Annotated in this window: 50 protein-coding genes; 18 read left to right on the top strand and 32 right to left on the bottom strand. The window is 72.1% G+C overall.

The features are described 5' to 3' along the window. The first annotated feature begins 244 nt into the window (after positions 1-244). Positions 245-2,002 carry a DUF4157 domain-containing protein gene (locus J2X68_RS38040; RefSeq protein ID WP_310437187.1) on the top strand — a complete coding sequence of 586 codons (1,758 nt, stop codon included), beginning with the start codon at positions 245-247 and terminating at the stop codon, positions 2,000-2,002. Positions 2,003-2,083: 81 nt separating this feature from the next. Here the strand turns inward: J2X68_RS38040 and J2X68_RS38035 are convergent, their stop codons facing one another. The 8 genes from J2X68_RS38035 to J2X68_RS38000 all read right to left on the bottom strand — a co-directional run bounded on the left by J2X68_RS38035 (position 2,084) and on the right by J2X68_RS38000 (position 8,867). After that, positions 2,084-2,728, bottom strand: coding sequence for a TetR/AcrR family transcriptional regulator (locus tag J2X68_RS38035; RefSeq protein ID WP_310437186.1), 645 nt, complete (start codon positions 2,726-2,728; stop codon positions 2,084-2,086). A gap of 61 nt (positions 2,729-2,789) precedes the next feature. Then, positions 2,790-3,098, bottom strand: a complete 309-nt coding sequence (locus J2X68_RS38030) for a DUF4229 domain-containing protein (protein WP_310437185.1) — start codon at positions 3,096-3,098, stop codon at positions 2,790-2,792. Between the two features lie 102 nt (positions 3,099-3,200). Next, positions 3,201-3,725, bottom strand: a complete 525-nt coding sequence (locus J2X68_RS38025) for a GNAT family N-acetyltransferase (RefSeq protein WP_310437184.1) — start codon at positions 3,723-3,725, stop codon at positions 3,201-3,203. Between the two features lie 125 nt (positions 3,726-3,850). Continuing rightward, complete coding sequence (gene mqnE, locus J2X68_RS38020; protein WP_310437183.1) at positions 3,851-5,014, bottom strand: aminofutalosine synthase MqnE; 1,164 nt, start codon at positions 5,012-5,014, stop codon at positions 3,851-3,853. 110 nt (positions 5,015-5,124) lie between these two features. Next, positions 5,125-5,580: an Lrp/AsnC family transcriptional regulator gene (locus J2X68_RS38015; protein ID WP_020130097.1), complete on the bottom strand. Its 456-nt coding sequence runs from the start codon at positions 5,578-5,580 to the stop codon at positions 5,125-5,127. A gap of 101 nt (positions 5,581-5,681) precedes the next feature. Beyond that, positions 5,682-6,353, bottom strand: coding sequence for a UbiX family flavin prenyltransferase (locus J2X68_RS38010; protein ID WP_310437182.1), 672 nt, complete (start codon positions 6,351-6,353; stop codon positions 5,682-5,684). A 157-nt stretch (positions 6,354-6,510) separates the two neighbouring features. After that, positions 6,511-7,413, bottom strand: a complete 903-nt coding sequence (gene mqnP / locus J2X68_RS38005) for a menaquinone biosynthesis prenyltransferase MqnP (protein WP_310437181.1) — start codon at positions 7,411-7,413, stop codon at positions 6,511-6,513. After that, a complete protein-coding gene (locus J2X68_RS38000) occupies positions 7,410-8,867 on the bottom strand; it encodes a menaquinone biosynthesis decarboxylase (RefSeq protein WP_310437180.1) in 1,458 nt (485 codons plus the stop codon). Before J2X68_RS38000 ends, mqnP begins: the two co-directional genes overlap by 4 nt. Positions 8,868-9,124: 257 nt before the next feature. On the opposite strand from J2X68_RS38000, the gene J2X68_RS37995 reads away from it, so the two are divergent. Then, a complete protein-coding gene (locus J2X68_RS37995) occupies positions 9,125-9,538 on the top strand; it encodes a PLD nuclease N-terminal domain-containing protein (protein WP_310437179.1) in 414 nt (137 codons plus the stop codon). Positions 9,539-9,628: 90 nt separating this feature from the next. Here the strand turns inward: J2X68_RS37995 and J2X68_RS37990 are convergent, their stop codons facing one another. Together J2X68_RS37990 and J2X68_RS37985 are read right to left on the bottom strand one after the other, a co-directional pair. Next, a complete protein-coding gene (locus J2X68_RS37990) occupies positions 9,629-11,011 on the bottom strand; it encodes a S8 family peptidase (RefSeq protein WP_310437178.1) in 1,383 nt (460 codons plus the stop codon). A gap of 157 nt (positions 11,012-11,168) precedes the next feature. Then, positions 11,169-11,954, bottom strand: a complete 786-nt coding sequence (locus J2X68_RS37985; RefSeq protein WP_310437177.1) for a CDP-alcohol phosphatidyltransferase family protein — start codon at positions 11,952-11,954, stop codon at positions 11,169-11,171. Between the two features lie 368 nt (positions 11,955-12,322). On the opposite strand from J2X68_RS37985, the gene J2X68_RS37980 reads away from it, so the two are divergent. From J2X68_RS37980 to J2X68_RS37965, 4 genes are all read left to right on the top strand, one after another. Beyond that, the gene (locus J2X68_RS37980) at positions 12,323-12,781 is read left to right on the top strand and encodes a nucleoside deaminase (RefSeq protein ID WP_310437176.1); all 459 of its coding nucleotides are present in this window, start codon (positions 12,323-12,325) and stop codon (positions 12,779-12,781) included. 67 nt (positions 12,782-12,848) lie between these two features. After that, a complete protein-coding gene (locus J2X68_RS37975; RefSeq protein WP_310437190.1) occupies positions 12,849-13,799 on the top strand; it encodes a 2-oxoglutarate and iron-dependent oxygenase domain-containing protein in 951 nt (316 codons plus the stop codon). Positions 13,800-13,919: 120 nt separating this feature from the next. Continuing rightward, positions 13,920-16,100: a hypothetical protein gene (locus J2X68_RS37970; protein ID WP_310437175.1), complete on the top strand. Its 2,181-nt coding sequence runs from the start codon at positions 13,920-13,922 to the stop codon at positions 16,098-16,100. Further along, positions 16,100-17,656, top strand: a complete 1,557-nt coding sequence (locus J2X68_RS37965; RefSeq protein WP_310437174.1) for a hypothetical protein — start codon at positions 16,100-16,102, stop codon at positions 17,654-17,656. The genes J2X68_RS37970 and J2X68_RS37965 overlap by 1 nt, the downstream gene beginning before the upstream one ends. A gap of 108 nt (positions 17,657-17,764) precedes the next feature. Here J2X68_RS37965 and ccsB read toward each other — a convergent pair whose 3' ends face one another. From ccsB to hemL, 7 genes are all read right to left on the bottom strand, one after another. Further along, a complete protein-coding gene (gene ccsB, locus J2X68_RS37960) occupies positions 17,765-18,841 on the bottom strand; it encodes a c-type cytochrome biogenesis protein CcsB (RefSeq protein WP_310437173.1) in 1,077 nt (358 codons plus the stop codon). Further along, positions 18,838-20,592 (bottom strand): cytochrome c biogenesis protein ResB, encoded by a 1,755-nt coding sequence (locus J2X68_RS37955; RefSeq protein WP_310437172.1) that lies wholly within the window; start codon positions 20,590-20,592, stop codon positions 18,838-18,840. Before J2X68_RS37955 ends, ccsB begins: the two co-directional genes overlap by 4 nt. 3 nt (positions 20,593-20,595) lie before the next feature. Further along, positions 20,596-21,366 carry a cytochrome c biogenesis protein CcdA gene (locus tag J2X68_RS37950; RefSeq protein WP_310437171.1) on the bottom strand — a complete coding sequence of 257 codons (771 nt, stop codon included), beginning with the start codon at positions 21,364-21,366 and terminating at the stop codon, positions 20,596-20,598. Between the two features lies 1 nt (position 21,367). Then, positions 21,368-22,000: a TlpA disulfide reductase family protein gene (locus J2X68_RS37945; RefSeq protein WP_310437170.1), complete on the bottom strand. Its 633-nt coding sequence runs from the start codon at positions 21,998-22,000 to the stop codon at positions 21,368-21,370. Between the two features lie 66 nt (positions 22,001-22,066). After that, the gene (locus J2X68_RS37940; RefSeq protein ID WP_310437189.1) at positions 22,067-23,380 is read right to left on the bottom strand and encodes a hypothetical protein; all 1,314 of its coding nucleotides are present in this window, start codon (positions 23,378-23,380) and stop codon (positions 22,067-22,069) included. A gap of 371 nt (positions 23,381-23,751) precedes the next feature. Beyond that, positions 23,752-24,399, bottom strand: coding sequence for a histidine phosphatase family protein (locus J2X68_RS37935; RefSeq protein ID WP_054238877.1), 648 nt, complete (start codon positions 24,397-24,399; stop codon positions 23,752-23,754). A 98-nt stretch (positions 24,400-24,497) separates the two neighbouring features. Continuing rightward, the gene (hemL, locus tag J2X68_RS37930; RefSeq protein WP_310437169.1) at positions 24,498-25,817 is read right to left on the bottom strand and encodes a glutamate-1-semialdehyde 2,1-aminomutase; all 1,320 of its coding nucleotides are present in this window, start codon (positions 25,815-25,817) and stop codon (positions 24,498-24,500) included. A gap of 563 nt (positions 25,818-26,380) precedes the next feature. On the opposite strand from hemL, the gene J2X68_RS37925 reads away from it, so the two are divergent. Together J2X68_RS37925 and J2X68_RS37920 are read left to right on the top strand one after the other, a co-directional pair. After that, on the top strand, positions 26,381-26,818 hold the full coding sequence (locus J2X68_RS37925) for a hypothetical protein (protein WP_020130078.1): 438 nt from the start codon (positions 26,381-26,383) through the stop codon (positions 26,816-26,818). A gap of 405 nt (positions 26,819-27,223) precedes the next feature. Then, complete coding sequence (locus J2X68_RS37920) at positions 27,224-28,081, top strand: SAM-dependent methyltransferase (protein ID WP_310437168.1); 858 nt, start codon at positions 27,224-27,226, stop codon at positions 28,079-28,081. Between the two features lie 49 nt (positions 28,082-28,130). On the opposite strand, the gene J2X68_RS37915 is transcribed toward J2X68_RS37920, so the two are convergent. The 5 genes from J2X68_RS37915 to J2X68_RS37895 form a co-directional block, all read right to left on the bottom strand. After that, positions 28,131-29,003: a PaaX family transcriptional regulator C-terminal domain-containing protein gene (locus J2X68_RS37915; RefSeq protein ID WP_399041803.1), complete on the bottom strand. Its 873-nt coding sequence runs from the start codon at positions 29,001-29,003 to the stop codon at positions 28,131-28,133. Between the two features lie 53 nt (positions 29,004-29,056). Beyond that, complete coding sequence (locus J2X68_RS37910) at positions 29,057-29,530, bottom strand: hypothetical protein (protein WP_310437167.1); 474 nt, start codon at positions 29,528-29,530, stop codon at positions 29,057-29,059. 49 nt (positions 29,531-29,579) lie between these two features. Then, positions 29,580-30,980: an MFS transporter gene (locus J2X68_RS37905; protein ID WP_310437166.1), complete on the bottom strand. Its 1,401-nt coding sequence runs from the start codon at positions 30,978-30,980 to the stop codon at positions 29,580-29,582. A 328-nt stretch (positions 30,981-31,308) separates the two neighbouring features. Continuing rightward, on the bottom strand, positions 31,309-31,929 hold the full coding sequence (locus J2X68_RS37900; protein ID WP_310437165.1) for a sigma-70 family RNA polymerase sigma factor: 621 nt from the start codon (positions 31,927-31,929) through the stop codon (positions 31,309-31,311). A 200-nt stretch (positions 31,930-32,129) separates the two neighbouring features. Continuing rightward, positions 32,130-32,864: a hypothetical protein gene (locus tag J2X68_RS37895; protein ID WP_310437164.1), complete on the bottom strand. Its 735-nt coding sequence runs from the start codon at positions 32,862-32,864 to the stop codon at positions 32,130-32,132. Between the two features lie 212 nt (positions 32,865-33,076). Here J2X68_RS37895 and J2X68_RS37890 point away from each other — a divergent pair, with 212 nt between their 5' ends. Then, a complete protein-coding gene (locus tag J2X68_RS37890; protein WP_310437163.1) occupies positions 33,077-33,688 on the top strand; it encodes a response regulator transcription factor in 612 nt (203 codons plus the stop codon). 125 nt (positions 33,689-33,813) lie between these two features. Further along, positions 33,814-34,194 (top strand): hypothetical protein, encoded by a 381-nt coding sequence (locus tag J2X68_RS37885; RefSeq protein ID WP_310437162.1) that lies wholly within the window; start codon positions 33,814-33,816, stop codon positions 34,192-34,194. A 72-nt stretch (positions 34,195-34,266) separates the two neighbouring features. On the opposite strand, the gene J2X68_RS37880 is transcribed toward J2X68_RS37885, so the two are convergent. From J2X68_RS37880 to J2X68_RS37865, 4 genes are all read right to left on the bottom strand, one after another. Continuing rightward, positions 34,267-35,682, bottom strand: a complete 1,416-nt coding sequence (locus tag J2X68_RS37880; RefSeq protein ID WP_310437161.1) for an ATP-binding protein — start codon at positions 35,680-35,682, stop codon at positions 34,267-34,269. A 164-nt stretch (positions 35,683-35,846) separates the two neighbouring features. After that, positions 35,847-36,572, bottom strand: a complete 726-nt coding sequence (locus J2X68_RS37875) for a response regulator transcription factor (RefSeq protein WP_310437160.1) — start codon at positions 36,570-36,572, stop codon at positions 35,847-35,849. 209 nt (positions 36,573-36,781) lie between these two features. Next, positions 36,782-37,417 carry a CE1759 family FMN reductase gene (locus J2X68_RS37870; protein WP_310437159.1) on the bottom strand — a complete coding sequence of 212 codons (636 nt, stop codon included), beginning with the start codon at positions 37,415-37,417 and terminating at the stop codon, positions 36,782-36,784. Further along, positions 37,414-38,514: an LLM class flavin-dependent oxidoreductase gene (locus tag J2X68_RS37865; protein ID WP_310437158.1), complete on the bottom strand. Its 1,101-nt coding sequence runs from the start codon at positions 38,512-38,514 to the stop codon at positions 37,414-37,416. Before J2X68_RS37865 ends, J2X68_RS37870 begins: the two co-directional genes overlap by 4 nt. Positions 38,515-38,629: 115 nt before the next feature. On the opposite strand from J2X68_RS37865, the gene J2X68_RS37860 reads away from it, so the two are divergent. Continuing rightward, positions 38,630-39,427: a helix-turn-helix transcriptional regulator gene (locus J2X68_RS37860; protein ID WP_310437157.1), complete on the top strand. Its 798-nt coding sequence runs from the start codon at positions 38,630-38,632 to the stop codon at positions 39,425-39,427. 16 nt (positions 39,428-39,443) lie between these two features. Here the strand turns inward: J2X68_RS37860 and J2X68_RS37855 are convergent, their stop codons facing one another. Next, positions 39,444-40,325 (bottom strand): NADP-dependent oxidoreductase, encoded by an 882-nt coding sequence (locus tag J2X68_RS37855; protein ID WP_310437156.1) that lies wholly within the window; start codon positions 40,323-40,325, stop codon positions 39,444-39,446. 134 nt (positions 40,326-40,459) lie between these two features. Here J2X68_RS37855 and J2X68_RS37850 point away from each other — a divergent pair, with 134 nt between their 5' ends. Beyond that, complete coding sequence (locus J2X68_RS37850) at positions 40,460-40,873, top strand: helix-turn-helix domain-containing protein (RefSeq protein ID WP_310437155.1); 414 nt, start codon at positions 40,460-40,462, stop codon at positions 40,871-40,873. A 25-nt stretch (positions 40,874-40,898) separates the two neighbouring features. Here J2X68_RS37850 and J2X68_RS37845 read toward each other — a convergent pair whose 3' ends face one another. The 4 genes from J2X68_RS37845 to J2X68_RS37830 all read right to left on the bottom strand — a co-directional run bounded on the left by J2X68_RS37845 (position 40,899) and on the right by J2X68_RS37830 (position 43,737). Then, the gene (locus tag J2X68_RS37845; RefSeq protein ID WP_310437154.1) at positions 40,899-41,684 is read right to left on the bottom strand and encodes a TIGR03943 family putative permease subunit; all 786 of its coding nucleotides are present in this window, start codon (positions 41,682-41,684) and stop codon (positions 40,899-40,901) included. Beyond that, the gene (locus J2X68_RS37840; RefSeq protein WP_310437153.1) at positions 41,681-42,715 is read right to left on the bottom strand and encodes a permease; all 1,035 of its coding nucleotides are present in this window, start codon (positions 42,713-42,715) and stop codon (positions 41,681-41,683) included. The genes J2X68_RS37845 and J2X68_RS37840 overlap by 4 nt, the downstream gene beginning before the upstream one ends. Before the next feature lie 6 nt (positions 42,716-42,721). Then, complete coding sequence (locus J2X68_RS37835; RefSeq protein ID WP_310437152.1) at positions 42,722-43,195, bottom strand: MarR family winged helix-turn-helix transcriptional regulator; 474 nt, start codon at positions 43,193-43,195, stop codon at positions 42,722-42,724. 68 nt (positions 43,196-43,263) lie between these two features. Next, positions 43,264-43,737, bottom strand: a complete 474-nt coding sequence (locus J2X68_RS37830; protein WP_310437151.1) for a hypothetical protein — start codon at positions 43,735-43,737, stop codon at positions 43,264-43,266. A gap of 128 nt (positions 43,738-43,865) precedes the next feature. On the opposite strand from J2X68_RS37830, the gene J2X68_RS37825 reads away from it, so the two are divergent. From J2X68_RS37825 to J2X68_RS37810, 4 genes are all read left to right on the top strand, one after another. Continuing rightward, positions 43,866-44,204: a YnfA family protein gene (locus J2X68_RS37825; protein WP_310437150.1), complete on the top strand. Its 339-nt coding sequence runs from the start codon at positions 43,866-43,868 to the stop codon at positions 44,202-44,204. Positions 44,205-44,267: 63 nt separating this feature from the next. Continuing rightward, positions 44,268-45,044 carry an SDR family oxidoreductase gene (locus J2X68_RS37820; protein WP_310437149.1) on the top strand — a complete coding sequence of 259 codons (777 nt, stop codon included), beginning with the start codon at positions 44,268-44,270 and terminating at the stop codon, positions 45,042-45,044. After that, complete coding sequence (locus J2X68_RS37815) at positions 45,041-45,244, top strand: hypothetical protein (RefSeq protein ID WP_310437148.1); 204 nt, start codon at positions 45,041-45,043, stop codon at positions 45,242-45,244. Before J2X68_RS37820 ends, J2X68_RS37815 begins: the two co-directional genes overlap by 4 nt. A 26-nt stretch (positions 45,245-45,270) precedes the next feature. Then, the gene (locus J2X68_RS37810; RefSeq protein ID WP_310437147.1) at positions 45,271-46,527 is read left to right on the top strand and encodes a GNAT family N-acetyltransferase; all 1,257 of its coding nucleotides are present in this window, start codon (positions 45,271-45,273) and stop codon (positions 46,525-46,527) included. A 90-nt stretch (positions 46,528-46,617) separates the two neighbouring features. On the opposite strand, the gene J2X68_RS37805 is transcribed toward J2X68_RS37810, so the two are convergent. Next, positions 46,618-47,811, bottom strand: coding sequence for an RtcB family protein (locus tag J2X68_RS37805; protein WP_310437146.1), 1,194 nt, complete (start codon positions 47,809-47,811; stop codon positions 46,618-46,620). 203 nt (positions 47,812-48,014) lie between these two features. Here J2X68_RS37805 and J2X68_RS37800 point away from each other — a divergent pair, with 203 nt between their 5' ends. Both J2X68_RS37800 and J2X68_RS37795 read left to right on the top strand, forming a co-directional pair. Then, on the top strand, positions 48,015-48,845 hold the full coding sequence (locus tag J2X68_RS37800) for a DUF3558 domain-containing protein (protein WP_310437145.1): 831 nt from the start codon (positions 48,015-48,017) through the stop codon (positions 48,843-48,845). A 118-nt stretch (positions 48,846-48,963) separates the two neighbouring features. Next, positions 48,964-49,935, top strand: coding sequence for a DUF3558 domain-containing protein (locus tag J2X68_RS37795; RefSeq protein ID WP_310437144.1), 972 nt, complete (start codon positions 48,964-48,966; stop codon positions 49,933-49,935). The last annotated feature ends 186 nt before the right edge of the window (positions 49,936-50,121 follow it).

The following is a 50,121-nucleotide window of genomic DNA, read 5'->3' as shown; positions in this document are numbered from 1 at the left end:
GGGGCGGGGGGGGGGGGGGGTCGCCCCGGCGCGGGCGCCCGGGGCCCCCGGCCCGGGGGGCGGGGGGGCCCGGGGGCGGGGGGGGCCCCCCCCCCCCCCGGCCCCCCCCCCCCCCCCCCGACCGGCGCGCCCGGTGATCCTGCGCGAACGGCCCCCCGACACTGCCCTCGAGGCCCTTACCCCGGTCGCGTCCGGTCGAGCACAGTGGTGGGTTCAGACTGCTCTGTCTCTGAAGGGAGCGTCCATGCGCGCGCAGGACCAGGAGAACGACCTGGGTGGAAGCCGCCGGTCCAAGGCCGGGAGAGGTTCCGCACGGTCGTCGCTCACGGGACCGGCGGCGGGACTGCTCGCCCTCCAGCGCTCGGCGGGCAACGCGGCCGTGACGCGTGCCATCGAGGAACAGCGGCACGAGCACGGCCCCGGCTGCGGCCACGCGGACCGGTCGGTCCAGCGGTCCGCGGAGACCGCCGAGGCGCAGCAGGACGCGGTGCAGCGCCGGGTGTCGCTGGCCGAGGTGACCGGATCCGGCGGCAGCGGTCTGGAGCCGCGCATCCAGGCCAAGGCCGAGCAGGCGTACGGGATGTCGCTCGGTCACGTGCGCGTGCACAACGACGCGACGGCGCAGCGCGCGAGCGCCGACTTCCAGGCCCACGCGATGACCGTCGGCCACCACATCGTGCTCGGCTCGTCCAAGGTGGACGACGAGACGATGTTCCACGAACTCGACCACGTCCGGCAGCAGTCGCAGGGCCCGGTGGCAGGCACCGACAACGGCTCGGGTGTGAAGGTGTCCGACCCTGGTGACGCCTTCGAGCGCCAGTCGGCCACCAACGGCCGTCTGGTCGCGCAGGGTTCGGCCCCCGACCTGTCGCTGCCCGGCTCGGCGGGCCACGGGGCCCCGGTGCAGCGGGCGGCGGCCGGCACCGGCGAGCGGCAGAACGTGCAGCGAATGCCCACGGCTCCCAGCGGCGTGACCAAGTCCCGGCCCAAGCAGGGCGGCAAGAAGAAGACCGTGGCGCAGGCGATCACCAAGGCGCTCGTGGAGAACCACGGGTGGAAGGAGTACGGCGGGGCGCAGAACAAGACCGTGCACCTGCCGGTCGCCTCCGACGCCCCTCCCGCGCACGCGATGAGCGAGGGACTCAAGGGCGCCGCGCTGAGCGCGATGTACCACGGCACCGGCAACATCCGGAAGGAACGCTCCTTCTCGGCGGAGCGCCCGGAGCAGGCCCTGCGCTGGATCTCCACCGTCACCTTCAACTACCTCAACGACCTGCGCAAGCAGCCCGAGGAAGTGCAGGCGGGCGTGAGCGCCGTCCAGCAGGAGGGGCCGGACGGCGCCGCCACGAGGTACCAGCTGTACATCTCGTCGAACAAGGACAGCGCCAACAAGGCGCTCACCGACCTGTACGAGGGCAAGGACAGCGCCGCGGACTTCCTCACCGCGATCCTGCAGGCGGGCGCGCCGAACCTGCCCGGCCGCACGGCGCTGGAGCAGCGGCACGCCCGGAAGCTGGCCTCGCGTCTGCTGGGCGACGGGACGGGCAGGGAGGCGTACAGCGCGGTCCTCCAGGCTCTCGGCGGCTCGGTGAGCGTGCCCGCGAAGCGGGAGGACTCCGCCACGGACGGCCTGCACGCCGAGCGCCGCATCGTGGAGAGCGCGCCGGAGGGCAGCATCGCCGCGATCGCGGGCGTCAAGCGGCCCTGCATGGTCTGCTACATGGAGCTCTTCGTCGACGACGACTCCAAGCGTCCCGGCCCCTACTGGCCGAGCAAGGCCTCCAACATCGGGGAGTCCGACTACACCGTCGCGAACGCCGACATGCTCGCGCTGCGCATCCACACGGCGGCGGTCAAGGGCGGCGGCACGCACGTCAGCCTCCGGGTGGACTGCGAGGGCCAGGAGCGGGTGGACACCGGGTACGGCTCCGAGTCCGACTCCTCGGCCTCGGACACCGAGGCCCCGGCGCTGATTCCGGCGGACGCGATGGATCTGAGCTGAGGCGACCCTGAGGGCCTCGCCCGGGGTTCTCAGGCCTCCGGTGAGGCCCTCACGCCTCGGCTCAGGCCTCCGGTGAGTCGCTCAGGCCTCCGGTGGGGCCCAGGGCCGGCCCTCCATGAGGTTGCCCAGGCCCGCCCAGGCGAAGTTCATCAGGGTCGCCGCCGCCTGCCGGGCCGTCGTGCCGTCGGCGGTGTTGGCCCAGGCGGCGAGGGACTCGGCGGCGCCGACCAGCGCCTCGGCGAGTCCGGCGACCTCCCGTTCGGGCAGGTCGGGGTCGCGATGGGCCTCCCTGGCCGCGACCACGATCAAGTGCGTGACGAACGCGACGATCTCCTCGCGCATCGCCGTGACCTCGGCGGCGAAGGGCTCGCCGTGCGTGCGGGCCTGGAGATGCAGCACGGACCAGGCGTGCGGATGCTCGGCGGTGTGCGCGAAGAACGCCCGCAGCCCGTCCCAGAGCTGTCGGTCGGCGGACAGGTCGGTGCGCACGCCGGTGCGCACCGCCTCGACGAGCGCCTTGGCCTCGCGCCGGATGCAGGCGGTGAAGAGGTCTTCCTTGGAATTCAGGTACAGATACACCAACGGCTTGGACACGCCCGCGAGTTCGGCGATCTCGTCCATCGACGCGGCCATGTACCCCCGGCGGCCGAAGGTCTCCACGGCGGCGTCCAGCATCTGCTGCTCACGGACCGCACGCGGCATCCGCTTGGTCTTCACGGTCCCCATGGACACAGCCTAGTTGGGCCCGCCGGGGCCCCGCCCGGGCCCGGCCCGCCGCGGGCGGCGACTACGAGGTCTGCGCCTGGCCCTGCGGGCGGGTCGCCTCGTCGATCGAGGCGTCCTCCTGGGACTTGTTGGCCTCCAGGTTGGCCTTCATGCGGTCCACCCGCCGCACGACGGTCACCGAGGCGCGGTCGCGCTCCTTGCGCAGCACCACGAAGCTGATCGGCGCGGAGATCACCAGGGAGAGCAGCAGGATCCACATGAGGTTGGAGTCGCCGAGCCCGCGGGGGACGACACCGGAGTAGACGAGACCCCAGACGACCACGAGGCAGCCGGCGAAGACACCGAGGCGCATCAGTGTGTAGCGGAGCATGTCAATCCACTCTTCCGATTCCAAAAGGGGCCGTCATCCAGTGAAGCACGCCGGGGCGCCGATCTTGCATCGGGGTGCGAGCCGCCGGAGCGGTCACGGCGGTCACGTCAGGGGCAGCAGCATGATGATGTCGTCGCGGTCGTCGCCCGGCGCGACCCTGATGGCGCCGGGCACCCGCCCGACCTCCTTGTAGCCGCAGGAGCCGTAGAAGTGCTCCAGGCCGAGTCCGCCGCGGCAGGTGAGCCGGATCGCGTCGATGCCGTCGAAGGCGCGGGCCTCGTCGGCGGCGGCCGCCAGCAGATCGCGGCCGTAACCCCTGCCCTGGTGCCGGGGGTGCACCATCACCGTGTAGAGCATCACCCAGTGGGTCTGCAGCCGGTGGGTGTTGAAGCTGAAGAACGCCGTCGCGGCCACGTCTCCCGCAGCGTCGTGTCCGACGAGCAGCCGAGTGCGGCCCTCGGCCATCTGGACGAGGTGGCGGACCAGTTCCGGCCGGACCGTCTCGCGCTCCACCGGCGCCACGAAACCGACGGCGCCGCCCGCGTTGGAGACGTCCGTCCACAGGTCGAGGATGCCGTCACGCAGGGCGGGGGTGACGGCGGGGTCGAGTGTGAAGGTAAGGGACACGCCAGGATCGTAATCCTTACGGCAGTCGGTGTGCCGCCGCTTCCGGATCCTGGACCGGCCCCCGGCGGACGCCCCCGCGCCCGCCGGACCGCGCACTCCCGTTCACGCCCTGGTCCCGCCCGCTCTCACACGCGCATCGGCTGCGGCGACTCGCGGAGCGCCGGGTCGGGGCCGTCGTACTCGCGGATGATCTCGTACCGGGTGTTGCGCTCCACCGGGCGGAAGCCGGCGTCCCGGATGAGGTCCAGCAGGTCGTCGCGGGTCAGCTTGTTCGGGGTGCCGTAGTTGTCGGCGTCGTGCGTGATCTTGTACTCGACGACCGAGCCGTCCATGTCGTCGGCGCCGTGCTGGAGCGCGAGCTGCGCGGTCTGGACGCCGTGCATGACCCAAAAGACCTTCACGTGCGGGACGTTGTCGAAGAGCAGCCGGGAGACCGCGAAGGTCTTGAGGGCCTCCGCGCCGGTCGCCATCTGGGTGCGGGCCTGGAGCCGGTTGCGGACCTTGCCGTCCTTCATGTCCACGAAGTCGTGCTGGTAGCGCAGCGGGATGAAGACCTGGAAGCCGTTCGTCTCGTCCTGGAGCTCGCGCAGGCGCAGGACGTGGTCGACGCGGTGGCGGGGCTCCTCGATGTGGCCGTACAGCATGGTGCACGGGGTCTTGAGCCCCTTCTCGTGCGCCAGCCGGTGGATGCGCGACCAGTCCTCCCAGTGGGTGCGGTGGTCCACGATGTGCCGGCGGACCTCCCAGTCGAAGATCTCGGCGCCGCCGCCGGTCAGCGACTCCAGACCGGCGTCGATCAGCTCGTCGAGGATCTCGGAGGCGGACAGCCCGCTGATCGTCTCGAAGTGGTGGATCTCCGTCGCCGTGAACGCCTTGAGGGAGACGTCCGGGAGGGCGGCCTTCAGCTCCCGCAGCGAGCGCGGGTAGTAGCGCCACGGCAGGTTCGGGTGCAGGCCGTTGACGATGTGCAGCTCGGTGAGGTTCTCGCCCTCCATCGCCTTGGCGAGCTTCACCGCCTCCTCGATGCGCATGGTGTACGCGTCCTTCTCGCCCGGCTTGCGCTGGAAGGAGCAGTAGGCGCAGGAGGCCGTGCACACGTTCGTCATGTTGAGGTGACGGTTGACGTTGAAGTGCACGACGTCGCCGTTCTTGCGGGTGCGCACCTCGTGCGCCAGCCCGCCCAGCCACGCCAGGTCGTCCGACTCGTACAGCGCGATGCCGTCCTCACGGGTCAGCCGCTCACCGGCCCTGACCTTCTGCTCCAGCTCGCGCTTGAGTCCGACGTCCATGCCCACACCTCTCTACGACTTCCTGCGACTTCCTGCGATGACGCCACCGGACCCACCGTACGCCCCCGCTCTCGGCGCGGGAGGCGCCCCCGGACGGCCGCGCGACGCCCCTAGACCTCTTCGGGCAGCTCCCCGACCCGGTTCTCCCACTTGGTGGAGAGCACGATGGTCGTCCGGGTCCGGGACACGCCCTTGGTTCCGCTGAGCCGCCGGATGATCCGCTCCAGCCCGTCCACGTCGTTCGCCCGCACCTTGAGCATGAACGAGTCGTCGCCGGCGATGAACCAGCAGTCCTCGATCTCCCCGAGGTCCTTCATCCGGTTCGCCACGTCCTCGTGGTCGGCGGCGTCGGAGAGGGAGATGCCGATGAGGGCGGTGACGCCGAGACCGAGCTGGGCGGCGTTGACCGTGGCGCGGTAGCCGGTGATGACACCGGCCGCCTCCAGCCGGTTGATGCGGTCGGTGACGCTGGGTCCCGACAGACCGACGAGGCGTCCCAGCTCCGCGTAGGAGGCCCGGCCGTTCTCCCTCAGGGCCTGGATGAGCTGCCTGTCCACCGCGTCCATGCGATCTAAGCCTTCCGATGAGGAGAGATGAGGAGATGTGGGGGGAGTTCCTGCGGGGGTGTTCCGAAGCGGCGGCGCGTGCCGTCCGCGCCGCCCGGCGCTCAGGCGGGAGGACGCGAGCCGCCGCCGATCTCGCCCTTCCAGCGGCGGTACAGCCCGTGTCCGACGCCCGCCGCGTCGAGGACCCGCCCGGCGACGAAGTCCACCAGGTCCTGGATGTGGGTGGCGCCCGCGTAGAAGGCCGGGGAAGCCGGCACGACACTCGCCCCCGCCTCGTCCAGGGCGACGAGGTGACGCAGCGTCTGCCCGTTCAGCGGGGTCTCGCGCACGGTCACGACCAGCGGGCGCCGCTCCTTGAGCGTCACGCTCGCCGCCCGCTGGAGAAGGTCCTTGGAGAGCCCGAGGGCGACCCCGGCCACGCAGGCGGTGGAGGCGGGCACGATCAGCATGCCCTTCGTGGCGTACGACCCGGAGGACGGCCCGGCGGCCAGATCCCCGGCCGCCCAGTAGCGCACCCGGTCGCCGTCGCCCTCGCCGCCGAGGTCCGCTTCGAAGGTGCCCGGCTTTCCGTCGGCCCCTCGCGCGAGCCATTCCCGCAGGTCGTCGCGCCAGTGCGCGTCCCGGAAGGAGATGCCCGTCTCGTCGAGCAGGGTGAGCCGCGAGGCCCGGCTGACCACCAGGTCGACGCTCTCTCCTGCGGCCAGCAGCGCACGCAGCACAGCGGCGGCATAGGGCGTACCGGACGCCCCGGACACCCCCACGATCCAAGGCACGCGCTGCGTTTCTCCTGCGTTCACACCTTGAGCGTACCGGTGGGCGGAGTGGTCTTCAGGACCGGTCGGCCCTGGAGCCCGCGTGCCCCCTGCACTCCCCGGGCCCGCCCGTTCACCCGGACGGAGTACAGGGAGGGGCCACGCGGACCGCCGGGCCCTAGACCGTGAGGCCCCGCACCAGCAGGTCGATCAGCGCGCACACGAACAGGCTGATGCCGATGAACCCGTTCGTCGAGAAGAACGCCCTGTTCAGGCGGGTCAGGTCGTGCGGCCGCACGATGGTGTGCTCGTACACGAAGGCGCCCGCGACGATCACCAGACCGAGCCAGAAGAAGGCGCCGGCGTCCGTGGCGAGGGCGTACCAGACGAACAGGGCGGTCGTGATCGCGTGGCAGACCCGCGCGCCCCAGACCGCCGCCGGGACGCCGAACCGGGCCGGGACCGACATGACGCCGACCTCGCGGTCCGTCTCGACGTCCTGGCAGGCGTAGATCAGGTCGAAGCCGCCGATCCAGATGCCCACCGCCAGGCCCAGGATCACCGCGTCCCAGGACCACTCGCCGGTGATGGCCAGCCAGCCGCCGATCGGGCCCATCGCCTGCGCCAGGCCGAGGATGGCCTGCGGGAAGTTCGTGAAGCGTTTGCCGTACGGGTACACGACCATCGGGATCACCGCGATGGGCGCCAGCGCCAGGCAGAGCGGGTTCAGCAGCGCCGCCGCGCCCAGGAAGATCACCAGGGCGATCAGGGCGCCGGTCCAGGCGTGCTTCACCGACATCGCGCCCGTCACCAGCTCGCGGTGCGCCGTGCGGGGGTTACGGGCGTCGATCTCGCGGTCGATGATCCGGTTGACCGCCATGGCGAAGGTGCGCAGGCCCACCATGCAGACGGTGACGAGCAGCAGCCGGCCCCAGTGGATGTTCGCGTCGGTCTGGAACATCGCCGTCAGCGCGGCGATGTAGGCGAAGGGCAGCGCGAAGACCGAGTGCTCGATCATCACCAGCCGCAGGAAGGCCTTCGTGCGTCCCGGCTGGGGAAGCGCTGCGGAAGCGGAGCTCACAGGCCGTACTCCTTCCAGCGGCGGTCGACCTTCGCCGCCGTATCCGGGTCGGACAGCACCATCTCCGGCCAGCCGCCGTCTCGCGTGTACCCCTCCTCGGGCCACTTACGGGTCGCGTCGATACCCGCCTTGCCGCCCCAGAACTGCTGGTAGGAGGCGTGGTCGAGATGGTCGACCGGACCCTCGACGACGGACAGGTCACGGGCGTAGTCGGTGTTGCCGAGCGCCCGCCACGCGACCTCGTGCAGATCGTGGACGTCACAGTCCGCGTCGACCACCACGATGAGCTTGGTCAGGGACATCATGTGGGCGCCCCAGACCGCGTGCATGACCTTCTGCGCGTGCTTGGGGTACTTCTTGTCGATCGACACGATCGCGCAGTTGTGGAAGCCGCCGGCCTCGGGCAGGTGGTAGTCCACAATGTCCGGGACGATGATCTTCAGCAGCGGCAGGAAGAAGCGTTCCGTGGCGCGGCCCAGCGGACCGTCCTCCGTCGGCGGCCTGCCGACCACGATCGACTGGAGCAGCGGGCGCTTGCGCATCGTCACGCAGTCGATCTTCAGGGCGGGGAAGGGCTCCTGCGGGGTGTAGAAGCCGGTGTGGTCGCCGAAGGGACCCTCCGGCAGCATCTCGCCCGGCTCCAGCCAGCCCTCGATCACGACCTCGGCCTGCGCCGGCACCTGGAGCGGCACCGTCTTGCAGTCGACCATCTCGATCCGCTTGCCCGCGAGGAACCCGGCGAAGAGGTACTCGTCGATGTCGCCGGGCAGCGGGGCGGTGGAGGCGTACGTCACGGCGGGCGGACAGCCGAAGGCGATCGCGACGGGGAGCTTCTCGCCCTTGCGGGCCGCGACCTGGTAGTGGTTGCGGCTGTCCTTGTGGATCTGCCAGTGCATGCCGATCGTGCGCTTGTCGTGGCGCTGGAGGCGGTACAGGCCGAGGTTGCGGATCCCGCTCTCCGGGTCCTTGGTGTGCGTCAGGCCCAGGTTGAAGAAGGAGCCGCCGTCCTGCGGCCAGGTGAAGAGGGCGGGCAGCGCGTCGAGGTCGACGTCGTCGCCGTGCAGGACGACCTCCTGGACGGGCGCGTCCTGGGGCTTCACCTTCTTCGGCGGGACGTGCGTCATCGCGCCGAGCTTGCCGAACGCCTCCCGCACGCCGACGAAGCCGTGCGGCAGCTCGGGCCTCAGCAACCCGCCGATCTTCTCGCTGATCTCCGCGTACGACTTGAGGCCGAGGGCCTTCAGCAGCCGCCGGTCGGTGCCGAACACGTTCATCGCGAGGGGCATGCTCGACCCCTTCACGTTCTCGAAGAGCAGCGCCGGGCCACCGGACTTCTGGACCCGGTCGACGATCTCCCCGACCTCCAGATACGGATCGACCTCAGCCTTGACGCGCTTGAGGTCGCCTTCGCGTTCCAGTGCCCTGAGCAGGGACCGAAGATCGTCGTAAGCCATGCGTCCCAGTATCGCCGAGGCCCGTCCGGCGCCGACGCGCGCCCCGCGCTACGCCTCCCGCGCCGCCGCGCGCCCCGCCCGCGCCGCCCGCGCCGCCGGGCCGCCGGGCCGCGCGGTCACCCGTCCCGATCCGGCCTCGCGCTCCGTTCGCCCGAGCCGCCCGCCCGCGAGGGAACGATTTCCGCCACCCGCTACCCTGGCCCGGTCACCGGGGCCGTCCCGCGCCCCGTCGCCGTCTCCTGGGGGAACCCGCCACCATGCTCAGGTATCTGCCGTTCCTGCTGGTACTGGCGCTGTGGATCTACGCCTTCATCGACTGTCTGAACACCCCCGAGGAAGAGGTGCGCGGGCTGCCGAAGGTGGTCTGGGTCATCATCATCCTGCTCTTCGGCGAGGTGCTCGTCGGCCCGGTCGCCTGGCTGGTTGCGGGCAAGGCGCGACGCGCGCCCGTGGGCGGTGGCGCCCCGGCCGAGTCCTCCCGCGCCCGGCGCGCCGAGTGGGTCGCGCCGGACGACAACCCCGAGTTCCTCAAGTCCCTCCAGGAGAGCAAGGCAGAGGGCAAGAGGGACGACGAGGCTCTCCTCAAGGACTGGGAGGCCGACCTGCGCCGCCGCGAGGAGGAGCTGAAGCGCCGCGAGGCCGGCGAGGACCCCCAGCCGCCGCAGAGCTGACCGGGGACACGGGAGCCGCCCAGGGGCGACGGACCCGCGATCGGGGACGAGCCCGGTCGGGGATCGCCCCTAGGGCCTGTCAGACAGGCCCTAGGCCGCGCCGTGTTCGACCGACCTGGGCGCGCACCGGGCGGCGTTGCGCCAGTAGCAGCCGACCTGGACGACTCCGTAGCGGTAGTCCGAGCCGGTCCCGGCGACGGGCCGGGCGTCCCGGCCGAGCGTGCGCAGGATGTCGCGGGCGTTCCCGTGGCAGTGGCCGGAGGTCAGGCAGAGCGCCGCGGCGCCGGTGACGAAGGGCGCGGCCATGCTGGTGCCGGAGAGGAACCCGTGGTCCTCGCCCAGCGGTGTGGCGCGGGTGGGGAGCGTGGAGAGGATGTCGGCGCCCGGCGCCGCGATGTCCACCCAGGGCGCCCCGTGGTTGGAGAAGGGGGCCCGCCGGTCGAACACGGTGGTGGCGGCGACGCTGATCACCTCCGGGTAGGCCGCCGGGTAGTTCAGCGCGGTCGTGCCGGCGTTCCCCGCGGAGGCCACCACGGCGACGCCCGCCCGGGTGGCCAGCCGGACGGCCTGGTGCACCAGGGGGCTGTCCGCCGAGGTGCCCAGGCTCATGTTGGCGACCCGGATGTTCTTCGCCCTCGCGTTCCGGGCGACCCAGTTCAGGCCCGCGATGACGTCGGAGAAGAGCCCCGAGCCGCGGTCGCCGAGAACCTTGACGTTCCACAGCAGGGTGCCGGGTGCGGCGCCCTCCCCGCCGACGCCGTTGTTGAGCGCCTGGACGATGCCCGCGACGTGCGTCCCGTGGCCGTGGAAGTCCTCCGCGCCCGGCGAACTGCTGAAGTTGGCGTTCCCGGCGACCCGCAGGTCCGGATGAGCGGCGTCCACGCCGGTGTCCAGCACCGCCACGCCGACCCGGGCGGCCGCGGGCACCCGGAACCCGTGGTCGGAGCCCGCCACGGCGCCGATCCGGAACAGGCCCCACTGCCCGGCCAGCAGCGGGTCGCCCTGGTAGGCGACGCCGCCCCCGCCCGGCTCGCCGGTCCGCCGCCGCGGCGCCTGGACCGACGAGCCGGGGAACGGTTCGGGCAGCGACACGAGCCGGTCGGGTTCGACCGAGGCGACCTGCGGATCGGTGCGCAGGGCCGCGATCTGGTCCGCGGTCGCCTCCAGGGCGTAGCCCTTGAGGGCCGCCCCGTCCACGGTGGCGTCGAAGACATGGCGCAGCCGGCTCCCGCCGTCGGACGCCTGACCCTTCGCCTGTTCCTCGGCGACCTTGCCCGGATCGGCGACCGTGTCCTTCAGCTGCACGATCCACCGCTCCGCCGGAGCGGGGTCGGCGGCCTGAGCCGAGCCCGGCACGACCGCGGCGGCCGTGAGGGCCGACAGCACGGCCCCGACGAGCAAACCGCTGCGGAGCGGAATCCTTCCGGCTCTTCCCACCTGGTCCTCCACACCCTGCGCTCCGAAGATCGACAAGGTAGGACAATAGGAGCGGTCGCCTGTTCCCCCCGGGCGACGCACCCGGGGCCCGTGGCCCGGCCGGGGAATCACCTGCCCGGCCGAGCGGTCCTCCGCGTCGCCGTGCGCGGGCGAGCCGCCGCCGAGGTCCTCGGGCGGGACGCGCGTTCCACCGTCACCGCAGCCGGGACGACGACAGGATCGACAGCAGGTGGGCCGGGACCATCACCCAGGTGATCGCGGCGATGGCCGCCAGCGCCCAGCGGGTGGGCTCGACGCCGCCGGTCGCCGCGTCCAGGACGGCCACGGCCAGCAGGACCAGCGAGGCCTCGATGCCGTTGGTGACCCGGTGGATCTTGAAGGCGGCGGCGAGGCGGCGCAGCGAGGCGACGCCCTGGGAGCGGGGCGCGGTGGCCTCGTCGTCGGCGACCGCGAGGCCGCGCCGCGCCCGGGCCACGTCCACCAGGTCGGTCGAGGCCTTCAGCAGCACCACGCCGAGCGCGGTCGCCAGCCCCAGCGACACCCAGCCGTTGAAGCCCGCCCAGCCGCCGAGGCCGGACTCGGCCGCCCGGAAGCCGAAGCCGATCATGAGGGCCGCGTCGGCGAGATAGGCGCCGAGCCGGTCGACGTAGATGCCGGTCGCGCTGTTCTGGCCCTTCCAGCGGGCGACCTCGCCGTCCACGCAGTCGAAGAGCAGGAACAACTGCATCAGCAGCGCGGCGAGCACGGCCCCCGCGAGACCGGGGACGAGCAGCGCGGCGCCGGACAGCACCCCGCACACCACCATCGTCCAGGTCAGCTGGTCCGGGGTGACCCGGGTGCGCACCAGCTGGCGGGTGAACCGCAGCGAGACGCGCCGCATGTAGAGGCGCCCCGCCCAGTGCTCGCCGTTGCGGCTGGCGAGCTTGGCCTGCGGCTGGCAGACCTCCCGCAGCTCCTCCAGAACAGGAGCAGCAACCATGAACTTTCCTTCCGCCCGGGGCTCAACTGCCGCGCCTGCGGCGGTGATCGGCACAGGTTACTCGACCCGTCCTCGGGCATCTCCCGGGGGGATTTCGGCATGGTCCGGCACGATCCCGCACGCTCCGGCGCGGTGCCGGACCCGGCCCGGAGGACCGGCCCGGGTGACCCCGCCCGGGCCGCGCCGCCCACTCGCGTGAGCGCCCGCGTCAGCGCCGCTCCCACCGGGAACGGATCACGGTGACCGGAACGGACCGTGGTGAGCCGGAGCGGAGCACGGTGAAGCGGAACGGCTCGCGGTGAGGGGAACGGATCCTGACGCGGGTACGGATCCCGGTGACGGCACGCCCCTTGTTCGAGGAGGACCCCATGGACCGGCTGGATCAGGCGACTGCGCGGGCGTGGCTGGCCACCGCCGTCGAGGAGGCGCGGGCCGGTCTCGCCGAGGGGGGCATCCCGATCGGCGCCGCGCTCTACGGCCCGGACGGCGCCCTGCTGGGCCGCGGCCACAACCGGCGCGTCCAGGACGGCGACCCCTCCACGCACGCGGAGACGGCCGCCTTCCGCGCGGCGGGACGGCAGCGCTCGTACCGCGGCACGACGATGGTGACCACCCTGTCCCCCTGCTGGTACTGCTCCGGGCTGGTCCGCCAGTTCGGCATCTCCCGGGTGCTCGTCGGCGAGGCGAGCACCTTCCACGGCGGGCACGACTGGCTGGCGGAGCACGGCGTCGAGATCGTGCTCCTCGACGACTCCGAGTGCGTCGCCCTGATGCGCGACTTCATCGAGAAGAACCCGGCTCTCTGGAACGAGGACATCGGTGAGTAACCCCCCTGCCGCCCGCCCCTCCCGCCCGTCCCCCACCGCCTCCCGGGCCTCCCGGGCGGCCGCCCGCATCCCGACCGTCGACCTCGGGCCCTGGCTCGCCGGCGACGCCGGCGCCCGCGCCGCGATCGCCCGTACCGTCGACGACGCCCTGCGGACCGCCGGGTTCCTGCTGATCACCGGACACGGGGTCGACCCCGGTCTGCGCGACCGCATCCGGGAGGCAGCCCGGGAGTTCTTCGTGCTGCCCGCCGACGTCAAGCAGGTGTACGGCGCGAAGGTCGGCGGGCGCGGCTGGCTGGGGCCCGGCGCGGAGGCCAACGGGTACGCGGAGGGGACGGAGACACCGCCGGACCTGAAGGAGTCCCTGACCTTCGCCACGCACGAGCCCTTCGGCGACCCGGTGGTCGACGCGGAGTGGTACGCGCCGAACGTATGGCCCGCGGAGGTCCCGGAACTCCGGGGGCTGTGCGAGGAGTACCTGCACCGGATGGCCGTGCTGGAGAAGCAGTTGCTCTCCCTGCTCGGGGAGGCCCTCGGCCTCGCACCGGACTTCTTCTCCCGGCACATGGACCACCCGACCTACGGTTTCAACATCAACTGGTATCCGGGGAGGGAGGTCGTCGGGGAGCCGCAGCCGGGACAGTTCCGGATCGGCCCGCACACCGACTTCGGCACCGTCACCATCCTCGACCGGCAGGCCGGCAAGGGCGGGCTCCAGGTCTGGACGGACGAGGGCGGCTGGGAGGACGCGCCGTTCGACCCGGACGCGTTCACCATCAACATCGGCGACCTGATGGCCCGCTGGACCGGCGACCGGTGGCGCTCGGGCAGGCACCGCGTGCTGCCGCCCCCGGCCGACGCGCCCGCCGAGGAGCTGATGTCCCTCGTCTACTTCGGCGAGTGCACCCCCGGGACCCTCGTGGAGTCCGTGCCGGCGCCCGTCGGCCGCGTGGCGTACGAGACGGTCGACTCGCATGTGTATCTGCGGGAGAAACTGGACTCGATCACGGTGGAGTGACGGCCTCATTCCGCTCACGGCGGCATGTTTCGTGACCCAACGGACACCAGGCGATCTGGCACTTGTCAACTCCCTCTCCTTACCCTTGCGTCGGGAACCGAGCCCTGGGGGAGGTGCGCGGTGCACAGACGGTTGTACGGGCGTGGCGCGCTGTTCGACGTCGAGCCCGCCGGTCTCGTACCGCGACTCGTGGGGATCCGTCCGTACGAGCTCCACGCGGAGAGGCCCGAACACCCCGCGGGACCGCCCCTGCTGGTGCTGTCGGGCGGCCGGGGGCTGGGCAAGAGCGCGGTGCTCGCCGAACTGTGGGACGCCTACACGGAACACACCCGCAGGGGGGAGGCCCGCAGACGCACCCCGGTCGCGCTGATCGACTGCGAGGACGAGCAGTTCGCGCGGCCGCCGCACGAGGAGAGCCCGGAGTCCTGGTCGCCGGTGTGGCAGGCGCTGCTGGTCGTCGCCGAGCAGCTGACGGAGCCGGTGCGGGCGGCCGGACAGCTCACCTTCCCGCGGCTGACGGCCGGGCTGGTGGCGGTCCGGGCCAGCGACTGGAGCGGCCGGACCGACTCCGACCGCATCCGGCGGGAGCTGGTGCGGATCCTGCTGCTGAACGAGCGCGCCTCCCGGTTCAGCCTGGCCGGGCGCTGGGCGGCGAAGGTCGCGTCGAAGGTGATCGCGGCGGCGAGCGGCGGCGGCCCGTTCGTCGCGGCGACCGTCGAGGCCACCCTGGAGGCGCTCTCCGAGGGCGTCACGCACCGCAAGGAGCAGAGGCCGGCCGCCTGGTACCGCGCCTATCCGAACGCGGGCGGCAACGCCAAGCGGGGGCTGCTGCTGCTCGCCGGGAACTTCCGGGCCGGCGGCACCTCGCGCGAGCACGCCGAACGCTGGCTGGTGCGGGCGCTGCTCGCCGACCTGGCCGAGGCGTACTCGGGTCTCGGCTCGCATCTGACCCGGCTGGGCCGGCCGCTCGTGCTGCTGGACAACGCGCGGAGCGGCCCGGGCCCCGGGCTGCTGGACGCCGTCCTGCGGGACCGCGCGGACGGGGTCGCCGACCAGGTGGTGTGGGTGGCGACGGTACGCGGCGCGAGCCATCCGGCGCTCGGCGACGCCGTACGCCGTGAACTCCCGGAGGTGGCCCGGTCCACGGACTGGGAGCCGGGCAGTTCACCCTCCTCGCGGGCGCTGCTCGTACCGCTGCCGCCGCTGTCCCCCGACGACACCCTGCACATGGTCGGCGCGGTGTGCGACGACGCCGAGCCGCCGCCCCGGTTCCCGCACGCCACCCACCGGTTGACCGGCGGGAACCCGCTCGGCATCGAGCTGCTCGCGACCGCCGCCCGGCAACACCCGGCACGCGCGGACTCGTTGGGGCGGCTGCTCACCGCGAAGGTCAAGCTGGAGGAGGGACAGGCCGACGACGGCAGGCCCGCCTACGCCGAGTTGCTCGGCCGCCTGGTGCCCGCCGACCGGCTCGACGAGCTGACGGTCCTCGCGGCCGCCCACGACCACGACTCCGCCGTGGCCCTCGCCGACGCCCGGCTCCCCGACGACTTCGGTTCGTCGGGGGTCCGGTCGCTGCGGTCCCGGCTCGCCGCGGAGGGGCTGCCCGCCGCGCCGGGCCACTTCGTCGGCGACCCCTTCGTCCGCACCCTGCTGCTGCTCCGGCTGCACCACCGGCACGCCGACCACGCCAAGTGGCGCGAGGTGCACGAGACCCTGATCCGGCACTACACCGACGCCGAGGGCCGGGACCCGGACGACCAGGACCCCGCGCACGCCCGCTACCGGCTCTACCACGAGCTGGCGCTCGGTGACACGGCCGGCGCGGTCGCCTACCTGCGCGACACGTTCACCGTCCTGCGCACCCGCACCTGGCTGGACACCCTGCGGTTCCTGGCGTCCGCGCCCTACTTCCACGCGCACGACGCGGCCGGCCGCGACTGCGACGGCCAGGACGACCGCCGGTCGGCGATCGCGCTGGGCCGCACGGACGCCGGCCAGGAGCCTCCGGAGGGCGTGAACGCCTCCCTGCACCTGCGGATACGGCGGCTGCTGCACGCCGTCTGGCAGGTGACCGACCCGCTGGTGCTGCCGGACCCGAAGGTGTGCGGGCGGCTGGAGTTCGAGCTGCTCCAGCTGTCCGACCAACGGCCCGCCGGGGGCGCGCTGCTGTTCGCGACCTCCCAGGCCTGGCCCCGGGACGCCCTGGCGGGACGGCCGCTGAGCACCCCGGCAGAGGACGACGACGGCGACGCGGACGGCGACGGGCACGGACCGGGCGACGGGGACGGGGTGGCGTGATGGCCGACGGAGTCAGAAGCCCGCTGGTGCGGTGGCTGCGGGAGATCTGGGAGATCCGCCTCTACCGCTATCTGGCGCTGCTGGTCACGGCCGCCGTGCTGACCGGGCTGGTCTTCGCCGTGCGGGCGGTCACCGACGAGGACCGGTCCTGCGCGCCCGGGGTGGCCCGTCCGGCCGGCAGCGACGAGTGCGTGGGCGTGGCCACGGGCCCGTACGACTTCGGGCATCCCCAGCTGCGGGACGCGGTGCGGGCGATCGACCGGGAGAACGACCGGCTGAAGGCGGGCGGTTACGTCACGGTCGCGCTGATGCTGCCGTACACCGCCTCCACCCCCTCCACGCTCAGCGACATCCTGCACGAGGTGCAGGGCGCCTACCTGGCGCAGTGGCAGGCCAACCACACCTCCAACGGGCAGGCCCCGGCGATCCGTCTGGTGCTCGCCAACCCGGGCGCCACCAGCGACCACTGGGAGACGATGGTCGACCGGCTGGAGCGGATGGCGAAGGGCGCCGACCGGCTGCGCGCGGTCGCCGGGGTCGGGCAGAGCACCGACAACAACAAGAAGGCCGTGGCGGAACTGACCCGGCGCGGCATCCCGGTGGTCGGCGCCTCCATCACCGCCGACGACCTCGCCAACGGGCAGAACGGCAAGGACCCCTTCCCCGGCCTGGCCCGGGTCTCCCCCACCAACACGGACGAGGCACGCGCCCTGGCCTCGTTCGCCGAGGTCGACGCCGGCCGGGCCCTGCTGGTGTACGACAAGCCCGGCGACCCGTACACGCGGACGCTCCAGACGTCGTTCGCCGCGCTGCTGAAGGGTTCGCCCTACGAGCCGCAGCCGTTCACCCCGCCCGCCGACCGCACCCAGGAGGGCACGACCGCGAACACCTTCCGGCAGATCACCCACCTGGTGTGCGACACCTCGGCGGAGACCGACACGATCCTGTTCGCCGGCCGGCACACACAGCTTCGGCAGTTCGTCAACGCGCTCGGCACGCGCGGCTGCCAGAACCGGAAGTTCACGGTGCTCACGGGCGACGAGGGCTCGTACCTGTCCGGCGACAAGAAGCTGGACCGCACCGCCCTCACCCACAACCTCTCCGTCCGCTACACCTCGCTCGCCCACCCGGACGCCTGGGTGAAGGCCCCCGCGACGCTGCACGGCGGTTCGGCGGCGGACGCGAAGGTCCTCACCGACCTCCTCGCCCGCAGCGCCCGCGCGCCGGTCGGCCCGATCGGCGAGATCGCCCTGGAGGACGGCCAGCTGATCATCGGTTTCGACGCGCTGACGCTGGCCGTGCACGGCATCCGCGAGGCGACGCCCGACGGCGCCACCGTCCCGCCCCTCGCGGATGTCGGCCTCCAGTGGCCGCAGGTCAAGGGCTCGCTGCGGGTGAGCGGGGCGAGCGGCTGGATCTGCCTGGACGTGCACGGCAACCCGTACGACAAGGCCGTGCCGATCGTGGAACTCCATCCCGACGGCGGCTCGCGCTTCGTCCGCATCGCCTGGCCGGAGGGCAGGCCGCCGGCCGCGGAGTGCCTGCCGCCGTCCTAGGTCGGCGCCCTGAGGGCGCCGGCCCGCCTTGTCGACGACGGCACGGCGAAGGCCGGTTCCCGTGACCCAGGTCACGGGAACCGGCCTTCGCCGTCGGCTTGTTGCGGCTCAGACGCCCGCGTACGAGTGCTTTCCGGAGACGAAGATGTTGACGCCGTAGTAGTTGAACAGCCAGCAGCCGAACGCGATCAGGGCCAGGTAGGCGGCCTTGCGGCCCTTCCAGCCGGCCGTGGCCCGGGCGTGCAGGTAGCAGGCGTAGGCGACCCAGGTGATGAACGACCAGGTCTCCTTGGGGTCCCAGCCCCAGTAGCGGCCCCACGCGTCGCCCGCCCAGATCGCGCCCGCGATGATCGTGAACGTCCACAGCGGGAAGACGGCCGCGTTGACGCGGTAGGCGAACTTGTCGAGCGAGGCCGAGGCGGGCAGGCGGTCCAGGACCGAGTTGGCGAACCGGCCGGGCTTGCCGCCGGTCGCGAGCTTGTTCTCGTAGCCGTCCTTGAACAGGTACAGGATCGTGGCGACCGCGCCGACGTAGAACACCGCGCCGCAGAAGATCGCGGTGGAGACGTGGATGTACAGCCAGTACGAGTGCAGCGCCGGGACCAGCTGGTCGCTCGCCGTGTACAGGACGGTGACCGCGAGACCCAGGTCCAGGAGCACCGTCGTGATCAGGAACAGGCCGAGCCAGCGCACGTTCTTCTTCAGCGCCAGCAGCCCGAGGTACACGCCGACGGCCACCGTGGAGAAGGTGAGGTTGAACTCGTACATGTTGCCCCACGGCGCCCGCTCCACCGAGGCCGCGCGGGCGATCACGCCGCCCAGCTCGACCAGGAACGCGAGCACGGTGAGGGAGATGGCGATCCGGCCGTACATGTCGCCCTGCTCGTCGCCCCCGTGTGCGCCGGGCCCGTCCGGCACGTCACGGGCGCCGGCCGCGGAGCGCACGACGACCTGCGGCCGCTCCAGGACGGCCGTGCCGCCGTTCTTCTTGACGGCGACGGCCGGGCCCTTGGCCGCCGTCGTGGCGGTCAGCGCGGCCGCGGTACGGCCGACCTTGCTGCGGCTGCCGAGCAGCCACTCGGCGATGTACGCGAAGAAGGCCAGGGTGTAGACGGCCATCGCGGAGTAGATCAGCGTGTTGCTGATGCTCGCGAGGTTTTCGTTGGTGGCGGCGGCGAGAGTCACTTCCCAGCCCCTTCGGCAGGTACGACTTCGGGTTCGGGGGATGCGGACGATGCGGGGGTGTCACGGGATGCGGGGGTGTCAGGGGTGTCGGGGTCCGGCGACGAGGGGGCCTGGTCGTACAGGACCCCGGCGAGGTCGCCCAGCTCCTCGGGCACCTTGGCCGACTCGCTGCGGCCGAGCCCGCCCATCTCGACGACCGTCACCCCGTCGGCGCCCTTCACCGCGCGCACCCAGACCCGGCGGCGCTGGAGGAACAGGGACCCGGCGAGACCGAAGATCGCGGCGATGGCCCCGCCCAGCGCCCAGCCGCTCGCGGGCTGCTGGGTGACCTGGAAGTTCGCCCACTCCTTGGTGCCCTCGTAGGTCACCGATCCCGCGCCGTTCGGCAGGGTCATGGTCTCGCCGGGCTTCAGGTTGTCCCGCAGCTGCAGGCCCTTGGAGTCCTTGAACTCCTTCATGTGCGACTTGTCGAGCTGGTACACGCTCTGCGGGATGCCCGAATCGATGCCGAGGTCACCGTGGTACGGCGTCAGGTTCAGCACCGGATTGCGCAGCGACGGGAACGTCGAGGCGGCCTCGCTGCCCTGGGTGTACGTCGGCAGGAAGAAGGCCGAGATGCCCAGCTGCTCGCTGACGCCCTTGGCGTCCCGGTAGCCGTCGAGGACCTTGATCACACCGCTGGAGGTGATGTTGGAGTCGAGCGGCAGCAGCGGCACCGCGTCGCGGTAGACCACCTCGCCCTTGCCGTCGCGGACGGTGATGACGGGCGCGTAGCCGTGGGCGGTCAGGTAGACCTTCGAGTCGTCGATCTCCAGCGGGTGGTTGACCTTGACGACGGCCTTCTTCTCCTTGCCGTACGCGCCCACGCTGTAGGTGATCGCGGACTGGAAGGTGCGCGCGGTGCCCTTGTTGGGACCCGAGGTCTCGTACGTGCCGGTGAACTTGTCCAGGGTGAAGCTGAACGGGTTCAGGTCGTCGGTGCCGAAGAGGTTGCCGGACTTGAAGTCGTTGTACTGGGTGAGGGTGTTGGAGAAGCCGTCGCCCTCGACGACCAGCTTGTTCCCCTCGGACTTGTACAGCTGGCCGCAGGCGAAGGCGACGAGCATCACGATCAGCGCGATGTGGAAGGAGAGGTTGCCGACCTCACGCAGGTAGCCCTTCTCCGCGGCGACGGCGTCCCCGGCGAGGTGGGCGCGGAAGCGACGCTTGCGCAGCAGCGCGAGCGCGGCCTCACGGACCTGTTCCGGCTCGGCGTCGGTGCGCCAGGTGGTGTACGCGGGCAGCCGGGTCAGCCGCTTCGGCGCGCCCGGCGGGCGGCCGCGCAGCTGACCGACGAACTGCCAGGTGCGGGGCACGATGCAGCCGATGAGGGAGACGAACAGCAGGATGTAGATCGCGGAGAACCACACCGAGCTGTAGACGTGGAAGAGGCCGAGCCTGTCGTAGATCGGCGCGAGCGTCCCGTGGGCCCGCCGGAAGTCGGCGACCTTCGTCTCGTCGGTGCCGGACTGCGGGATCAGCGAACCGGGGATCGCGCCGAGGGCCAGCAGCAGGAGCAGCAGCAGCGCGACCCGCATGGAGGTCAGCTGCCGCCAGAACCAGCGGGCCCAGCCGACGACCCCGAGGGTGGGTCCACTGGCCAGCGTGTCCACGGGCGCGGTGGACAGCTGGGAGCCGGCGGCGCCCAGTTCCTGCTCGTCGGCGGCGGCCGGGGGCTCGCCGGGGGCGGCGCCGACGGTGCTCTTGCTCATGAATCAGATCCCCACAGTGAAGCCGACGGACCAGGACTGGATGTCCTGCACGAGGCGGTCCCACGCACCGGTCAGCAGCAGCAGACCGGTCACGATCATCATCGTGCCGCCGATCCGCATCACCCAGGCGTAGTGACGCTTGACCCAGCCGAAGGCGCCGAGCGCCTTGCGGAAGGCGACCGCGGCGAGCACGAAGGGCACACCGAGGCCGAGGCAGTAGGCGACGGTCAGTATGGCACCGCGGCCCGCGCTTCCCTGCTGGGAGGAGAGGGCGATCACGGAGGCCAGGGTCGGGCCGATGCACGGGGTCCAGCCGATGCCGAACAGCGCGCCGAGCAGCGGGGCGCCGGCCAGCCCGGCGACGGGCCTCTTGTGGAAGCGGAACTCCCGCTGGGTCATCCAGGGCATCAGCCCCATGAAGAAGACGCCCATGAGGATCATGAGCCCGCCCAGCACCTTCGACAGGACGTCCTGGTTGGCCTGGAGGTTCTCGCCGAAGTAGCCGAACAGGGCCCCGCTGGAGACGAACACGGCGGTGAAGCCCAGGACGAAGAGCGACGCGCCGGCGACCATCCGCCCGCGGCGGGCCTCGGCCAGGTCGGTGCCGGCGACGCCGGTGACGTACGACAGATAGCCCGGGACGAGCGGCAGGACGCACGGCGAGAAGAAGGAGACCAGCCCGCCGAGCAGCGCGATCGGCAGCGCGACCAGCAACGCGCCGTTGAGCACGGTGTCGTTGTAACCGGTCGCGGCGAGCGTGGTGACCGCGCTCACGTCACTTCTCCGCGAGGACGGGCGCGATCATCTTGCGCAGCCTGTCCTCGCTGAGCGCGGCCAGCGACCTGGCGGCGATCTTGCCCTCCCGGTCTATGACCAGCGTGGAGGGGATGGCCTGGAGGCTGAGCGTGCCCTTCTTGAAGCGCAGCAGCAGCTTGCCCTTCGGGTCGGACAGGCTGGGGTAGGTGATGCCCTGCTGCTTCTCGAAGGCGAGGGCGTTGTCGTTGCTGGTGTCGAGCGTGTTGATGCCGACGAACTGCACGCCCTGGTCCTTGAGGTCGGCGTAGACCTTCTGGAAGTTGGGCGCCTCGGCACGGCACGGGGCACACCAGGAGCCCCACACGTTGAGGACGACGACCTTGCCCTTGTAGGCGGCGACGTCGAGCTGCCCTCCGGCCACGGTCTTGCCGGACAGGTCGGGAGCCGTGGCCCGCGACCCCTTCTTCGCGGTGGAGATGCCGTCCTTGCCCATCACGAAGTTGGTGTCACCGCCTCCTCCGGCGGTTCCTCCGGAGGTGCAGGCGGACAGCAGCAGTGCGGCGACGGCTCCACCGGCGGCCGTGGTCAGGACGGCACGGCGCGAGCGGTTCCGGCTGGTCGAGCGCAGGGGGGCGCGGCTGGCGGCACTCATGTGAAAAGTTTCGCATGCCCGTTCTGGGGATCTTGCGCACCCCCCTTGCGGGGAGAAAACCCCATTTCAGGCGGCGTTGGCGGTGCTGCCGGCGGACGCGGGCGCGGAGCTGGACGATGAGGGGGTGTTCGCGCCCAGGAAGGTCTTCCAGCCGCCGGCCGGCTGCTGCCCGACGTCGAGGGTGCGCAGCTTCTCGAGGACCTCCGGCTTCTGGACGTCGATCCAGTCCACGAACTGCCGGAAGGAGACCAGCCGTACGTCCGCGCCCTTCTCCTTCTCGCGCGCGATGTGCTTGAAGGCCTCCTCGACGGCGTCCATGTAGATGCCGCCGTTCCACTGCTCGAAGTGGTTGCCGACGAAGAAGGGTGCCCGGTTCGTCTCGAATGCCCGCTTGAATCCCTGTATGTACGCCTGCGACGACTGCTGCCGCCAGCCCGGGTAGTTGTGGCTGGGCGCCTTGGTCGAGTTGATCGACTGGTTGGCGAGCATGTTGTAGTCCATCGAGAGGACCTCGAAGCCGCGGCCCGGGAACGGTATCTGCTGCAGCGGCAGGTCCCAGATCCCGTCCTTCTTCCGCGGCCACACCTGGCGCCCGCCCGGGGAGGAGGCGTCGTAGCGCCAGCCGAGGGCGCGGGCGGTGGGCAGCAGGTTGTCCTGGCCGAGCAGACAGGGGGTCCGGCCGCCGACGAGTTCCTTGTCGTAGTCGAAGGGCAGCGCGGGCAGGTCGCTCCAGCCGGTGTTGGTCCGCCACTCCTTCACGAACGACTTCGCCTGGTCGATCTCGCTGCGCCACTGCTTGGGCGTCCAGTTGCCGACGGTCCCGTTCCCGGAGCAGAAGTGCCCGTTGAAGTGGGTGCCTATCTCGTGCCCCTCGAGCCAGGCGCGGCGGACGCCGTCGAGCGTCATCCTGACGTGCTCGTCGGTGAGGTAGCCGATGTCGGAGGCGCCGCGCGGGTTGTTCGGCGGGTCGTAGAGCCGCTTCTTCGACTCGGGCAGCAGATACAGCCCGGAGAGGAAGAAGGTCATGCTCGCGCCGTGCGCCTTGGCGAGGTCGAGGAAGCGCGTGAAGAGCCCGTTGCCGACCTCTCCCGCCCCGTCCCAGGAGAAGACGACGAACTGCGGCGGCTCCTCGCCGGGCTGGAGCGGCACGGGCTTGGCCGGCTGGTGGGGCTGCTTGCCGGTGAAGGACGTGGAGCCGTCGCCGAGGGGGCGGGCGGTCACCTTCGGACTGGCACTGCCGGAGGGCTTGCCGGAGCCGCCGGAACCGCCGGGGGTGCTCGGCCCGTCCGAGTCCGTGAGGCTGCCGCAGCCCACGAGTCCGGCAGCGGCGGCGGCCCCGGCACCGAGTCCGAGTGCTCCCCGTCGGGTGATGGCGCGCATGGCAACCCCGTTCGTCACATTTTCCGATGGTCACCCAATCAGAGGACGTGCCGAACGAGGAGGTTCCGCCGATAGTTCCGGATTCCGTAACAGAGGGCCTGATTCCAGCCACACGCTGCGGGAACGGCGACCGGGGGCGGGGCGTGGGGGCCGGGAGCCGAGGGAGGGGGCCAGGTTCGGGGGCCAGGGGCCAGGGGCACGAGCCGGGAGCCGAAGGCGGCAGCCGGGAGCGGGGGGCGGGAGCCTGCCCCGGAGGGCGAGCCCCCGGCCCCGGCCCCGGCCCGGCAAGGCGGGCCGGGGCCGGCAAGGCGGGCCGGGTCCGGATCCGGAAGGCGGGGCGGGATCCGGAAGCCGGTCGGGTCGGGTCGGGGCTACGCCCCGAAGGCCTTGCCCTTGCCCTGTACCGGCTTGGCGCCGGCCCGGAGGTGGGCGGGGACCAGGTCGATGGCGGGTTCGCTGTAACCGACGGACACGATCCGGTCGCCCTGGTACGTGAAGGTCGTCAGCGAGGCGAGCGTGCACTGCCGCTTGCGCGGGTCGTGCCACAGCCGCCGCCGCTCGACGTAGGACCGCACGATCCAGATCGGCAGCTGGTGACTGACGAGCACCGCCTCCCGCCCGCGGGCCGCGTCCTTCGCCGCGTCCAGCGCGCCCATCATCCGGACGACCTGGTCGACGTACGGCTCGCCCCAGGACGGCTTGAACGGGTTGACGAGGTGCTTCCAGTTCTCGGGCCGGCGCAGCGCCCCGTCCCCCACGCCGAAGGTCTTGCCCTGGAAGACGTTCTCCGCCTCCAGGAGCCGCGCGTCGGTGGCCAGGTCGAGCCCGTGCGCCTTGGCGATCGGCGTCGCCGTCTCCTGCGCCCGCTCCAGCGGGGAGGCGACGACGTGGGTGACGTCACGGGAGGCGAGGTGCTCGGCGACCCGGTCGGCCATCTGCCGGCCCAGCTCGGAGAGGTGGTAGCCGTCGAGACGGCCGTAGAGCACTCCGTCGGGGTTGTCGACCTCACCGTGCCGCATGAGGTGGACGACGGTGAGGTCCTTGGTGCGCGCGTTCTTCTCGAAGGAGTCCTCGAGGGCCTTCTCGCGGGCGTTCTCGGGGGCGTTTTCCGGGGTGGTCATGCCGCTGTGGCCTCCGCAGCCGCTCGGGCCGCCGCCGGAAGGGCGTCGGCGATCCTCTGGAGGGCCCGGTCGTCGTGGGCCGTGGACACGAACCAGGACTCGAAGGACGACGGCGGCAGGTACACGCCGTTCGCCAGCAGCGAGTGGAAGAAGGCGGTGAAGCGGAACGACTCCTGCGCCCTGGCGTCGTCGTAGTCACGGACCGGCCGGTCCGTGAAGAAGACGGAGAACATGTTGGAGGCGCTCTGGAGCGTGTGCGCGACACCCTCCTTGGCCAGCGCCTCCGACACCATGGTCTGGATCCGGGTGGAGACGTCGTCGATCGTGGCGTAGGCGGCGTCGTCGAGGAGCCGGAGCTGGGCCAGCCCGGCGGCGGTCGCCACGGGGTTACCGGAGAGGGTGCCGGCCTGGTAGACGGGCCCGGCGGGGGCGAGGTGCGCCATGACGTCCGCCCGGCCGCCGAAGGCCGCCGCGGGGAAGCCGCCGCCCATGACCTTCCCGAAGGTCATGAGGTCCGGCCGCACGCCGTCGATCCCGTACCAGCCGGCCCGGCTGGTCCGGAACCCGGTCATGACCTCGTCGGAGATGAAGAGCGCCCCGTTGTTCTGGCAGGCGTCCTTGAGCCCCTGGTTGAAGCCGGGAAGGGGCGGCACGACGCCCATGTTGCCCGGCGAGGCCTCGGTGATCACACAGGCGATCTCGCCGGGGTGCCGGTGGAAGGCCTCCTGCACGGCCTCGAGGTCGTTGTACGGCAGGACGATGGTGTCGCCGGCCTGAGCGCCGGTGACACCGGGCGTGTCGGGAAGCGCGAAGGTCGCGACGCCCGAGCCCGCCGCCGCGAGGAGCGAGTCGACGTGCCCGTGGTAGCAGCCGGCGAACTTGATCACCTTGGTGCGCCGGGTGAACCCGCGGGCGAGCCGGATGGCCGACATGGTGGCCTCGGTGCCGCTGGAGACGAGCCGCACCTCCTCCAGGGGCTCGATGCGGGCGACCATCTCCTCGGCGAGCGTGACCTCGCCCTCACCGGGCGTGCCGAAGGAGGTGCCGCGCGAGACGGCCTCCTGCACGGCGGCGATCACCTCGGGGTGCGAGTGCCCGAGGATCATGGGCCCCCAGGAACAGACGAGGTCGACGTACTCACGGCCGTCGGCGTCCGTCAGATAGGGGCCGGTGCCGGACACCATGAACCGGGGCGTGCCGCCCACGGCGCGGAACGCGCGCACCGGCGAGTTCACACCCCCCGGCGTGACAGCGGACGCACGGTCGAACAGCGCCTGCGATACAGGCGCATCGTATGAATAGGGCAGTTCGCTCATGACCTGCGACTTCTCCGACCTTCTCCGACTTGCTGGACTCCGGTTGTCAGTGACCTCCCAGGGTAGGCCAGCGGCGGTCGGGGCCCGGCGGGGCCGTCATCGGCTTCACCATCTGCGAAACTGAGTCGGAACGGGCCTGATAGACGTAGCTCACACCGACCGGGTGTCCTGTGGCTGCGAAGATCCTGCGGACAGGTGTTTCAACGCACGTTTCGGCGGGCGGCCGTGGGGGAGGTCACTGACACGATGATCGGGTTGCGCGGCGGGGGCCACGCGTCCTAGAAAAGCAGTCGGGTGGAGATATGCATCGCGGTGGCGGACTGGGCGAGGGGACTGACGACCTGGGTCCTCGACGTGCCCGGCGGGGAAGGCACCGGCGCGACGCGGAGGAAGCCAACGAAGCACGTCAGACGCAGGCACAAGGTGTACCGAGTGAACCCGAGCGGACCGACCGTATCGATCAGATCGACCGGATCGACCGGATCGAGCGGTTCGAGCAGGTCGACCGGCGCGTCGGTCAGCGGATCGATCCCCTCGGGGCAGGGAGCAGGAATGGTGGTCGGGTGGGGGTGACGTACAAGTACTTCGGCGCGCCCGACGGCGCGACCGCGGCCCGCGTCCCGATCTCGATGCGCCCTGAGGAACTCGGCGGCGACGAGCTCGGCATGAACGGCATGTTCACCAAGATCAAGCCGGAGACCATGGCCGCGATGGTGCTGACCGGCATCGAAGGCGTCCCCCTCAGCAAGGTGCCCCCGCTGGAGCTGGTCGTCCTCCACCCCGACTACGCCGTGGTGAAGCTCCCCATGACGGTCGTGGACCCGCTGCGGGACATAGGCGAGGAAGCGGTGGGCGCGGCGGCCTTCATCTGGTCGACGGTCCCGGACCGGGGCGGCCCCCGGGACGCGTTCAACGTGTACCAGCTGCTGCACGAGTGGCAGGACTTCAGCCACCGCCTGCACGAGGCGGGGCATCAGCCGTACTGCTTGGTCTGGCCGTGAGCTGAGGCGTCACCGGTGGCGGGCGAGGTCTTCGGACCTCGCCCTTTTCAGTACCCGCGGCATTCGTTCTCTGCTGTGCGGGCCGGGCGGGGGCCGAAGGGGTGGCGGCGGTCGGCCCGCAGGGGTGGCAGCGGGTCGGCGAGGTCGCGGCGGGCATGAGCGATCGGCATCGGACATCGGACATCGGCTGCTGCACCCGCAGCGGTGGCCGTTCGGGCGGGCAGCACATTCCCAGGTCGGGAACTCCCGTCGTGGGTCCGGTGGTTCGGGTTTCACGGAGCGTGTCGACCGCCACGGGGACGGGGCTGGTCCTCCAGCGAACCCGCATGGTGAATGATGATCTGACAGTCACTCACGGCGGTCCATCCGGTGGTGGGACGCGAGTCCAGGACGGAGCCAGGCAGCATGACCTCTCCCCTCAGCGGCAGCAGCGACGCCGGTAACGGCGGCACCGGCAGCCCCTTCTTGAAGATAGACACCAGCAAGCCCCACCCGGCCCGCATGTACGACTACTTCCTCGGCGGGAAGGACAACTACGAGGTCGACCGGGATGCCGCCGAGCAGTTCATCAAGGTGGCGCCCGAGGTGCGCGACGGGGTCCGCGCCAACCGGCACTTCATGCACCGCGCCGTCCGGCACGTCGTCGCGGAGGGCGGCATCCGGCAGATCCTCGACATCGGCACCGGGCTGCCCACCGAACCCAACGTGCACCAGATCGCGCACTCCATCGCCCCCGGGACGCGGGTCGCGTACGTCGACAACGATCCGATCGTCAGCACCCACTCGATGGCTCTCATGGCCGACGCCGACCCCGGTACCGACGCCCACACCTCGGTCGTCCTGGCCGACCTGCGGGATCCCCGTGCCGTCCTCGACCACCCCGACGTCCGCAAGATCATCGACTTCGACGAGCCCGTGGCGCTGCTGCTGGTGGCCGTCGTGCACTTCCTCGCCGACGCGGACGACCCGGACGCCGTCGTCGCGACACTGCGCAACGCGCTGCCCACCGGCTCCTACCTCGTCCTGTCGCACGCCACCGGAGACGTCCACGAGGACCGGCGCGAGAACGCGGCCTCCGTCTACAACAAGGCCAGCGCCTCCCTGAACCTGCGCCCCCACGCCCGCGTCCTGGACCTCTTCGGCGACTTCACCCTCCTCGACCCGGGCCTGGTCCCGGTCCCGGACTGGCGCCCCGAAGAGCCCCCGAACCCCGACACCCCGCCGATCGGCATCTACGGCGGAGTGGCCCGCAAGAACGGCTGACCTCCGGGGCGCTGGACGCCATGGACCGCCCGGTCGCCTGGTCACCCGCTCAGCGCAGAAGCGTTGTCTGCAGGAGTTGGTGGGCCAGGTGGCGGGCCGGGGATTCGGTTTGGCGGGCCGCTCGGTGGAAGGTGTCCTGGGCGGGGCCGGCCGGCCAGTCCGGGGGGAGGTGGCGGGACGGGAGCCGGGGGTCCGCGCGGATCGTCCAGAGCCATTCGCTGACCAGGCGCAGGCGGGTGCCGATCGGGTCCTCGCCCGGTCCCGCGTTCAGGTGGGCCGTCCAGCGCTTGTCGAAGGAGACATAGCGGGCGGCGACGCTCTCCAGGTCCCAGGTGTCGCGGATCATGAGGCCGATGTCGGTGGCCTCGTCGGCGGAGGCGTGGAAGATCTTGACGTGGGCGCCGAGGCCCAGTTCGGCGACGACGGGAGCGACGTCGACCTTCCCCGGCGCGATCCACAGCCCGCTGTACAGGGCGCCGAACCCGGACCACGCGAGCCGTGAGCGCAGGTCGTGGCGCTCACGCTGGCGGGACTCGGGAAGCGAGAAGCCGAGCAGCGTCCAGTCGCCGTCCCAGTCGTCGTTGACCGCGCCCTCGCGCCAGATGCGGGTACGGCCGTCCCGCAGGACGCGCGTCGCCTGCTCGGTGAGGCCGAAGTACATCTTGCGGCCCTCCCGCTGCCGCCGCAGCAGGCCCCGGCTGACCATGCGGGTCAGCGTGGAGCGGACGGCCTGCTCACCGACGCCGACCCGGCCGAGCACGTCGATGATGCTGCCCGAGTAGACGCACAGGTCTCCCTCCTCCAGGACGTGGTTGCCGAAGAAGGCGAGCATGAGCGACTGCGGGCGCAACTGCGGTGCGCCCGCGCCGGATGCGTCCGGCATGTCGTGCGTCATGGTGTCCGGGATGTCGTCGTCCTCCACGGGGGAAAGAGTACGACCGCCCGCCGACGGGTGCGGCGGACGGTCGTACGGGGTCACCGGCGGTCGGCCGGGTGGGCGAGGTCGTACCGGCGCGGGCCGGGTGCGGGGCGGTCGGCGACGTATCGGGTGGGGGTCGCCGGATCGGCCGCTGCGGCGCGGGAGTTGAGCGCGGCCGGGTCGGTGCCCCGTCGGCGGCCGGTGGAGAGTCGGTCCTCCGGGGCGCGCAGGGCGTCGAGTTGTTCGGCGGGGCTGACGGCGCCGTGGCCCGCCTTGCCGACGCACGCCTGACGCGGCGGGGCCGAGGATCCGGCAGCGTTCACGGCCCGGCGCAGGGCGCTCTCGGTCTGGGCCGGGACCGGGACCGGGGCGTCACCGGTGGTGTGGGCCGAGACCGGGGCGTCACCGGTGGTGTGGGCCGGGACCGGGGCGTCACCGGTGGTGTGGGCCGGGACCGGGGCGTCACCGGTGGTGTGGGCCGAGAGCCGCGGCTTGGCGGGTTCTCCGGTGAAGGAACTGGTGCGGCTCATCCATGCCACCGCGCCGGGTCGGCGGCGCTCGGGATCGGGGTGGGGGGTGTCATGCGGAGATCTCCTGCGTGTGAGGGGCGCCGGAGCCTTCGGCGGGGTCCGCGGGGTCGGCGAGGGACGTCCGGCTGGTCTCGCGTACGAAGAGGACCGTCACGGCGGTGACGGCGGCGCCGCCGCAGAGCAGCAGGGAGACGGGGGTGCTGCTGCCGCTCGCCGCCACCAGGCTGCCCGCGATCATCGGGGAGAAGCCGGCCCCGACGAGGGTGGCGCCCTGGTAGCCGAGGGAGGCGCCGGTGTAGCGGACCCGGGTGCCGAACATCTCGGTGAGCAGGGCGCCCAGCGGGCCGTACATCGTGGACTGGGCGATGCCGTGACCGAGGACGACGGCGAGGATCAGCAGTCCGGGCGAGCCGGAGTCGACCAGCGCGAGGACGGGGAAGGCCAGCGCCGCCGAGGCGAGGGCGCCGGCGAGGACGACCGGACGGCGGCCGACCCGGTCGGAGAGTATGGAGGCGCAGGGCAGCACGACGAGGGCGACGGCGGCGGACACCGTGAGCGCGGTGAGCACCTGCGGACGGGCGTAGCCGATGCCGGTGGCGTACGCGATCAGATAGCTGGTGAGCAGCGACTGGGCGGTGAAGGCGCCGATACCGACGCAACAGGCCAGCAGGACCGGGCGCGGCCGTCGCAGCACGTCGAGGATGGGCAGCCGCGACTGCGCGCGGTCCTTCTTCACCTCGGCGAACAGCGGACTCTCGACGACCTTGAGGCGGACGAAGAGCCCGACACCGAGCAGCACCACGCTCAGCAGGAACGGCACCCGCCAGCCCCAGGCCGCGAACTCGTCCTTGGGGAGGGTGACGACGAGCGCGACGACGGCGGTGGACAGCAGGGAGCCGAGCGGAGCTCCCATCTGCGTGAAGCTGGACCACAGTCCGCGCCGCAGCTCGCCCGCGTGCTCGACGACCATGAGCGTGGCGCCGCCCCACTCACCGCCGATGGCCACGCCCTGCACGACCCGCAGGGTGATCAGCAGCACCGGCGCCCATACGCCGATCGTGTCGTACGTGGGCAGCAGTCCGACGAGGAAGCTCGCGCCGCCCATCAGACCCATGGTGAGCAGCAGCATCGACTTGCGGCCGAGCCGGTCGCCGAAGTGCCCGAAGAGGATGCCGCCGAGCGGGCGGGCGACATAGCCGGCGGCGAAGGTGCCGAACGCCGCGATGGTGCCGACAGCGGGGTCGGCGCCGGGGAAGAACAGCTCGCCGAAGACGAGGGCGGCGACAGTTCCGTAGACGAGGAAGTCGTAGAACTCCACGGCGGTGCCGAGCAGTCCGGAGGCGACGACGCGCAGCTGCCGGGTCCGTTCGGCGTCGGTCGCGGGGGATGCGGACGAAGCGGGCGACGGTGACGGTGACGGTGACGGTGATGCGACGGGGGACGGGGGCATCGCGGTCTCCCTGGACCGGGGGGGGAAGGACACCGCGAAGTTAGGCCTTCAAGTAACCGTCGTCAATAAAATGCACAACATTGGTCCCGCGGCGCGGCCACTGCCTCCGACGGAGCACGGTGACCCGCCCGGGCCCGCTCAGGGACGGGCGGATCGCGCAGACCGGCCCGTACGGGCCGTACAGGCCGATCCGTACGGGTCACGCGGACCGGCCGTCCGGGTCGTACGGGCCGGTTCCGAATCAGCCGTCCGGGTCGTACGGGCCGGTTCCGAATCAGCCGTCCGGGTCGTACGGGCCGGTCCCGGATCGGTCGTACGGGTCGTTCGGTCAGGCCGCGGTGGTGGCGGGTTCGGCCGTCGGCTGCTCCTCCAGCAGGTCCACCAGGGTCGCCCGAGCCCGCGCCACTCGCGAACGCACCGTGCCCACCGGGCAGTTGCTCGCCTCCGCCGCCTCCGCGTAGGGCAGGCCGGCCAGCTGGGTGAGGACGAACGCCTCCCGTCGCTCGGCCGGGAGCGAGGCCAGCAGGTCCAGCAGGACGACGCCGTCGTCGAAGCCCGGCAGGTCGCGCGGCTGGGTGCGCTCGGCGGCCAGCTGCCAGTCGGGCAGGTCGGATAGCCGGGGCCGGGCGGCGGCGTGCCGATAGCTGTCGATCACCGCCCGGCGGGCGATGGACAGCAGCCAGGAGCGGGCCGAGGAGCGGCCCTCGAACCGGTGCAGGCTGCCGAGGGCGCGCAGGAAGGTGTCCTGGGCGAGGTCGTCGGCCGCCTGGGGGTCGGCGCAGAGGTGGGAGACGTAGCGCAGGACGTCGCGATGCAGTGCGCGGACGAAGCGCTCGACCGCGTCCGCGTCACCGGCACGGGCGGCGAGCGCCCACGCGGTGATCGACTCGTCGAGCGCGGCCTGTGCCGCGGGGGAGTTCTGGGGTGCCTTCACGGCAGACGTGATCACCTGGTGTCCTTCTCGGATCATCCACGAGGGCATGAGGGAGAGACGGCCCCACGCCCGGCTGCGTGCGCGGGCGTACGGCCGTGGCCCGGTGCGCACAGGGGCGGCCCGGGTCACCGGCTGCCGGTCTGTCGTCGCAGGTCGGACGTCGTCCGCGCGCCGTCGGAAGGCAGGCGTCACGGGACGTCGGACGTCGGAGGACGTCAGACGGCAGCGGTCCCCGCGGGCGGACCCCGTGTGGTGATCGCGTGGGTGAGCAGGAGCAGCCGGGGCGCTCGCGCCGAGCGGCGGCGACGGAACCGGACGCGCGGCCGGTCCGGGGTGACGGGCAGGGCGAGCAGCAGCCGCAGCGGCGCGGCCAGCCGTGCGGCCACCGCCCGCAGGACGCGGAACGCGGCCTTCTCGCCGTGTGCCAGCCACAGCCCGCACAGCAGCGCGGCGAGCAGGTGGGCGGCGAGCATGCCGAACGAGGAGGAACCCCCTTCGCCTGCGGCCTCTCCGATGTGACCCATGTGGTTCATGTGGCCCATGTGACCCAGGTGGTTCATGTGGCCGACATGACCGACGGCCATGTCCATGTCCATGTGCATGCCCGCGCCCGCGCCCATGTCCATGTCCATGGAATCCATGTGCGTCGGGCCCGGGCCCGGGGTGTCCGTGCCCGCGGACACCCCGGCACCGGACTCCGGCCCGGCCAGCGAGAACGCCGAGTGCAGGGCCGTCTGGGCGGCGACCACCACCGTCACGATCAGCGGCAGCCCGCGCTCCCGGCCCGCCAGGCACCAGCCCGCGATCCCGGTGACGGTCACGCCCGCGGCCAGCGCCCACGCGGGCACCGCGGAGCCGGACATCATCACGTGGCCCAGGGCGGCGAGCAGCACGCAGACAGCCGCGAACAGCGCGGCTCGCAGCGTGCGAGCACACCACCCAGCAGTCATGGCGCCTCATCCTCGCATCCGGACACCGCCCGTCCCCCCGGAGGTACGGAACACACCCCGGTGGGCGACTCAATCCGCCCTGTATGAGCTGTCTCACCCCGCTCCGGTTCCCTCAAAGGGGCCAGCCCACCGCGCGGGAGGAACCCACCCCACCGATTCTGGGGACGGGGCGCGTCTGTCATGGCCCGTCCATCGAGCAGCGGAGGTTCCCGGTGAGCGGTGACGCCGAACGCGTGCGGATCGCGGTCATCGGGGACTGCCCCGTCTTCCGGTACGGCATCTCGAACCTGATCGGCTCCGCTCCCGATCTCCACCTGGTGGCCGTCGCGCCCTCGATCGACAGCGCGGACGGCGGACTGCGCGGCGCGGAGGTCGTCCTGATGGATCTCCAGCAGCCCGCCCCGAGGCTCGCCGCGACCGTGACGAAGCTGCACCGGAGGGGGCACGCCGTCCTCGTGGTGTCGTCCTCGCCGCACCTGGACGCGGTGCAGGCGATCCAGGCGGGAGCGAGCGGGTATCTGAGCCGGCAGGCGGAGGCGCAGGAGATGCTCACGGCGATCCGGACCGTGGGCTCCGGACGCAGCTACGTCTCCGCGCCCGCCGGCCATCTGGTGGGACCGTCCCTGCGTTTCACGGACCGGGAGCAGGAAATCCTGCGCCTTCTCGCGAACGGTTCGACGGACCACGAAATCGCCGCCGCATTGGGCATCAGCAAACACACCGTCCATTCGCATCTCGACCGGATCGGCGAGAAAACGGGCTCCCGGCGCCGCCCCGATCTGACGAGAATCGCCGTGGAAAACGGCCTCACCGGCCCGCAATGACGGCCGGCGTGGGTAGTTCTACCCCGTTCGCCATGGGTAATCGTCGCCCTTGACCCACACAGGGGAAAAGCGGGACCTTGGCAGAGGATCACCCACCCACGCCGGAATTCAGCTGGGAGAAGTCCATGCCACATCGTCTCGCAATTCTCACCGTCGCAGCGCTGCTCCCTGTGTCAGGGGTGGCGGCATCGGTTGCCGTCGCAGGTCAGGCGCAAGCCGTCACCATCGGAAAGGTCACGCTCACCGGAACGGTCGAAGACTGCGACGACGAGTCTTCCCCCGACACCGTCACGATCAAGGCGGGCACCGAAACGAAGACCGATAATTCGCTCGCCGGAAACAGCAACTCTTATTCGGTCACGTTCAAGAAGATCGCCAAGAACGCCACGGTGACCGCGAAGGCGACCGTGACCTGTGAGAGCGAAGACACGTACAAGCAGAGCTTCAGCCTCAAGGGCTCGCCCAACACGGACCCGGTGAAGCGGAAGCAGAATCTCGAGCCCTAGCAGCCGAGCCGGTTTTGGCCGGGCCGGGTTTCGCCACGGCGACGCCCGGCCCGAGCGCACGCTCCGCCGCCGTCACAACCCCCCGCCCACCGTGAACCCGATGACCGAACCGCCTCCCGCCCGCCGGTGCGCGAAGGGGGCGCCCTCGTGCGCCAGGGCCACTTCGCGGACGATCGACAGGCCCAGGCCCGAGCCCGGCAGGGAGCGGGCGTCGGCGGCGCGGTAGAAGCGGTCGAAGACCCGGGTCAGGTCGGCCTCGGCGATGCCGGGACCGCGGTCGAGGACCTCGACGCGGACGACTCCCGGCCGGGCCGGGCCGGTGACGGCGATCTCGACGGGCGCCGCGCCCTCGCGGTCGAACTTGGTCGCGTTCTCCACCAGGTTGGACACCGCCCGCTGGAGCATGCCGGGCCGCCCGTAGAGGGTGGTGTCACCGCTCGTCCGGATCAGGACCGGCCGCCCGGTGCGGCGCCGGGCGAGACCCGCGACCTCCTCCGCGATGTCGGCGAGGTCCAGCTTGCGCGGCGGCTCGGTGTCGGACTGGCCGGCCGCCAGGTCGACCAGCTCGTTGACCAGGTCGGTCAGCTCCCGGGCCTCCTGGGTCAGATCCGCCACCAGCTCGTCACGGGTGAGGGGCGGCAGCTCGTCGATGCGGCGCAGCAGCGAGATGTTCGTGCGCAGCGAGGTCAGCGGCGTCCGCAGTTCGTGGCCCGCGTCCTGGACGAGCCGCCGCTGGTCCTCCTCCGACTGGGCGAGCCGGCCGAGCATGCGGTCGAAGGCGCGGCCCAGCCGGCCCACCTCGTCGTGGCCGGTGACCGGCACCTGTACGCCGAGCCGACGGGTGCGGGCGACGTCCTCGGCGGCGGTGGTGAGGATCACCAGGCGGTGGGTGATGCGCCGGGCGAGCCACCAGCCGAACAGCCCCGCGGCCGTCACCACCGCGATCATCAGGATCAGCGTGCGCTGCTGGAGCGCCCGCAGCAGGTCCTCGGTGTCGCTGAACTCCTGCGCCACCTGCACCGCGCCCCGGCCGCCGCCGAGGGAGACGGTCGCGATGCGATAGACGTCGCTGCCGACGTCGACGTCCTTGTGCTCGGTGATCCGCCCGGCCGCCGCGGCCACCGCGATCGTGCGGTCGGCGCGCACGACGGGCAGTCCGGGGGTGCCGCTGTCCACGACCGAGCCGTCCGCGCCCAGCACCTGGACGTCCGTGCGGGCCGGCCGCACGATGTCGTGCCCGGGCGCGACCGAGGAGAAGTCCTCCGGGGCCATGCGGTGGTCGCGCACCTCGTCCCGCAGGTCCTGCACGACCTCGTCGAACACCGACTCCTGGTCGACCCGGACCAGCCGGGCGGCCGCCGAGTACGACAGGACGCCGACGAGCACGGTGACCGCCGCCGTCACCGCCGCGAACGACACCGCGAAGGTGGTCCGCAGCGACACCAGCTTCGGCCGTGGCCGGGACAGCAACCGGCGCAGACGGCTCACCCGCGTCCTCGTCTCACTGCCGCCCTCGTCTCACTCGCGTGCCCGCCTCATACGTGCACCCGCCTCATTCGCCTGCTCGCATACTCCCGTGCTCGCGTCACCGGCGTACCCCCGCGCTCGCCTCACTCGCGTACTCGCCCGCTCGCCTCTCCCGTGCTCGTCGCTCAGTCCTCCCGCAGCACGTAACCCACCCCGCGCACGGTGTGGATCAGCTGCGGGGCGCCGGGCTGGTCCAGCTTGCGGCGCAGGTAGCCGACGTAGACGGCGAGGTTCTTGGAGCCGGGACCGAAGTCGTAGCCCCAGATGCGGTCGTAGATCGTGGAGTGGTCGAGGACGATCCCGGCGTTGCGCGCCAGCAGCTCCAGCAGCTCGAACTCGGTGCGGGTCAGCTCCAGCTCGCGCTCGCCCCGCCACGCGCGCCGCGCCTGCGGGTCCATCCGCAGCCCGGCCGCCTCCACGTGCCGCTCCGTCCCCCGCTTCGGGGCGTCGGGCACCGGCACGGCGACCTCGGGGGCGGCGTCGGGGTTGGTGCGGCGCAGCAGCGCCCGCAGCCGGGCGAAGACCTCCTCGACGTCGAACGGCTTCACGACGTAGTCGTCGGCGCCCGCGTCCAGGCCGGCGATCCGGTCGGCGGTCTCCACGAGCGCGGTCAGCATCAGGATGGGCGTGCGGTCGCCCTCGGCACGCAGCACCCGGCAGACCTGGAGGCCGTCGATGCCGGGCATCATCACGTCGAGGACGAGCACGTCCGGCGGGTTCTTGTGGGCGTGCGCCAGCGCCTCGACCCCGTCGGCGACCGCGGTCACCCGGTAGCCCTCCAGGGCCAGGGCCCGCTCCAGGGCGTTGCGGATGGCACGGTCGTCTTCGGCGAGCAGCACGGTGGGAGGCACCGTGCCAGTCTGCCAAGGCCTCCGGCGGTCGGGCGGTGGGGACGGTCCTACGATCACCCTTCTTACCGGGATCTCACCATCCTGGCAGCGCTCCCGGGGGCGGTCCTGGCAGCGCTCCCGGGGGCGGCGGCCCTGGACCGAGGGCGGCCCGAACCGCCTCGTCCTCCGGCGCCGGACGGGCTGGATCCACCCGCCCGGCGGTCAGCGGCTCAGCGGGCCGCCAGCGCCGCCAGCTGGTCGGCGAACGGGACCACCGTGAGCTCGCCCGTCGCGTTGCTCCCGTCCTGCCTCCGCTTCCCCTCCGTCTCGGCCCCGGCCGGGCCGGACGGCGTGGCGAGGCCCGTCATCAGGGTCGCCAGTTCGCCCGCCGCCCGCTCGATCCGCTCGGGCAGGCCCTCCGCGCCCCAGTCCTCCGAGGCGGCGTAGACGGCGGTCGGGACGACCACGGCGCGCAGGTACGAGAAGAGCGGCCGCAGGGCGTGCTCCAGCACCAGTGAGTGCCGCGCGGAGCCGCCCGTGGCGGCGATCAGCACCGGCTTGCCCGCCAGCGCGTCCGGGTCGATCACGTCGAAGAACGACTTGAACAGGCCGCTGTAGGACGCGGAGAACACCGGGGTGACGACGATCAGCCCGTCCGCCGCCGTCACCGCGGCAAGCGCGGCCGCCAGGTTCCGTCCGGGGAAGCCGTTGGTGAAGTTGTGGGCGATCTCGACGGCGAGGTCGCGCAGCTCCACGACCTCCACCTCCGCCGAGGTGCGCCCGGCGGTCGCGGCCGCCAGCCGGTCGGCCAGCAGCCGGGTCGACGACGGGACGCTCAGCCCCGCCGAGACGACGACGAGCCTCATGCGACGTTCACCCCTTCCCGGGCGTCCCGGGCCGCCTTGAGCAGCGACTCGTGGGTCGGCGCGTCCGGCACGTCGGCCGGCCTGCCGACGGCGAACTCCTTGCGCAGCACCGGCACGACCTCCTCGCCGAGCAGGTCGAGCTGTTCGAGCACGGTCTTCAGCGGCAGCCCCGCGTGGTCCAGGAGGAACAGCTGGCGCTGGTAGTCGCCGGCGTACTCGCGGAACTTCAGCGTCTTCTCGATGACCTGCTCCGGCGTGCCGACGGTCAGCGGGGTCTGGTCGGTGAAGTCCTCCAGGGACGGCCCGTGACCGTAGACCGGCGCGTTGTCGAAGTACGGCCGGAACTCGCGCACCGCGTCCTGCGAGTTCTTCCGCATGAAGACCTGACCGCCGAGCCCCACGATGGCCTGCTCGGGCGTTCCGTGTCCGTAGTGCGCGTACCGGGAGCGGTACAGCTCGACCATCTGCTTGGTGTGGTCGGCCGGCCAGAAGATGTTGTTGTGGAAGAAGCCGTCGCCGTAGAACGCGGCCTGCTCGGCGATCTCGGGCGAGCGGATCGAGCCGTGCCAGACGAACGGCGGCACGTCGTCCAGCGGGCGGGGCGTGGACGTGAAGCCCTGCAGGGCGGTGCGGAACTTGCCCTCCCAGTCGACGACGTCCTCGCGCCACAGCCGGCGCAGCAGGGCGTAGTTCTCGATGGCGAGGTTGATGCCCTGCCGGATGTCCTGGCCGAACCAGGGGTAGACCGGGCCGGTGTTCCCGCGCCCCATCATGAGGTCGACGCGCCCGTCGGCCAGATGCTGGAGCATCGCGAAGTCCTCGGCGATCTTCACCGGGTCGTTGGTGGTGATGAGGGTGGTGGAGGTGGAGAGGACGAGCTTCTCCGTCCGCGCCGCTATGTAGCCGAGCATCGTCGTCGGGGACGAGGGCACGAACGGCGGGTTGTGGTGCTCACCGGTGGCGAAGACGTCGAGGCCGACCTCCTCGGCCTTCTGCGCGATGGCGACCATGGCCTTGATCCGCTCGCGCTCGGTCGGCGTACGGCCCGTGGTGGGGTCCGGCGTGACGTCGCCGACGCTGAAGATCCCGAACTGCATGGTCGCTCAACCTCCAAAGTTGTTGACCGTTAAACTATACCTGCCGAACACCTCCCTCGTCCTCTCTATTCCGCCGGCCGGCACGACTGTCGGTGGTCCGTCCTACGATCCGGACATGGCCACCCCACGCCGTGACACCCGAGGCATCGTCCACGCCGCGGACTTCCTCGCACGCGTGCGCTTCCGCCGTCCCGCGCCGGCCCCGCCCCTGCGCCCCTACGTCGAGCACTACTGGCTGATCGACTGGGACCTGACCGAGCCGTACGTCTCCCACGTGGTCCCGCACCCGGCGGTCCACCTCGTCTTCCAGCGGTTCGAGGGCCAGGCGCCCTTCGTCGAGATCGCCGGCGTCCAGCAGGGCCTCTTCACCCAGAAGCTGGAGGGCCGGGGCCGGGTGTGCGGCGTCAAGTTCCGTCCGGGCGGCTTCCGCCCCTTCGCCCCCGAGCACCCGGTCGCCCACTGGACGGGCCGCCGGGTCCACCTCACCGGCGCCGACCCGGCCCCGGTCCTGGACCCGGCGGACGAGGCGGCCCGGGTGGCGGCCCTCGACGCCCACCTCCTGGCGGCCGGCCCGCCCCGCCCGGACCCCCAGGCCGGCCTCGCGGCGGCCGTCGTCGAGCGCGTCCGCACCGACCGCGCGATCCGCAGGGTGGCGGACCTCGCGAGCCGTGAGGGGCTGTCGGTACGCCTGCTCCAGCGCCTGTTCGCCGCGTACGTCGGCGTCGGCCCGAAGTGGGTGATCCTGCGCTACCGCATCCACGAGGCGCTGGAGCGGGCGGAGACCGAGGAGGCGGTGGACTGGGCGGCCCTGGCCGCTGACCTGGGCTACGCGGACCAGGCCCACCTGGTCCGCGACTTCACCACGACGGTCGGCGTCCCTCCTGCCGCCTACGCCGGACACCGCGTCCCGTGAACGGCCCCGCACCGCGTCACGGCACCAGCACGAGCCGGCCGCGGACCCCGCCCTCCGCCAGCCGCGCGTGCGCCTTCGCGGCGTCCTCCAGCGCGAACGTCTCAGCCACCCGGAGGGTCAGCTCGCCCGCGTCCACCGCCCGCACCAGCTCCGCCAGCCGGGCCCCGTCCGCGCTCACCTCGACGGCCTCGGTCCGCACCCCCCGCTCCGACGCGGGCCGAGCCTGCGGAATCACGCCCACGTAGACGCCCCCGTCCCGCACCCGGGCCAGCGCCTCGGAGCCGAGCACCGCGGCGTCCAGCACCGCGTCGAAGCTCCCCTCGCCGCCCGGGACAGGCGTGGCGCCCAGCGACCGGACGAACTCCTCGTCCCGCGCCCGGGCCAGTGCGGCGACCTTCACCCCGCGCCGCGCGGCCAGCTGCACGGCGTAGCCGCCGACCGCCCCCGCACCGCCCGTGACCAGCAACGAGTCCCCCGGCGACAGAGCCGCCAGATCCAGCGCCTGCGCGGCGGTCAGCGCGTTCAGCGGCAGCGTCGCCGCGTGCACCGCGTCCACGGAGGTCGGCGCGAGCGCCACCGCGTCCGTGTCGACGACGACGTACTCCGCGTGGGTGCCGAGCGGCTCGACCATGCCGTAGGCGAGCGCCACGACCTCCTCCCCCACACTCCACGCGGCGGCCACGCCCACCGCGTCCACGGTCCCGGCGACGTCCCAGCCGAGTCCGATCCGCCGGCCCGCGCCGCCGAAGACGCCGGAGCGCACCCCGGCGTCCACCGGGTTCAGCGCGGCCGCCGCCACCTTGATCCGCACCTGCCGGGCGGCCGGCTCCGGCAGCTCCACGTCCACGAGCTCGACGGCCTCGGGCCCGCCGAACGTCCGCACCACTGCTGCACGCATGACAACTCCCCTGAACAGGCGGGTACTTGCGGGCACCTCCCGCTTCCCTCTTGCCGTCACAACCCTAGGAAGAGTTACTATCCAGGGGGAAGTAGTTACCTGAAGGTGCCTACGTCACCGGGAGGAGAGCCACCATGGCCACCACGACCGCCGCCCAGCGGCGCGAACAGGCCCGCAGCGAGTACGACGCCTTCCTCCGCGACTGCCCGACCAACCAGCTCCTGGACCGCCTCAGCGACAAGTGGGTCAGCCTGGTGGTCTCGGCCCTCGCCGCCGGCCCCCAGCGCTACAGCGGCCTGGCCCGCAGGATCGCGGGCGTGAGCCCCAAGATGCTCACCCAGACCCTGCGCACCCTGGAACGCGACGGCATCCTGACCCGCACGGTCACCCCGTCCGTCCCGGTCCGCGTCGACTACGAGCTGACGCCTCTCGGCAGCAACCTCGCCCTGCTGCTGACGGCCGTGAAGGACTGGGCGGAGAACCACTTCGACGAGGTCCAGGCGGCCCGCCGCCGCTACGACGCGGACGACACCGGCGTAGACGTCTGAGCGCGCCGTCGCCGTCCGGCGCGTTTCAGGAGGTCAGCGGCAGCGCGTCCATGTAGGCGTTCGACGGCTTGCGCACCTTCTGCACGCCCCGCGCCTCCAGCGTGACCGCCGCCGACGACGTGCCCAGCGCGCCGCTCCCCCGCCACGTCCCGGTGACGTTCACCCAGGTGTCGGCACGGGGTGCCGCGATCCCCTGGACCAGCACCTTCACGGACGACGCGTCCGCCGCGCAGCAGTTGACGACGATCCGGGTCAGATACCAGCCGTCCTGCTTCTCCGGGGCCGGGGTGACGAACCCCGTCATCACGACCGCGCGCCCCTCGATGGCCCGCGACCGGTCCTGCTGCACCCGCTGGGTGAAGTCGGTGAGCGTGATCGGCAGCGGGGAGGTCGCGGGCAGCGGATCGAAGGCGTCCTCCTGGACGGCGACGGCCTTCGCCGGCTCCCGCGAGGCCGTGTAGGAGCCGAGCGCGGGAGGCGCGTAGAAGAGCAGGCTCAGCACGGGCAGGAACAGCAGCCAGGCGACCCGCGGAACAGCACCGTGCTCATGCCCGTGCCCTTCGGGACCGCGCTCCTCCTGCCCCTCTGGATCACGGCCCCCGGGACCGTGCCCGTCGGGACCGTGCCCCTCCTCCGGCGGGGCGGCCCAGGCCTCCGCCACCCCCAGCACCACCAGCAGCACCCCGGAGGCCACCAGCAGCGGCCGCATCCCCTCCTTGACGTACCGCAGGTACTCGTCCGTGAACAGCGCGCTGTGCAGCAACCCCAGCCCGCCCAGCACCAACAGCCCCACCTGCACGAACCGCTTCACAGCAGCACCCCTCCGACCACCGCGCTGCACACCACGGCCACCACGGCCGTGGCCGCCGAGAACCGCACCGCGAAGGCGCGCCCGAACGTGCCCGCCTGGAGGGCGATCAGCTTCAGGTCGACCATCGGCCCCACCACCATGAACGCCAGCCGCGCGACCGGTGAGAACCCGCTCAGCGAGGCCGCCACGAACGCGTCCGCCTCGCTGCACACCGCCAGCACGATCGCCAGCGCCGCCAGGAACAGCACCGACAGCCACGGCGAACCCGCGAAGGCGTCCAGCAGCGTGCGCGGCACCGCCACGTTGAACGTCGCCGCCGCCATCGCCCCCACCACCAGGAAACCCCCCGCGTGCAGGAAGTCGTGCTGGAAACCGCGCCGGAACTCCGTGAAACGGCTGCGCCCCGGAACATGCCCGGTGTGCCGGACGACCGTGGGCCTCAACCACTCCTCGCGTCCCAGCCAGAGCCACAGCCAGCCCATCACGGCGGCGGTGACCAGCGAGGCGAGCAGCCGGGCGAACACCATCTCCGGACTGCCCGGGAAGGCGACGGCCGTGGCCGTCAGCACCACCGGGTTCACGGCGGGCGCCGACAGCAGGAACGCGAACGCGGCGGCCGGGGTGACCCCGCGCCCGATCAGACTGTTCGCCACCGGCACCGAGGCGCACTCGCATCCCGGCAGCACGACCCCCGCCATCCCCGCGACCGGCACGGCCAGCGCGGCCCGCTTCGGCAGCAGCCGGCCGAAGACCCGCGCGGGCACGAACGCGTTGATCGCCCCCGACAGAGCCGTGCCCAGCAGCAGGAACGGCAGCGCCTGCACGGTCACGGCCAGACACACCGTCCGCCACGCCTGCATCGCCGGCTCGCTCGACAACCGCCCGGCGAGCACCAGCAGCACCCCCGGGACCACCGCCGCGCCCAGCAGCAGCAGCGGCCAGTGGCGCGGCAGCGCGCGCCCCCTGCGGTCGTCGGCCCCCGGCAGCTCCCCGGCCGCCGCCGCGGACGGCCGTATGTCCGTCTCCTGCATCCCGCCCTAGACCCGGCCTTCCCGCAACCGTGCGACCTGCTCCGCGCCGAACTCCACCGTGCGCCGCATGTGCCCCACGATCACCGCGAGTTCGTCGTCCGCCAGGTCCTCGAACAGCGGCATCCAGTCGCCGCCCAGCCGTTCCCACATCCGCGTGAACTCGGCGATCCGCTCCGGCACCGTCACCACGAGGACCCGCCGCCGGTCGGCCGCGTCCCGTTCCCGGACGACGTAACCCGCCCGCTCCAACCGGTCCACCAGCCGCGTCGCCGACCCGGTGGTCAGCCCCGTCAGCTCGGCGACCCGGCCCGTCGTCACCGGGTCCCGCTCCAGCATCAGCAGGTTCAGACACTGCAGATCCGTGGGATGCAGCCCGAGACGGTCGGCGAGAGCCTGGTTGAACAGCGCGTACGCGGCCACGTACCGGCGCGACACGACGGACAGCTCGTCCAGCAGCCGCGAGCGCACGTTCCCGGACATCGCATCCCTTCGTCGGCGCCGCCGTCAGCGCCGTCCGCAGATCGTACGACGCTCCGCCGCACCGGACGTCAGAAGAAGTACGCGTCCCCGGTGTCCAGGACGAGCACCTGCTGCCGGTCGTTGGACCGGTTGCGGTCCACGGCCCCACCGCCCCACAACGTGTCGACGGCCATCGTGACCTCCGTCGGCCGCCCCCGCAGCCACACCCGCAACGCGATCCGCTCCCCCGATCCGTCCGCGGCCAGCGCCCCCGTCCGGCACACCACCTCCTGACGGCCCGTCCGCGCGCAGCCGGCCGGCAGCCGCTGCGCCCCGGCCGCCAGCGGCACCGACCAGCGCAGCCGCACCGTCGAGTCGGACACGTCCGCCGGGCCGTGGTTGCGCGGAGCCAGCCCCACGTCGACCCGGCCGCCGCGCATCACGGCGGAGCCGTGGTACGACAGGTCGGCCTCGGTCGCCTCCTCCGCCGCGCGCGCGGGCGCGACGCCCAGCCCCACCGCCAGTACGGCACCCCACACCGCCGGAACCCGCATCGTGCGCATGCCACCACTCCTCGATCGGAAACCGCCCGGGTACGAAGGGCCGGTACGAAAGGGATGTATCCCACGCCCGGCGCCCGGCAGGCGCCCTCCAACAGGTGACAGCGCCCGGCCGTGCCAAGCTGCGGGTCATGCTCATCCTCCGGTCCGCCGCCCTGTTCGTCGTCGCCGCGCTCTTCGAGATCGGCGGCGCGTGGCTGGTCTGGCAGGGCGTGCGCGAACACCGGGGCTGGCTGTGGGCGGCCGGCGGCGTCCTCGCCCTCGGCGTGTACGGCTTCGTCGCCACGCTCCAGCCCGACGCCCCCTTCGGCCGCGTCCTCGCCGCGTACGGCGGCGTCTTCGTGGCCGGGTCCCTGCTCTGGGGCGCGGTCGCCGACGGCTACCGCCCCGACCGCTGGGACGTGACCGGCGCCCTGGTCTGTCTGGCCGGGATGGCCGTGATCATGTGGGCCCCGAGGAACGGCGGCTGACCCCGATACCCTGGACGTCAGCTGATTCGCAGGAAGAACACCCCCGTGCACGAGGAGCAGTCCATGGCCACCGCCGCCCCGTCCGCCGCCTCCCGCATCGCCGTCGTCACCGGTGCGAGCAGCGGAATCGGCGCCGCCACCGCCCGGCACCTCGCCGAGGCCGGCTACCGGGTCGTCCTGACCGCGCGCCGCAAGGACCGCATCGAGGCGCTGGCCGAGGAGATCACGCAGGCGGGCGGCTCCGCGACGGCCTACCCGCTGGACGTCACGGACCGCGCGGCGGTCGACGAGTTCGCGGGCGCCTTCAAGACGATCGGCGTCCTCGTCAACAACGCGGGCGGCGCGCTCGGCGCCGACCCGATCGCGACCGGCGACCCGGCCGACTGGCGCACGATGTACGAGACGAACGTCCTCGGCACCCTCAACGTCACCCAGGCCCTGCTCCCCAAGCTGGTGGCCGGCGGCGACGGAACGGTCGTCGTGGTGTCCTCGACCGCCGGACACGGGACCTACGAGGGCGGCGGCGGCTATGTCGCCGCCAAGCACGGCGCGCACGTCCTCGCCGAGACCCTCCGCCTGGAGATCGTCGGCCTGCCGGTCCGCGTCATCGAGGTGGCCCCGGGCATGGTGCGGACCGAGGAGTTCGCCCTCACCCGCTTCGGCGGCGACGCGGAGCGGGCCGCCAAGGTCTACGAGGGCGTCGCCGAACCCCTCACCGCCTCGGACGTGGCCGAGACGATCGCCTGGGCGGTCACCCGCCCCAGCCACGTCAACGTCGACCTCCTCGTCCTGCGCCCCCGCGCCCAGGCGTCCAACACGAAGGTCCACCGGGAGCTGTGACGGCCGAGGAGCAGGGGACAGCGGGCCGGACCCCGGACGCGACGGAACAGCTCGCGCCCGAACCGCTCTCGCCGGAACAGCGCCGCCTCGCCCAGGAGACGAAGGACGAGCGCCACATGTGGGTCTTCCTCGCCTACTTCCTCTTCGGCATCCACATCGTGGCGTTCGTGATGATCTACGCGGTACGCCACGCGAAGTGACGGCCGCCGCGCCCTAGGGTCTCCCCGTGGACAGACACATACCGTTCGAGACGCTGCACAACTTCCGCGACCTGGGCGGATACCCGACCGCTGACGGCCGACGGGTCCGCGCGGGCCGGCTGTTCCGCGCGGACTCGCTCGGCAAGCTGAGACCGGGCACCCCGGACTGGGACCGTTTCCTCGCCCTCGGCGTGCGCACGGTGATCGACCTGCGCCACCCCTGGGAGGTCGAGGCGCGGGGCCGGGTGCCGCAGGACGACTCCTTCACCTACCGCAACCTCAGCATCGAGCACCGCCCGTACGACCAGGCGGCGTTGACGGCGGACGTGGACCCGGGCCCGTATCTCTCCGCCCGCTTCATGGAGGTGGCGGAGGACGGGACGAAGGAGATCGCGGCGGCCCTGGAGCTGGTGGCCGGGGCGCGCGAGGGGCTGGTGTTCCACTGCGCCTCGGGCAAGGACCGCACCGGGCAGCTGGCCGCCCTGGTCCTGGGCCTGCTGGGCGTCCCGGACGAGGTGATCATCGAGGACTTCTCCCTGACGGAACTGGCGACCCCGGCCCTGCTCGCCGACTGGCGCGCGAGGAACGACGGCCGCTCCCCGGTGTGGCCGTCCTTCGGCCGGGCCCCCGCGTCGGTGATGCGTCTGTTCCTGGGGGCGCTGCGAGCCCGCCACGGCTCGGTGGAGGCCTATGTGACGCAGGCTCTCGGCATGGACGTGGAGGCCCTGTCGGCGACCCTCCGCGCCCGTCTCCTGGAACCGGCGCCCACCGCCCGGCCGGAGTTGACCCACCGCAGGGCGGAGCCGCGCGACGCGCCCCTCCTGGTGCGCCTGCGCGACACGGCGGCCCTGTGGCAACTGGCCCGGGGCATCGAGCAGTGGCAGCCCGGCGAGAAGACCGAGGCCCATTTCGTCGACCGGATGCGCGAGGGCGAGGTCTGGCTGGCGTACGCGGACGGCGCGGTCGCGGGCGCGTTCGAGCTGTGGTGGGACGATCCGGCCGCCTGGGGCCCCCGCCCGCCCGAGGCCGGGTACATCCACCGTCTGATGACGGCCCCGCACACCGCACCGCCGGGCGCGGGCCGCAGGATGCTGGACCGGGCCGAGTCCCGCATCACCGCGGCCGGCCGCCGCTACGCCCGCCTCGACTGCCTCTCCACCAACCCCCGGCTGCGCGCCTACTACGAGTCCGCGGGCTACACCGTCGTCGGCGAACAGCGCGCCAAGCAGGACGGAACGGGAAGCCCGTACGCGGTGACCCTGCTGGAGAAACGGCTCGGCTGAGGGAAGGACGCGTGAGGGGCCCGGGCCGAACCGGCCCGGGCCCCTCCCCGCGGGTCTCCTCCGCCGGCCGGCGGTGTCAGCCCGGCGGTGTCAGCCCTTCACGCACACGACCTGCTTCAGCTTCGCCACGACCTCGACCAGGTCCCGCTGCTGATCGATGACCTGCTCGATCGGCTTGTAGGCGGCCGGGATCTCGTCCACGACGCCGGAGTCCTTACGGCACTCCACGCCCCGCGTCTGCTCCTCCAGGTCCTGCGTGGAGAAACGGCGCTTGGCCGCGTTGCGGCTCATCCGCCGACCCGCGCCGTGCGAGGCCGAGTTGAAGGCCTTCTCGTTGCCGAGACCCTTCACGATGTACGAACCGGTGCCCATCGAGCCCGGGATGATGCCGTACTCGCCGGATCCGGCCCGGATCGCGCCCTTGCGGGTGACCAGCAGGTCCATCCCGTCGTAGCGCTCCTCGGCGACGTAGTTGTGGTGCGCGCTGATCTCCTGCTCGAAGACCGGCTTCGCCTTCTTGAACTCCTTGCGGACCACGTCCTTGAGGAGCGCCATCATGAGCGTGCGGTTGTACTTCGCGTACTCCTGGGCCCAGAACAGGTCGTTGCGGTACGCCGCCATCTGCGGGGTGTCCGCGACGAAGACGGCGAGATCGCGGTCGATCAGGCCCTGGTTGTGCGGGAGCTTCTGCGCCACCCCGATGTGGAACTCGGCGAGTTCCTTGCCGATGTTCCGCGAGCCGGAGTGCAGCATCAGCCAGACGGAGCCGGTCGTGTCCGTGCACACCTCGACGAAGTGGTTCCCCCCGCCCAGCGTGCCCATCTGCTTCACGGCGCGCTCCTCACGGAACTTCACCGCCTCCGCGACCCCGTCGAACCGCCGCCAGAAGTCGTCCCACCCCGTGGTGGCGACTCCGTGGAACCGGCCCGGCCCGACCGCGGTGTCGTGCATCCCGCGGCCCACCGGGATCGCCTCCTCGATCTTCGAACGGAGCCGGGAGAGATCGCCGGGGAGGTCGTTCGCCGTCAGCGAGGTGCGGACCGCGGACATCCCGCAGCCGATGTCGACGCCGACCGCCGCGGGACACACGGCGCCCTGCATCGCGATGACCGAGCCGACCGTCGCGCCCTTGCCGTAGTGGACGTCCGGCATGACGGCCAGGCCCTTGATCCACGGCAGGGTCGCCACGTTCCGCAGCTGCTGGAGCGCCCCCTCCTCGACCGACGCCGGGTCGGCCCACATACGGATGGGCACCTTCGCGCCCGGCATCTCCACGTACGACATATCGTCCTCATTCCCCCGGGTCACGTACAAAAGCCTTACATCGCAAAACTGGTGCCGAGGTCAACGAAAGGGACATCGGACCGGCATCCACAGCTCCACGTGCGATACACATTGTCTCCAGGGGCCGCCCCCGTCCGGCAAGCGAATAACCAGCGGGGACACGGGGCCGCCCACATCACCCGACCTGTCGAGAGGAGCCGACCGTGCAGCGGAAGGCATACGTACCCGGCGTCGTCGCGCTCCTCGCGGCGCTGCTGGCCGGCTGCACCGGCGGTTCGGACGAAGGCGGCTCGACGGACAACTCCAACCCGGGCGAGGCGGGGACGGCCACCGCCGCCGCGCAGCCCGGCAAGTACGCCACCCTCCCCGAGGCCTGTGGCGTGGTCAGCCGGTCCACGCTCGACTCCCTCCTCCCCGGCATCGGGCAACTCGCGGACGAGACACAGCGCGACACGGCGTACGCGGGTGAGGCGACCCAGACGTTCGACACGGACCGCAAGGTGGGCTGCCGTTGGAAGGTGGAGTCGACGGACGCCACCGACCATCTCCTCGTCGACTTCGAGAGGGTCGTCTCGTACGACAACGCGGTGAGCGACGACAACCAGGCCGAGTCCCTCTTCGCGCAGAAGGTGACCGCGGCCGACCTTCCCGTGCCCGCCGCCTCCCCCACCGGCGCGGCGACCGGCTCTCCTTCCGCCGGTCCGAGCACCTCCCCGTCGACGACGGTCTCCCCCTCCACCGGCGTCTCCGCGTCGGCCTCGCCCTCGGCCACCTCCACCGTTCCCCCCGCCGAACTGCAGCCCCGTCTCCTGGAGGACCTGGGCGACGAGGCGTTCGTCGACGACGCGCTCAGCAGCTCCGGTTCGACGGCCAAGCAGCGCACGGTGACTGTGGCGTTCCGCACGTCCAACGTCCTGGTGACCATCCGGTACGAGGAGCAGCCGGCGACCGTCGGCGTGGTGCCGGACAGCGAGGAAATGCAGGACAAGGCCCGGAAACTGGCCGCGCAGCTCGCCGACTCACTGGCCGGCTGAGGGCACTTCGGCCCGGTTCGGGACCCACCGGCAAAGCCCTCGAAGCGGAACCGCACAGCTTCTTCACCGACTACGGTGGCCCCTCGGACCCGATCCGACCGCAGGAACCACGAGCGTCATGAGTGAAGGAACCATGCAGCGACGAGCCCAGCGAGACGGCCAGTTTGACCAGCGCGAGGAGCGTGCCGAGCGAGTGAACCGTGCCGGAGGACTGAACCGCCTCCTGGCCGCGGCGGTCGCCGTCCCGGTGATGCTGATCGCCGCGGGCTGCTCCTCGGACTCCGGCTCGGGCGACGACGCGAAGGACACCAGTGCCTCCACCGGCGCCGGCGCCGGCGCCGACTCCGCGGCGAGCGCCGCGCCGACCGTGCAGGCGGCGGCGTACAAGACGCTGCCCGAGGCGTGCGCGGTGGTGTCGAAGAAGACGCTGACCGAGCTGGTGCCGAAGGGTGCGTCGAAGGGCAAGGAGGGGACGTCCAGCGACACCGCGGCGCGGGCCAGCTGCTCCTGGTCCAGCCTGGCCAACAACGGTGTGAAGGGCTCGCAGTTCCGCTGGCTGAACGTTTCCCTGCTGCGCTTCGAGTCGGACGCGACGACCGGCGACGGCGAGTCGCAGGCGAAGACGTACTACGCGAAGCAGGTCAAGGACGCCCAGGCGGTGTCGGGCGCGAAGAACGTCAAGTCCGCGCCGGTGGCCTCGACGGGTGACGAGGCGACCTCGGTGCGCTACGACCTGAAGAAGTCGGAAGGCGCCTTCAAGCAGCAGACGGTCGTGGTGCGCGTCGAGAACGTCGTGCTCACGCTCGACTACAACGGCGCCGGTCTGGCGGGCGACAAGACGCCGAGCGCGGAGACCCTGACGAAGTCCGCGGAGAAGGCGGCCAAGGAGGCGGTGGGCGCGGTGCGCTCGGCCAACGGCGAGGGTGGCGGCGGCGGTTCGGACGCCTCGTCCACCAGCCCCTCCCCGTCCGGGTCGGCCTCCTCGGCCTCGAAGGCGACGCCCTCCGCGTCCTCGTCGGGGACCCCGAAGGCGACGGCGTCCAAGGCGGCCGCGGCGGCACCGAAGGCGTCCGCTTCCGCGAAGAGCTGACGGACCGGCAACACGTGCGCCGCACACATGTGCCACCCTGTTGCGCGCAAGAACACGCAAGGGGAGGGGAGTACGGGTGTCCGCGCCAATACAGCTGACCCGGACGCACCGCGTTCTCATCGGCGTGGTCGTGACCGGCGCCGTGGTCATCGCCGGGATCGGCTTCGCCGGTTCGTACGCGGCCGT

The organism is Streptomyces sp. 3330, from assembly GCF_031456635.1.
Classification (GTDB): Bacteria; Actinomycetota; Actinomycetes; order Streptomycetales; family Streptomycetaceae; genus Streptomyces.
Note: the sequence above shows the minus strand (reverse complement) of the source record. Positions and strands in the feature narration are given on the sequence as shown.

Bases quoted from the DNA above. Each gene is read 5' to 3' on its own strand.
- J2X68_RS38040 (WP_310437187.1), top strand. From the start codon at position 245: ATGCGCGCGCAGGACCAGGAGAACGACCTGGGTGGAAGCCGCCGGTCC.
- J2X68_RS38035 (WP_310437186.1), bottom strand. From the start codon at position 2,728: ATGGGGACCGTGAAGACCAAGCGGATGCCGCGTGCGGTCCGTGAGCAG.
- J2X68_RS38030 (WP_310437185.1), bottom strand. From the start codon at position 3,098: ATGCTCCGCTACACACTGATGCGCCTCGGTGTCTTCGCCGGCTGCCTC.
- mqnE (WP_310437183.1), bottom strand. From the start codon at position 5,014: ATGGACGTCGGACTCAAGCGCGAGCTGGAGCAGAAGGTCAGGGCCGGT.
- J2X68_RS38015 (WP_020130097.1), bottom strand. From the start codon at position 5,580: ATGGACGCGGTGGACAGGCAGCTCATCCAGGCCCTGAGGGAGAACGGC.
- J2X68_RS38000 (WP_310437180.1), bottom strand. From the start codon at position 8,867: ATGGCTTACGACGATCTTCGGTCCCTGCTCAGGGCACTGGAACGCGAA.
- J2X68_RS37995 (WP_310437179.1), top strand. From the start codon at position 9,125: ATGCTCAGGTATCTGCCGTTCCTGCTGGTACTGGCGCTGTGGATCTAC.
- J2X68_RS37985 (WP_310437177.1), bottom strand. From the start codon at position 11,954: ATGGTTGCTGCTCCTGTTCTGGAGGAGCTGCGGGAGGTCTGCCAGCCG.
- J2X68_RS37980 (WP_310437176.1), top strand. From the start codon at position 12,323: ATGGACCGGCTGGATCAGGCGACTGCGCGGGCGTGGCTGGCCACCGCC.
- J2X68_RS37965 (WP_310437174.1), top strand. From the start codon at position 16,100: ATGGCCGACGGAGTCAGAAGCCCGCTGGTGCGGTGGCTGCGGGAGATC.
- J2X68_RS37955 (WP_310437172.1), bottom strand. From the start codon at position 20,592: ATGAGCAAGAGCACCGTCGGCGCCGCCCCCGGCGAGCCCCCGGCCGCC.
- J2X68_RS37945 (WP_310437170.1), bottom strand. From the start codon at position 22,000: ATGAGTGCCGCCAGCCGCGCCCCCCTGCGCTCGACCAGCCGGAACCGC.
- J2X68_RS37940 (WP_310437189.1), bottom strand. From the start codon at position 23,380: ATGCGCGCCATCACCCGACGGGGAGCACTCGGACTCGGTGCCGGGGCC.
- J2X68_RS37935 (WP_054238877.1), bottom strand. From the start codon at position 24,399: ATGCGGCACGGTGAGGTCGACAACCCCGACGGAGTGCTCTACGGCCGT.
- hemL (WP_310437169.1), bottom strand. From the start codon at position 25,817: ATGAGCGAACTGCCCTATTCATACGATGCGCCTGTATCGCAGGCGCTG.
- J2X68_RS37920 (WP_310437168.1), top strand. From the start codon at position 27,224: ATGACCTCTCCCCTCAGCGGCAGCAGCGACGCCGGTAACGGCGGCACC.
- J2X68_RS37910 (WP_310437167.1), bottom strand. From the start codon at position 29,530: ATGAGCCGCACCAGTTCCTTCACCGGAGAACCCGCCAAGCCGCGGCTC.
- J2X68_RS37905 (WP_310437166.1), bottom strand. From the start codon at position 30,980: ATGCCCCCGTCCCCCGTCGCATCACCGTCACCGTCACCGTCACCGTCG.
- J2X68_RS37895 (WP_310437164.1), bottom strand. From the start codon at position 32,864: ATGACTGCTGGGTGGTGTGCTCGCACGCTGCGAGCCGCGCTGTTCGCG.
- J2X68_RS37885 (WP_310437162.1), top strand. From the start codon at position 33,814: ATGCCACATCGTCTCGCAATTCTCACCGTCGCAGCGCTGCTCCCTGTG.
- J2X68_RS37870 (WP_310437159.1), bottom strand. From the start codon at position 37,417: ATGAGGCTCGTCGTCGTCTCGGCGGGGCTGAGCGTCCCGTCGTCGACC.
- J2X68_RS37865 (WP_310437158.1), bottom strand. From the start codon at position 38,514: ATGCAGTTCGGGATCTTCAGCGTCGGCGACGTCACGCCGGACCCCACC.
- J2X68_RS37860 (WP_310437157.1), top strand. From the start codon at position 38,630: ATGGCCACCCCACGCCGTGACACCCGAGGCATCGTCCACGCCGCGGAC.
- J2X68_RS37855 (WP_310437156.1), bottom strand. From the start codon at position 40,325: ATGCGTGCAGCAGTGGTGCGGACGTTCGGCGGGCCCGAGGCCGTCGAG.
- J2X68_RS37850 (WP_310437155.1), top strand. From the start codon at position 40,460: ATGGCCACCACGACCGCCGCCCAGCGGCGCGAACAGGCCCGCAGCGAG.
- J2X68_RS37840 (WP_310437153.1), bottom strand. From the start codon at position 42,715: ATGCAGGAGACGGACATACGGCCGTCCGCGGCGGCGGCCGGGGAGCTG.
- J2X68_RS37835 (WP_310437152.1), bottom strand. From the start codon at position 43,195: ATGTCCGGGAACGTGCGCTCGCGGCTGCTGGACGAGCTGTCCGTCGTG.
- J2X68_RS37830 (WP_310437151.1), bottom strand. From the start codon at position 43,737: ATGCGCACGATGCGGGTTCCGGCGGTGTGGGGTGCCGTACTGGCGGTG.
- J2X68_RS37825 (WP_310437150.1), top strand. From the start codon at position 43,866: ATGCTCATCCTCCGGTCCGCCGCCCTGTTCGTCGTCGCCGCGCTCTTC.
- J2X68_RS37820 (WP_310437149.1), top strand. From the start codon at position 44,268: ATGGCCACCGCCGCCCCGTCCGCCGCCTCCCGCATCGCCGTCGTCACC.
- J2X68_RS37805 (WP_310437146.1), bottom strand. From the start codon at position 47,811: ATGTCGTACGTGGAGATGCCGGGCGCGAAGGTGCCCATCCGTATGTGG.
- J2X68_RS37795 (WP_310437144.1), top strand. From the start codon at position 48,964: ATGAGTGAAGGAACCATGCAGCGACGAGCCCAGCGAGACGGCCAGTTT.